This window comes from Caballeronia sp. ATUFL_F1_KS39, assembly GCF_023630985.1.
In the GTDB taxonomy this organism is placed as follows: Bacteria; Pseudomonadota; Gammaproteobacteria; order Burkholderiales; family Burkholderiaceae; genus Caballeronia; species Caballeronia zhejiangensis.
Genome location: NZ_JALQDZ010000001.1, coordinates 335,105 through 392,775, shown reverse-complemented (window position 1 = coordinate 392,775; position 57,671 = coordinate 335,105). Strand labels below are relative to the sequence as shown.

The following is a 57,671-nucleotide window of genomic DNA, read 5'->3' as shown; positions in this document are numbered from 1 at the left end:
CGCCGTTCGAGATTCATGCGCGCGCCGACGCTCGCGTTCATCTCCGGCTGATAAAACTGATAGTTGTTGCGGCCCATGTCCTTCGCGCGATACATCGCGAGGTCGGCCTTCTTCATCACGGTTTCGGCGTCGTCGCCGTCTTGCGGATAAAGACTCGCGCCCATGCTGCAGCCGACATACAGCTCGGTGTCGTCGATCCACACCGGTTCGGAGATCGCCGCGCGCGTGCGCTCCATCCACACGATGAGACCGGCTTCGTCGGTGATGTCCGGCAGCACGACGACGAACTCGTCGCCGCCGTGACGCGCGACCGTATCGCTCGTACGCGCCGAGCGCGCGAGCCGCTCCGCGATCACCGCAAGCAGACGGTCGCCGACGCTGTGGCCGAGACTGTCGTTGACGTTCTTGAAGCCGTCGAGATCCATGAACACGACTGCGATCTTCGCATCGCGCCGCCGCGCCGTTTCTATCGCGTGCTGCAGGCGATCTTTCAGCAGATTGCGATTCGGCAGGCGCGTGAGCGTGTCGTAATTCGCCTGATATTCGAGCTCTTCCTGATAGCGCATCAGATCGGTCACGTCGTTGATGATGCCGATGTGATGCGTGGTCATGCCCTGCGCGTTCGGCACCGGCGCGACGAAGAGCTGGTTCCAGAAGAGCGCGCCGTCCTTGCGATAGTTGCGCACGACGACGCTCGCTTCCATGTTCGCATCGAGGGCGCGGCGGATCGACGTGAGCCCTTCCTGATCTCCGTCCGGGCCGTGCAGGAAGCGGCAATCCTGGCCGATGACCTCGCTCGGGTCATAACCCGTGATGCGCTTGAACGCCGGATTCGCATACTCGATCACGTTCGCGCCATCGACGACGCCGGTGATCAGAATCGCGTTCACGCTCGCGTCCAGCGCGCGGCTTTGCAGACGCAGCGCGAGTTCGGCGCGCTTGTGATCGGTGACGTCGTGATACGAACCGAGCACGCCGATGGTCTGCCCTTCGCCGTCGAGCAACGGCAGCTTGCTCGAAACGACGGTGCGCAACTGGTCGCCCATCACGATGTCGCGCTCGTGATGCATCTTCGGCACGGTCGTGACGATGACCTCTTCGTCGTCCGCGCGCACCAGATCCGCGAGCGCGCTCCACGGCAAGTCGAAATCCGTCTTGCCGATGACCTGCTCGTTGTACGCGAGACCCGCGTCGCGCGCGAACGCATTGTTGCAGCCGAGATAGCGCAGTTCGCGGTCCTTCCAGAACACGCGCTGCGGAATGTTGTCGATGACCGCTTCGAGCATCTCGTTCGAGCGGCGCGCTTCGGCTTCCGCGTTGATGCGGTCGGTCACGTCGTTCGCCAGCATGAAGATGCCCGGCCGGCTCGAGTAGATGAGCGAGTGATGCGACACGTCCGCGCCCACGATCGATCCGTCCTTGCAGCGATAGCGCCAGACGCCCGCCGAACCTCGTCCCGACTGAGCGCGCTCGCCCCGCTCGCCGCCTTCGCCGCCGCTGCGCGCAAGACGCGCGGCGAAGCTGTCGAAGTCGTCCGCATGATGCAGATCGCGCAGCGTCATGTTCATGAACTCCGGCTCGTTGAAGCCGAAGTGTTCGATCGCGGCCTGATTCACGGCAACGAAGCGCATCGTCTCGCTATCGACGATCCACATCGGCACCGGATGCGCCTCGAACATGCCGCGAAAGCGCTCGTTGCTGCGCTGTCGCGCGCGCGCCGCGCCGAGCTTCTCGCGCGATTGCCGCTCGCGGCTCGCGAAGAGCCAGATCAGCACGGCGCTGCCCGCGAGCATCGTGAAGACGAGCAGCAGCATGGCGCCGCTCGACGCCCGCGCGGACTGATCGAGCGCGCCGATCGTCGCGTTGTCGATGCGCGAGCGCACCGCCGCGAGCTCGTCGTCGACGCCTTGCTGATCCTCGCCGAGCGTAACGAACGCCGCATCGGCCCATGCGCGGGACGCGTCGGGGCTCGCGTTCTTCGCGCGCTCGAAGGCGACGTCGGCGTCGTGCCGCATGACGGCGGCGCGGGCGGCGAGCGCATCGAATGCGCCCATCATGCCGGGCTCCATTTCGAACTGCGCGCGCAGGCCGCTTTCGAGCGCGTCGAGATGCGCCACGCGTTCCTGATGGCCCGCTGCGGTTTCCGCGATGCCGGTGGCTTCGAAGCGGCTCAGTTGCGTCAGCGATTCGCCGAGCGTGCTGCGATAGTTCGCGAGGTCGCGCAGCAGGCTCATCGAGCGCAAGGTGCGCGCGTCGCTTTCACGCAGACCGCCGATCCGCTCGCAGGCGACGAACGCGTTGGCGCCGAGCGCGGCCAGCACGACGGCAATGTTGACGAGCAAACCTCTGGAGAGGAATCGAGTCATGAAGAGCGGGCTAATCCCTTTGATGCGCGCACATCGAACGCAATGCGCGGCGTGGCGAACGGCTCCACGCCCGATTAATGGATAACGTCCATTAACGGCGCCTCTCGCCCGACATTTAGGGCTCACCCGCAAATAATCTGATTAAAGCGGTTGCTTAACGTTTGCGAGCCGCGTGCTCACTCCGTGAGACCGAACTCTTTCATCGCGGGAAGGAAATCGTGATTGACCTTGTCCGTGTTGCGCGAGAGTTTCGCGAGCGCGTAACGCTGGAAACGATCGAGTTGGCCCCAGCGATCGAGACTCGGCGCGCTGATCCCGGAGAGGCTGCTTTGACGGATCACGGTTTCCGGCACGGCATCGGCGTGCATCCACACCGGATCGGGGTCGCGTTCGATCTTTTCGGGCGCGGCATTGGCGTGCGTCTTCAGCATCTCTTCAAGCGCGAGGTCGAAGTTCTTCTCGAGCTCGGCCTCTTCTTCGATCGGAAAGCGCGCCAGCAACGCGCGATCTTCGTAAGGAAGCTGCTGCCATTGGTCAAGCGAGATGCGCATGCCGAAGCGGTCGAGATTGAAGCGCACGGCAAGCGGAATGAAGCGCAGATTGTCAGAGGATTCGACTTCGAATCCGAAGAGACGCGCGGCGTCGTAAAGTCCCATAGCGAAGCCTCGTTGGATTGAAGCGGGCGGCGCGGCGCGCGATGCCCGCTTAAGTTATTGTAGGGCCTTGGATCTGGCTGGAACCATTGCAATCTAGCCGCTGTTCGCGTCGCGATGCGTGCGGACAGCAACTTTTGGCAGCAAGTCACATACCCGACTTTACTCGAAGTGAGCGGTCAGGAGCATTGAAGTGGAACAACTCGAAACCGACGACCAACCCGGCTTCGTCGAGCGCCAGGTGCGCAGGCATCGCAAGAACGAAGTTGCGATCGCCGCTGACAACGTCGGTCAGGAATGGCCCGTCGCGCTGGTTTTCAACGGCATTTCGCACGCGGTGATGATGTGCACGCCACGCGATCTCGAAGCGTTCGCAGTGGGCTTTTCGATGACGGAAGGCATAGTTGAGCGCGGCAGCGATATCCACGATATCGAGGTTTATTTGCGGGATGACGGCGTCGCGTTGCCGCATGCGGAAGTGCATCTGCAGGTCGTGCAGCAGGCTTTCGCGTCGCTGAAGGACAAGCGGCGCGCGCTCGCCGGGCGCACCGGATGCGGCGTGTGCGGCATCGAAAGCATCGACTTGCTCGATCTTCAGCCGGAACGCGTGCCGGAGACCGGCTTTCTGAATCGTCTCGCGTCCGATGCGATCGAACGCGCCGCGCGCGAATTGCCCGCGCATCAGCAATTGACGAAGCTGACGGGCGGTCTGCACGCCGCCGCGTGGTGCGACGAAAACGGCGCGGTGCGCTACGCCTTCGAGGACGTCGGGCGGCATAACGCGCTCGACAAGCTCATCGGCCAGTTGATCCTGCGCCGCGAGGACACGACGCAAGGTTTCGTGTTCCTGTCGAGCCGCGCGAGCTATGAACTCGTGCGCAAATCGGCGCGCGTCGGCGTGCCGATGATCGCGACGATTTCCGCGCCGACCTCGCTCGCCATTTCGATCGCGAAGCAGGCGGGCCTGCGGCTCGTCAGCTTCGCGCGCGAGAACAGCTTCGTCGAATACGATGTCGAGTGAAGCGCGCTATTCGAACTATCCGAGCTATTCGAACTTACTGAAGTCCGGCTTGCGCTTCTCGAAGAACGCCTGAAACGCCTCGCGCGCTTCGGGCGCGACGAGCATCCGCGAGAAATGCGCGGCTTCGTCTTCCATGCGCGCGGTCACTTCCTGCGCGTGCGCGCCTTTCATCAGCGACTTGGTCACGCGCAGCGACGACGCCGGCAGGAGCGCGAGCCGCTTCGCCTTGTCGAACGCGTAGGCGTCGAGTTCGGCGGCATCGATCGCGCCGTTGAGGAAGCCCATGCCGATCGCTTCGTTCACGTCGAACGCTTCGCCCAGCAAGAGCTTTTCCGCCGCGCGCTGATAACCCGCCGTGCGCGGCAGCAGCAGGCTCGACGCCGCTTCCGGACACAGCCCCAGTTGCGAAAACGGCAGCGAGAACTTCGCGTTCGGGCTCGCGTAGACGATGTCGCAATGCAGGAGCATCGTCGTGCCGATGCCGACCGCCGTGCCCGCGACCGCCGCGACGATCGGCTTCGGAAAGCCGGCGATGCGCCGCAGGAACTGGAAGACGGGCGCGTCGAGTCCCTTCGGCGGATCGTTCAGGAAGTCATCGAGGTCGTTGCCGGCGGAGAACGTCGTGCCGTTCGCGCGGATCAGCACCGCGCGCACGGTCGGGTCCATCTCGGCTTCGTAGAGGCCGTCGGCCATTTCCTGATACATCGCCGCGGTGATCGCGTTCTTCTTTTCCGGACGATTGAGCACGATGCTCAGCACGCCGTCCGCGCGTTCGATCTGAATCTCCATCCGCTGTCTCCTTCGTGTCGGTCCGCGAGCTTTCGGCACTCGCGGACCGTTTGCGTCAAAGCCGCTCGATGATGCCCGCCGCGCCCATGCCGGTGCCGACGCACATCGTCACCATGCCGTACTTCAGGTTGCGGCGACGCAGGCCGTGCACGACCGTCGACGCGCGGATCGCGCCCGTCGCGCCGAGCGGATGGCCGAGCGCGATCGCGCCGCCGAGCGGATTGACCTTGGACGTATCGAGTCCGAGATCGCCGATCACCGCGAGCGCCTGCGCCGCGAACGCTTCGTTCAGCTCGATCCAGTCGAGATCGTCCTGCTTCAGGCCCGCCGCCTTCAACGCGGCCGGAATCGCTTCCTTCGGCCCGATGCCCATGATCTCGGGCGGCACGCCGCGCACCGCGAAGCTCACGAAGCGCGCGAGCGGCGTGAGGTTGAACTGCTTCAGGATCTTTTCCGACACGACGATCAGCGCGCCGGCGCCGTCCGACGTCTGCGAGCTGTTGCCCGCCGTCACCGAGCCTTTGTTCGCGAACACGGGACGCAGCTTCGCGAGACCTTCGACCGACGTATCCGCGCGCGGACCTTCGTCGAGCGCGATCTCGCGCGCGTTCACGCGAACTTCGCCCGATGCGAGATCGGGGAAGCGCTCGTTCAACGTGTATGCGGCGATTTCATCGGCGAATTCGCCCGCTTGCTGCGCGGCCAACGCCTTGCGATGCGACTCCGCGGCGAACGCGTCCTGCGCCTCGCGGCTCACCTTCCAGCGTTCCGCGACGCGCTCCGCCGTCAGCCCCATGCCGTACGCGATGCCGACATCTTCGTTGCGATCGAAGATATGCGGCGACAGCGAAGGCTTGTTGCCCATCATCGGCACCATGCTCATCGACTCGCAGCCGCCGGCGATCATCGCATCGGCTTCGCCGACGCGGATGCGGTCCGCCGCCATCGCGAGCGCCGTCAGGCCCGACGCGCAGAAGCGGTTCACCGTGACGCCGCCGACGGTGTTCGGCAAGCCCGCGAGCAACGCGCCCATGCGCGCGACGTTCAGTCCTTGCTCGGCCTCGGGAATCGCGCAGCCGACGATCGCGTCCTCGATCACGTTCGTATCGAGCCCCGGCACCTGCGCGACGGCCGACCTGATCGCGTGGACGAGCAGCTCGTCCGGGCGCGTGTTCCTGAACACGCCGCGCGGCGCCTTGCCGATCGGCGTGCGGCTCGCGGCGACGATGTATGCGTCTTGAAGTTGTTTGCTCATCTTATGCAGCTCCGCTTAGTTACGCACCGGCTTGCCGGTCTGCAACATGCCCATGATTCGCTCTTGCGTCTTTTGCGTGCCGAGCAGCTCGACGAACGCGCGGCGCTCCAGCGCCAGCAGCCATTCTTCGTCGACGAGACTGCCCGCTTCGACATCGCCGCCGCACACGGCTTCGGCGATACGGCTCGCGATCAGATAGTCGTGATCGCTGATGAAGCGCCCGTCGCGCATGTTGACGAGCGACGCCTTGATCGTCGAGATCGCCGAGCGGCCCGCGACCGGCACCTGCTTCACGCGCAACGGCGGACGATAGCCCGATGCGCTCAATGCGCGCGCTTCCTTCTTCGCGATGTCGAGCAGTTCGTGCACGTTGAAGACGATCGTGTCGGACGGCTTCAGATAGCCCATCGCGCGGGCATCGAATGCGGAGGACGACACTTTCGCCATCGCCGCGTTTTCGAAGGACTTCTGCAGGAACTTGAGCAGATCGCTGGTCGCGTTGACGGCGCTCGCCGCTTCCGCCGCGCGCAGTGCCGCTTCCTTGAGACCGCCGCCCGCCGGCACGAGACCGACGCCCACTTCGACGAGACCGATATAACTCTCGACATGCGCAACGCGCTTCGCCGAATGCAGCAGCAGCTCGCAACCGCCGCCGAGCGCAATGCCCGAAACCGCCGACACGACCGGCACGTTCGCGTATTTCACGCGCATCATGCCTTGCTGGAACTTTTTCACGAACGGCTCGATGCCCTTCGCGCCGCCCATCATGAACGCGGGCATCGCTTCTTCGAGATTCGCGCCCGCCGAGAACGGACCGCCCGGCGCGCCGAGTTGCAGCGAAGTCGGCTGCCAGATCACGACGCCACGGTATTCCTTCTCCGCGAGTTCGATGGCTTGCGTGAGGCCCTCGATCACGCCCGGACCGATGGTGTTCATCTTCGACTTGAACGACACGATCACGACATCGCTTTGATCGTCGTCGAGCCACGCGCGCACGTTTTCGGTTTCGAAGAGCGTCTTGCCGTAGGTCTTCGGATCGGCGCCCGTCTCACCGACGAGCGGCGCGCGGAACACCTGCTTCTGGTACACGGGCAGCGTCGAGCGCGGCTCGAAACGGCGCGCGGCGGGCGACCACGAACCTTCGTCCGTGTGCACGCCGTTCTTCTCGGCGACGGGACCATCGAGCACCCACGCGGGCAGCGGCGCGTTCGAGAGCGCCTTGCCTGCATCGATGTCTTCCTGGACCCACTTCGCGATCTGCTGCCAGCCCGCGGCTTGCCAGCTTTCGAACGGTCCCTGGTTCCAGCCGAAGCCCCAGCGGATCGCGAGATCGACGTCGCGCGCGTTGTCCGCGATCGATTCCAGATGGACCGCGATGTAATGGAACACGTCGCGGAAGATCGCCCAGAGGAACTGCGCCTGCTTGTTGTCGGTTTCGCGCAAGAGCTTGAAACGCTCGGCTGGCGGACGCTTCAGAATGCGGCCGATGAGTTCGTCGGCTTTCGCCCCGCCATCGACATAAGAAGCCGTCTTCGGATCGAGAACCTTGATCGCCTTGCCTTCCTTGCGATAGAAACCCGCGCCCGTCTTCTGGCCGAACGCGCCGTTCTTGACGAGCGCGTCGAGCACGGGCGGCGTCTTGTAGACGGCGAAGAACGGATCGTCGGGCAGGTTGTCCTGCATCGTCTTGATGACGTGCGCCATCGTGTCGAGACCGACGACATCGGCTGTGCGGAACGTCGCGGACTTCGCGCGGCCGAGGCGCGAGCCGGTGAGATCGTCGACTTCGTCGAAGCGCAGGCCGAACTTTTCGGCTTCGGCGATGACCGCGAGAATCGAGAACACACCGACGCGATTCGCGATGAAGTTCGGCGTGTCTTTTGCGCGCACGACGCCCTTGCCGATCACGCTCGTCAGGAACGTTTCGAGTTGATCGAGGATCTCGGGCTTCGTGGATGCGGTCGGGATCAGCTCGACCAGATGCATGTAGCGCGGCGGATTGAAGAAGTGCACGCCGCAGAAGCGCGATTTGAGTTCATCGGAGAAGCCGTTCGACAGCTCCGTGATCGACAGGCCCGACGTGTTGCTCGCGAAGATCGCGTGCGGCGCGATGTGCGGTGCGACCTTCTTGTAGAGATCGTGCTTCCAGTCCATGCGCTCGGCGATGGCTTCGATCACGAGATCGCATTCTTTCAGTTTCTCGATGTCGTCGTCGTAGTTCGCGGGTTCGATGTACTGAGCGTCGTCTTTCACGCCGAACGGGGCGGGCGACAGCTTCTTGAGGTTCTCGATGGCCTTCAGCGCAATGGCGTTCTTCGGGCCTTCCTTGGCCGGAAGGTCGAAGAGCATGACCGGGACGCGGGCATTGATCAGATGGGCGGCGATCTGCGCGCCCATCACGCCCGCGCCGAGCACGGCGACTTTTTTGACGTTCACGGTGGGGTCACTCCGGGGTTCGTGAATGTTTGGGGTTTCGTCTTGCTGCGGCTTTCGCTTTTTTGTTCGCTTTCGCTTTCGCTCGGGTTCGCTTCCGCCTTCGTGCAATCCTGTTTTCGCGTCGGTCCATTAGCACTGCCGCCCCGCACAGGGGCAACGCTAATAGACCGACACGAAAACGGGATCACCCGAAAGCGAAAGCAGAAGCGAAAGCAAAAACATCAAAACAACGCTTCGTCGTAATCCATCATAGGCTTGGCACCGGCCCGAGCAGCGCGAATCGTAGAAGCGGTCTCAGGCAGCAGCTTGGCGAAATAGAACCGCGCGGTGGCCAGCTTGGCCTTATAGAAAGCATCACCGCCAGAGGCACGATCGAGCGCAACCCTCGCCATCCGCGCCCAGAAATAAGAAAACACGAGATGCCCGACAGTGCGCAGATAGGGCACAGCAGCAGCCCCGACCTCATCGGGATTCTGCATGGCCTTCATGCCGATCTCCATCGTGAGCTTCTGCACCTTCTCGCCGATATCCGCGAGCGGATTGATGAACTCCTGCATCTCCGGCTTCACGCCTTCCTGCTCGACGAAGTCCGCAACCAGCTTGCCGAAGCGCTTCAGCTTCGCGCCCATGTCGCCGAGAATCTTGCGGCCCAGCAGGTCCAGCGCCTGAATGGAATTCGTGCCCTCGTAGATCATGTTGATGCGCGCATCGCGGACGTATTGCTCCATGCCCCATTCGGAGATGAAGCCATGTCCGCCGTAGATCTGCATCGCCATGTTCGTGCCTTCGAACGCGTTATCGGTCAGGAAAGCCTTGATGACCGGCGTCAGCAGCGCGACAAAATCGGCGGCTTCGGCGCGCACGGCTTCATCCGCATGCGACAGTTCCTTGTCGATATTCAACGCCGCCCAGTACGTGAACGCGCGGCCCGCCTCGGCATAGGCCTTCTGCGTGAGCAGCATGCGACGCACATCCGGATGCACGATGATCGGATCGGCGGCCTTCTCCGGCGCCTTCGGGCCGGTCAGCGAGCGCATCTGCAGACGCTCTTTCGCGTACACGAGCGAGTTCTGATACGCGACTTCAGTCAGCCCGAGACCCTGCATGCCAACGCCCAGACGCGCGGCGTTCATCATCACGAACATCGCGTTCAAGCCCTTGTTCGACTCGCCGACGAGCCAGCCCTTCGCGCCGTCGAGGTTCATCACGCAGGTCGCGTTGCCGTGAATGCCCATCTTGTGCTCGATCGAGCCGCACTTGATGTCGTTGCGCGCACCGACCGCACCGTTCGTGTCCGGTACGAACTTCGGCACGATGAAAAGCGAGATGCCCTTGGTGCCCATCGGCGCGCCGGGCAGACGCGCGAGCACCAGATGAACGATGTTCTCGGCCATGTCGTGCTCGCCGCTCGAAATGAAGATCTTCGTGCCGGTGAGCGCGTACGAGCCGTCGGTATTCGGCTCGGCCTTCGTGCGCAGAATGCCGAGGTCCGTTCCGCAATGCGGTTCCGTGAGGCACATGGTGCCGGTCCACTCGCCCGAGACGAGCTTCGAGAGATACGTCGACTTCTGCTCCGGCGTGCCGTGCGCATGCAGGCATTCGTAGGCGCCGTGCGACAGGCCCGGATACATCGTCCAGGCCTGATTCGCCGAGTTGAGCATTTCGTAGAGCGCGTTGTTCACGAACGCGGGCAAGCCCTGGCCGCCGTACTCGGGATCGCATCCGAGCGCGGGCCAGCCTGCATCGATGTACTGCCGATAAGCTTCCTTGAAGCCGGCAGGCGTCTTCACGACGCCATCGCCCCCGTAAGTGCAGCCTTCGCGGTCGCCGCTCTGATTGAGCGGGAACACGACTTCGGAGCAGAACTTCCCGGCTTCCTCGAGCACCTGATTGATGGTGTCGGCGTCGAGGTCGGCATGCTTCGGCATGCTCTTCAATTCGGCTTCCACGTTCAGCACTTCGTGCAGCACGAACTGCATGTCGCGAAGGGGGGCGGCGTACTGTCCCATGAGTCTCTCCAGTTTCTTCAAGCGTCTGGTTGCGCGCCGCCGAACCCTTTGTCGATTCGAACGGCGCCGCTAACGGCTGTCGGTCTGTTGCGATGTCAGATTCGTGGCCGGGATCGGAGTCGGCTGCGCAACGCTTCCATTCGCGCCCGCACTCGACGTCTGATACGACTGAATCGTCTTTTCCAGCGCGTCCCGCGTCAGTTGCACGGCTTCCGGCAGATGCAGGAAGCGCGCGTCGTGATGCAGGCCGAGCGTAAAGCTGTACAGCTCGAACAGCATCAGATGCGGATCGGTTTCCGCCTTCAGATGCCCTTCGTCCTTCGACTGGCGGATCGCGCGCAGCAGCGCCTCGCGCCACATGCTCACGCTATGCACGAGCTGCTCGCGCACGGCGCTCGCGGCGCGGTCGTCGTACTCCACCGCTCCGCTGATATAGATACAACCCGTGGTCACTTCCTGGATGCGTTTCTCCATCCAGCGATTCATCATCGCGCGCAATCGCGGCAGGCCTCGCACCTCACGCAGGCTCGGAAAGAACACCTCATCTTCGAAGCGCCTGTGGTACTCGCGCACCACTTCCACCTGCAAGTCCTCGCGCGACCCGAAATGCGCAAACACACCGCTCTTGCTCATTTGCATCCGTTCGGCCAACAGGCCGATCGTCAGCCCTTCCAGCCCGTCCCGACTTGCCAACTCCAGCGCTGCGTCGAGAATCGCGGCCCGCGTCTGTTCGCCTTTTCGCATGATGTCCCTACCGTTCTTATGTGACCCGTAAAATCGAACGGCCGTTCTATTATTATGGCCGAACGTTGGTGATACAAGCAGATTTTTAGACACGCATTTCTAAAACGCCAAGCCTTGTCTATAGGATAAATCTCAACAATGTCCGGGTTCATTGTCGCGTTTTATGTACGGACTGCCTGTAAGTGACTGCCCGAATTTCCCGATTCGTGGGAAGCCTTCTCCAGCGCTGCTTGTCGGTATGTATTTTTGCGCAATCGCTGCTAAAAGGCAGGTTAATCGTACTGCCCGATGGTGATCACCTTCATCATCAACCGGTACGTGTTATAAGCCAGCCAATTAAGCGTGCGCTCCGTAACGGGCCGCGCCGCATAGTGTTTTTCATCGATGGGGCGGCCTTCGTCAAAAGCCTGAAGAATGGCGTCGTGCAACCCCGCGATCTCGGAATGATTGACGAGCACCATGTTGGCCTCGTTGTTGAGCACGAGCGAAAGCGCATCGAGATTGGATGAGCCGATGGTCGCCCAGTCCGCGTCCACTACCGCGACCTTGCCGTGAAGCATCGTCTTCTCATACTCGGCGATCCTCACGCCATGCTTGAGCAGATTGCCGTAGAGAAACGGCGTCGCGTAATCGAGCGCGACGAACTCCTTACGACCGATGACGAGGGACACGCGCACGCCGCGCTCCGCCGCGTTGACAAGCGCGCGCCGCAGTTTGCGACCCGGCATGAAGTAAGGATTCGCCAGCAGGACTTCGCTCTCGGCGTTCGCGATCGCCCGCAGATACGCCTTTTCGATCGCGCGCCGGTTGAGCAGATTGTCGCGCGCGACGAACGCGACGCACGGGCGATCGACCGCGTGAATCTCGCCGAGACGCGCGCGCCGGCGTGCCAGCATGGCGCGACGGGCGTTCCATCGGCCGGGCGCGCGATCGCTCTCTTGCGTTTCACAACCCGGCTGCGACGGCTGACGCGGCTTCACGCCGAGCCGGATGCGCTGCCATTGGAGATCGAACGCTTCGCGCACGTCCTTGACGACGGGGCCTTGCGCCTCCATCGCGAAATCCCAGCGCGGACGCTCCAGACGCGTGCCGTTCTGGTCGTAGTCGTCGACGATATTGATGCCGCCGCAGAACGCAAAGGTTTCGTCGATCAGCGCGAGCTTGCGATGCGTGCGCGACCAGCCTTGCGGACCGAACAGCAGATGCGGGTTATAGATGCGATGCTCGACGCCGCGCGCCTTCCAGAGCTCGAACATCGGCAGATTGCTTTCCGTGCCGATGCCATCCGTGATCACGCGCACCGTGACGCCGCGCTCGGCGGCGCGCACGAGCGCATCGGAGACGGCGCGACCGATGTCGTCGTTGGCGAAGATGTAGGTTTCGAGCGACACCGATTTGCGCGCGTTGTCGATCCGCTCGATCAACGCCGGAAAGAACTGCACGCCACCTTTGAAGAGCCTGACGTGATTGCCCGTCGTGAAGCATAAGCGCGGCGGCCGGCGGCCGGAGAACAGCGCCTGGCGCAGCCGCTTGAAACTGCGCCGGGGACGCAGTCCGATCATCGGTTATGCGCCGCGAGGCGCTCGGGCAATTGCAGGATCGCTTCCCGGTTCGACCACGAGAAGCATCGGTCGGCGGCCTCGCGAAACGGCAGCCAGAGATGCGCGGTGTGTTCGCGCGGCGCGAGCGTCACTTCGAGACAATGTGGCACGAGCAGGCTGAACTGATGCTCAGTGTTGCGCATGATCCCTTCCGCGTAGCGATGCCGCCATTGCGGATAAATCTCGTACTGAATGCTGTGATGCCAGTCGAGCAGCGCGTTCTCGGGCACGAGCGCGCTGCCTATCACGATGCCCGTCTCTTCCTGCACCTCGCGCGCGGCGGTCTCGATGAGCGGCTCGTCGATGTGATCCTTCGAGCCCGTCACCGATTGCCAGAAGCCCTTGTGATCCGCGCGTTCGATGATGAGCACGTCGAGCTCGGGCGTATGAATGACGACGAGGACGGATTCGGGAATTTTGGGCGGCTTCTGCATGAGCTTTTGAACGCGCGTTTCTTTATCTGTTTATGCCCAAAGACTGTAACGCAAAAAACGAAAAAGGCGCACCCGGCGCCTTTTTCATCACATCGACAACGAAAGCTGCTTATTGCGCTTTCTGCTCCGGCTGACGCAGACGGATGTGCAACTCGCGCAACTGGCGCTCGTCCACTTCGCTCGGGGCCTGCGTGAGCAGATCCTGCGCGCGCTGCGTCTTCGGGAACGCGATCGTGTCGCGGATCGAATCGGCGCCGGACATCAGCGTGACGATGCGGTCCAGACCGAACGCGATGCCGCCATGCGGCGGCGCGCCGTACTGCAGCGCGTCGAGCAAAAAGCCAAACTTCAGGCGGGCTTCTTCAGCGCCGATCTTCAGCGCGCGGAACACCTTGCTCTGCACGTCTTCCTGGAAGATACGCACGGAACCGCCGCCGATTTCCCAGCCGTTCAGCACCATGTCGTACGCCTTCGCAAGGCAGCGGCCCGGGTCCGTTTCCAGATACTCGAGGTGCTCGTCCTTCGGGCTCGTGAACGGGTGATGCGCGGCCACGTAGCGGTTCTCTTCCTCGTCGTACTCGAACATCGGGAAGTCGATGACCCAGAGCGGCTTCCAGCCGGTTTCCAGCAGGCCGTTCGCCTTGCCGAATTCCGAATGACCGATCTTGAGACGCAGCGCGCCGAGGCTGTCGTTCACGACCTTCGCGCGATCCGCCGCGAAGAAGATGATGTCGCCGTCTTCCGCCGCCGTGCGCTCCATGATCGCCGCGAGCGCCGCGTCATGCAGATTCTTGACGATCGGGCTTTGCAGGCCGTCGCGGCCCTTGGTCTTGTCGTTGACCTTGATCCACGCGAGCCCCTTCGCACCGTAGATGCGCACGAATTCCGTGTAGCCGTCGATGTCGCCGCGCGACAACTCGCCGCCCTTCGGCACGCGCAGCGCCGCGACGCGGCCGTCCTTCGAGTTGGCCGGCATGCTGAACACCTTGAAGTCGACGTCCTTCACGGCATCCGTCAGGTCGGCGAATTCGAGCTTCACGCGCAGATCCGGCTTGTCGGAGCCGAAGCGGCGCATCGCTTCCGAGTACAGCATGACCGGGAATTTCTCGGGCAGCGCGACTTCCATCGTCTCCTTGAAGACGTGGCGGATCATGTTCTCGAACAGATCGCGGATTTCCTGCTCGGTGAGGAACGAGGTTTCGCAGTCGATCTGCGTGAATTCCGGCTGACGGTCGGCGCGCAGGTCTTCGTCGCGGAAGCACTTGGTGATCTGGTAGTAACGGTCGAAGTTCGCGACCATCAACAATTGCTTGAACAATTGCGGCGACTGCGGCAGCGCGAAGAACTGACCCGCGTTCACGCGCGACGGCACGAGGTAGTCGCGCGCGCCTTCCGGTGTGCTCTTGGTCAGCATCGGCGTTTCGATGTCGATGAAGCCCTGCGCGTCGAGATACTTGCGCACTTCCATCGCGACGCGATAGCGCAGGCGCAGATTCTTCTGCATCTGCGGACGGCGCAGGTCGAGCACGCGATGCGTGAGGCGCGTGGTCTCCGACAGGTTGTCGTCGTCGAGCTGGAACGGCGGCGTCACCGATGCGTTCAGCACCACGAGTTCGTGGCATAGCACTTCGATCTTGCCGCTCGTGAGGTTCGCATTGACGGTGCCTTCCGGACGGTTGCGCACGACGCCCTTCACCTGCACGCAGAACTCGTTGCGCACGCCTTCGGCCACCTTGAACATCTCGGCGCGGTCCGGGTCGCAGACGACTTGAACGAGGCCTTCGCGGTCGCGCAAGTCGATGAAGATAACGCCGCCGTGATCGCGCCGGCGATGCACCCAGCCGCACAGCGAGACGGTTTCGCCCAGTCGGGCCTCGGTCACCAGACCGCAGTATTCAGATCGCATCGACATGATGTTGTGTCTTTCGTTGTTCGTTAATCAACGGCTCGCGCGCTCGGGTCATGCTCTCTCGCGGCTGACTCTCGCTGCGCGCGCGCCGGCATTACATCGGCGGCTCGGTGGGGCGGCGGGCTGGCGCGACCGGTGTCGGTGCGCTCGGCGAAGGGGCCACCACGCCCATCGAGACGATGTACTTCAGTGCGGCGTCGACGGTCATGTCCAGTTCGACGACTTCGCTTTTCGGCATCATCAGGAAGAAGCCGGACGTCGGGTTCGGCGTCGTCGGCACATAGACGCTCACGTGCTCTTCATCGAGATGATTCAGCACGTCGCCGCCCGGAATGCCCGTGAGAAATCCGATGGTGTACGAGCCTTTGCGCGGATACTCGATCAGGAGCGCCTTGCGAAACGCGTTGCCGCTCGAAGACAGCAACGTGTCCGACACCTGTTTCACGCTCGTGTACAACGGGCCGACGACCGGAATGTGACGAAGGATGGCGTCCCACCATTTCACGAGCTTCTGGCCGACGAAGTTCTGCGTCAACAGCCCGACGATGAAAATGAACGCAAGCGTCAGCACCGCGCCCACGCCCGGCAGATGAAAACCGACGATCCGCTCGGGCTGCCACGATTGCGGCAGCAGAAGCAGCGTCTGGTCCATCGTTCCGATCACGAGCCCGAGCACCCACAAGGTGATGGCGAGCGGCACCAGCACGAGCAGGCCGGTGAGGAACACGGTTTTCAGCGTAGTCTTTTTCGTGGTCATTTACACGGGGCGAAGGCTGCGCCGGCTCTCGAGTGCGTCGGAGATTCGGCTTGGCAGGCGGGTCGCGCTCGGCTGAGCGCGGTCTACGAGGTCATCGGCGCGGCATGTGGCCGGCCGCGCCGGCCGTCTGGCGCTCAGGCGGCGCTCGACGACGCGGACGCGCCCGCGGCGGGTTTGGCGGCATCCGAGGATGATGGCGTGCTCGCCGGCGTCGCGCTATCGCTCGAATTCGAGTTGCCGGAACCGGCCGAAGCGGCATCGTCCGATTTCGCCGCCGATGCGTCAGACGCGGCCGCGTTGCTCTTGTTGCCGGCATTGCTGTTTCCGCCACGGAAGTCGGTGACATACCAGCCTGAACCCTTCAACTGGAATCCGGCGGCAGTCACCTGCTTCGAAAAAGTGTCCTTCCCGCAGGCGGGACACTGCGTGAGCGGCGCATCGCTCAGTTTCTGAAGCACGTCTTTTTCGTGGCCGCAGTCGGCGCAACGGTACGCGTAAATCGGCATGGCACTCTTCCTACAATGATCTGTCGACGCTTGCAAAGCCTTGAATTATAGCCGCAAACCGATATTGGCCCGCCATTTTCGGGACCGCGGGCGCAAGATTAACCGCGCAATATTTCAGGGCGTCGGCGGCGAATTTCAAGCCGGCTGGCTCAGATTCGCCGCCACGTCATCCAGCGCTCGCGGCCGGCGAATACGGGTATCGAGTGGCTCACCTCGCGGTCTTCGATCAATTCGAAGTGCGGCGACAGCAGTGCATCCAGTTCGGCGCGCTCGATTCCGAAAGGCGGCCCTTTCGGCGTCGCTCCGATGAAAAAGAAGCCCGCCAGCAGCGCGCCGGGCGCAAGCAACGCCGCCATCCGGCTGGCGTAATCCTGCCAGCGGGTCTTCGGCAGCGCGCAGAGAAACGCGCGCTCGTAGATCCAATCCGGCGAAAACGGCGGCACATACGCAAAAAAATCCGCCTCTTCGACGACGCCCGCATGCGCGCCGAGTTGCGCGCGCGCCGCCTCGACAGCGGCCGGCGAGAAGTCGATTGCGCGGACCGGCCAGCCGCGTTCGGCAAGATGGAGCGCTTCGTACGCGCTGCCACAGCCCGGAATCAGCACACTCTGCGCACTGCGCGACGCGACGAAACTCTTGAACCTCTCCGGAACGCCGGCCTGATCCCACGGCGTGAAGTGCTGACCGAAACGTTCATCCCAGAAACCCGGAGAGTTCGGATCGCGGTTTTCGAAATCGGGAACGTTTGAGTTCGTCGGATCGCTCATGCTGCGCGCCCTCAGGGATGGAGCCAGAACTGCGCGATTACGAAGCCCGCGCCCGCCATCGCGACGACACCGGCAACGAGCACCGCGACGAGCAGGCGGTTCGTGCGCTTCTGCTCCGCAAGGAGCATTCGCATCAGTTCGTCGCTGCCGCTTTTCGGCGCGTCGTGGCGCTCCGCCAGAATATGGTGAATCAACCGCGGCAGCTGCGGAATCGTCTTGCTCCACTGCGGCGCTTCCATTTGAAGCCGCTCGTACCAGCCGCGCCAGCCGATCTGCTCGTTCATCCAGCGCTCGAGATACGGCTTGGCCGTTTTCCACAGATCCAGCTCCGGATCGAGCGAGCGCCCGAGTCCTTCGACGTTGAGCATCGTCTTTTGCAGAAGCACGAGTTGAGGCTGAATCTCGACATTGAAGCGTCGCGACGTCGAGAAAAGGCGCATCAGCACCTGCCCGAGCGAAATGTCCTTCAGCGCGCGATCGAAATAGGGCTCGCAGACCGCGCGGATCGCGCTTTCCAGTTCCTCGACGCGCGTGCTCGGCGGCACCCAGCCGGATTCGAGGTGCAGCGTCGCGACGCGGTGATAGTCGCGCTTGAAGAAGGCGAGGAAGTTCTGCGCGAGGTAGTTCTTGTCGAAGTCCGAAAGCGCCCCGACGATGCCGAAATCCAGCGCGATATAGCGCCCGAACGTCGCCGGATCGAGGCTCACCTGAATGTTGCCGGGATGCATGTCGGCGTGAAAGAAGCCGTCGCGGAACACTTGTGTGAAGAAAATCTCGACGCCTTCGCGCGCCAGCTTGGGAATATCGACGCCCGCGGCGCGCAAGGTCTCCACCTGGCTGATCGGCACGCCGACCATGCGCTCCATGACGAGCACCGTCGGCGCGGACAAGTCCCAGTACATCTCCGGCACGAGCAGCAGATCGAGCCCCTGGAAATTGCGGCGCAACTGGCTGCCGTTGGCGGCCTCGCGCATCAGATCGAGCTCGTCGTGCAGATATTTGTCGAACTCCGCGACCACTTCGCGCGGTTTCAGACGCCGGCCGTCCGCCCAGAGGCGCTCGGCCCACGTCGCGATGTCGCGCAGCAGGGCGAGGTCGGAGTCGATCACGGGCAGCATGCCCGGGCGCAACACCTTCACCGCGACCGCCTTTCCCGCGTGCTCGCCGTTCCTGATCTTCGCGAAATGCACCTGCGCGATCGACGCGCTCGCCACCGGCACGCGCTCGAAATCGTCGAACAATTCGTCGATGGGCGCACCGAGCGATTTCTCGATGATCGACACGGCCACCGCCGAATCGAACGGCGGCACCTGATCCTGAAGCTTGGCGAGCTCGTCGGCGACATCGACGGGCAGAAGATCGCGCCGCGTCGACAGCACTTGCCCGAACTTCACGAAGATGGGCCCGAGGCTTTCCAGCGCGAGCCGCAAGCGGATGCCGCGCTCGACGTCGAACCTGCGGCCGAACGTCGTGATACGCATGAGGTAGCGCACGCGACGATCGTCGATGCCGCTCATCACCAGCTCATCGAGACCGAATCGGACGATCGTGAAAAAAATCTTGAGGAAACGCAGAAAACGCATGGTTCGAATTTGCTTCAGCTCGTTATTCGTGCGAGTCGCGCACAGACTCGCCGCCGGATCGCGCTGAGGCGCCGCTCGCCGGCCGGGATTGTTCGGTTTGCCGTTCGATTCTTTCGATGCGCTTTTCGACGCGCGCCAGTGCATCGCGCGCTTTCGAAAGCTCGGCATTGAATGCGTCGAGCGCGCTCTTGCGCACGAGTTGCGGGCGCTCGTCGAGGAAATACTCGGTGAAGGTGTCAAGAAGATTGCGCCCGGTGCGCTGCGCCTGCTCCTGCACCGCCCGCGCGATGATGCCAACGCGATGCGCGGGCGCGTCGCCGATTACGCGCGCCAGTTCCTCTTCCGGATCCCAGCGCAGATGTTCGGCCAGCTTGGCGAGCGTCGTCGCGAATTCGGCGTCGCCCTCGATGCGAACGTGTTTCATCACCGCCGCCTGGCCGCCTTGCAGGAACGCGGGCAGCGCGTCGAGCGGCACGGCGATCGTCACGTCGAATGCGCCCGCTTCCGCTTCCGTGGTTGCCGCGAAGAGACCGTCCGGCTGCACGACGAGCGCGATCGAAACCGGCCCGCACGACAGCTTCACGCGCTTGCCTGCATAAGGCTTGAGCCGCTCGAGCGCCCAGGGCTCGCGCACGAGCAGATGGTTCACGGCGGCCGCGAATCCACTGGACGCGGTCTTCAAGGCGGGATTTGCTGCGGGACGGGCGGATTCGTCTGCGTTCGTCATCGGCTGTGAGATGAAAAAACCCGCGCGGGACACTTCTCGCGCGGGTTTCTATTCTACCTTCGCAACCGGCCATCACACCGACGGTTGCCGGCGCCCTGGCCATTCGGCCAAGGGCATGGTCAAGCTCAACTGACCTGCTGAATGCCCGCCAGCAGCCAGCCTTCGTTGCCCGACTTCTGCTTCGACAGGTTCCAGACCTCGACGAACGGTTCCGCCGCCGCCCCTTCCGACTCGCGGATCAGGCCGTGGAAGCGCACGCTCGCGAGATACTCGGACGCGCGGTCCTCGACACCGAGCACATCGGCGTTGAGCTGAACCACGTCGGTACGGTTCGGCGCGCTGCCGCGTGCGTCGACGTCGAGTTTCACCTCGGCGAACATCTCGGGCGTCGTGAACTCGCGGATGTCGTTGACGTTGCCGCGATCCCACGCGTCCTGCAAACGCACGAAGTAGACCTTCGCGTTACGCACGAATGCTTCGGTGTCGAAGCCCGCCGGCACGTTGGGATTCGCGACCGCTTGCGTCGCCGGCGATTCGATGTAGTTGGCACCGAAACCGGTCGGCTGCTGCGGCATTTGCGGCGGTTCCTGATTCAGGCTCTGGCGCGCGGCCGCGCCGTACGGCGAACCCGAAGCAGATCCGGCACCCGCGTATGCCGGCGTGTTGTTGCCCTGACGCTTGCGCATGATGAAGCGGAACAGCATGACGGCCGCCAGCACGATCAACGCGATCATGATCATGTTGGCCATCGCGCCGGCGAACGCCTCGCCCAGCCCGAAGTGCGACAGGAGCGCCGCGATGCCGAGACCCGCCGCGAGACCGGCGATCGGCCCGAGCCAGCGATTGCGCGCGGGTTGCGCCGCGGCGGGTGCGGCCGGCGCGGCCGGCGCGCGTTGTGCCTGCGCTGCGTTGTTCTGCTGCATCGATTGAGACTGCGAAGGCGGCGTCGCCTGATGCTGCTGCGTTGCCGTGGCCGACTGACGGCCCATGCTGCGGCCGCCGCCCATGCGCTTGGCTTCCGCCGTTTCCGCGAAGATTGCGCCGGCCGCAATAACGCCAGCCAGCGCCAAGATTCCGGCCTTCCTGAAGAAGAGGTTCAGGAAACCCCGGGATTGGGGTTTGCGCGAATCGAACATATCGAATCCTTAAGAGAGTGGAACATCAAAATTTGGTCCCGACGTGTAACGCTACCACGCCACCTGACAAATTGTAATATTCGACTCGATCCAGGCCCGCTTGTTCCATCATTGTTTTGAGAGTTTCCTGGTCCGGGTGCATGCGGATGGACTCGGCCAAGTACCGATAGCTATCCGCATCTTTGGCCACTTTTTCGCCAAGCCACGGCAAAATCTTGAAACTGTAGACATCGTACGGCTTCTTTAGCGGCTCCCATACTTTCGAAAATTCCAGCACGAGCAGCTTTCCACCGGGTTTCAGCACGCGCGTCATTTCGGCCAACGCGCGATCCTTGTGCGTCATGTTACGAAGACCGAAGGCAACTGTAACCACATTGAAATAATTGGCCGGGAACGGAATCTTTTCGGCGTCGCAGAGCAGCGCGGGCGTCAGCACGCCTTTGTCGATCAGCCGGTCGCGGCCTACGCGCAGCATCGATTCGTTGATGTCCGTGTGCCAGACTTCGCCGGTCTCGCCGGCCTGCTTGGCAAACGCCATCGCGAGATCGCCCGTGCCGCCGGCGATGTCCAGCACCTTGTAGCCCGGCCGCACCTTGGCCTGCCCGATCGTGAAGTGTTTCCAGATCCGATGCAGTCCGCCGGACATCAGGTCGTTCATCAAGTCGTAGTTGCCCGCGACGGAATGAAACACGCCCGCCACTTTCTTCGCCTTGTCCTGCTCTTCGACCGTTTCGTATCCGAAGTGGGTCTTGCTCATCGCGCGTTTTCCTCGCCTGTTGTTCGTTCTATGTCTGCGCAAAACTCGCGCCGGCTACGCGGCGTTATGCCGCAGCCCTATTGCTCAGTGACAGTGTCCGCCGGATGGTTTTGCGGCCATCGGCGCGTCTCGGTCCACGCCGGCGGCTTCCAGCTTCGCCAGATACTCGCGCCACAGTTCGTCCTGACGCGTCGCCAGGTCGTGCAGGATGTCCCAGGAATAGATGCCGGTATTGTGACCGTCCGAAAAATTGAGTTGCAGCGCATAGTGCCCGACCGGATCGACGCCGATGATCGTCACCTCGCGCTTGCCCGTCTGCAGCGTTTCCTGTCCGGGGCCGTGGCCCTGCACTTCGGCGGACGGCGAATAGACGCGCAGAAGCTCGAACGGCACGCGATACGACTCGTCGCCGTATTGCAGCTCCAGCACGCGCGATTTCGAATGCACGACGACGCCGGTGGGAATCGGCGTCGTGGAAGTGAGTCCGCTCATGATCTCGTCTTATTGATGGCCGAAGGCCTGGTTCAGCTCGTTGCGCACCTGTTCGCGCAAAAGCGTGGCCTGCGCGCGGCGCTTCGATAGCTGCGATTCGGACACCGTGCGCTGGCGCGGCGCCCAGATCGGCAGAGGAAAGCGGGAATCGTTGGAAAAGCGTGGAATGACGTGCCAGTGGACGTGCGGCACCTGATTGCCGAGACTTGCCAGATTGATCTTTTCCGGCACGAGCACGCGGCGCATCGCGCGCTCGACGCCGTTGACGGCGGTCATCACGCGCACGCGGTCGGCATCCGGCAAATCGGACATTTCGGCGACGTGCGCGCCCCAGATCACGCGACACAAGCCCGGCCAGTCGGGCTCATCGGCAAGGACGACGCGCAACGTGTCGTCCGACCACAGCACTTCGCCGCCGTCTTCACGGCAAAACACACAGTCCATCTCATACCTCTAGCGAATCAAACCTCGATTTCGCTATTACACCAGCACGCGCTCGATACCGCCATTGTTCGCGCGTTCGACGTACTGTTCCATCCAGTTTTCGCCGAGCACCTTGCGCGCCATTTCCACGACGATATAGTCCGCCTCGACGTTGGCGTCCTCGTTGTAGCGCGACAGACCTTGCAGGCACGACGGGCAGCTGGTCAGGATTTTCACGTCCGTGCCGTTGGTCTGCGCGCCATCGCCTGCGGAGAGCACCGAACCGGGCGCCGCGCCGGCCGAGCCCGCAGACGCGTTCATCGGATTGATCGCGTTCGAGCCCGCTTCCGCGACGAGCGGAATGCCGCGCAACTTGGCCGCGCCCTTGCGAATCTCTTCTTCCTTGCGGAAGCGCACTTGCGTCGAGATGTCCGGACGCGTGACCGCCAGCGTGCCCGATTCGCCGCAGCATCGATCGTTCTTCTCGATCTTGTAGCCGTCGTTCTGCGAACCCATCAGATCGTTGACGAGCTTGACCGGGTCCATCGTCTTGATCGGCGAGTGACACGGATCGTGATACATGTAGCGCGTGCCGGTCACGCCGTCGAGCTTCATGTTCTTCTCGAGCAGGAACTCGTGAATGTCGATGATCCGGCAGCCCGGGAAGATCTTCTCGAATTCATAGCCCGCGAGCTGGTCGTAGCACGTTCCGCACGACACGACCACGGTCTTGATATCGAGATAGTTCAGCGTATTCGCGACGCGATGGAACAGCACGCGATTGTCGGTGACGATCTTCTCGGCCTTGTCGTACTGGCCGGAACCGCGCTGCGGATAGCCGCAGCACAGATAGCCCGGCGGCAGCACGGTCTGCACGCCCGCTTCCCACAACATCGCTTGCGTCGCGAGCCCGACTTGCGAGAAGAGACGTTCCGAGCCGCAGCCGGGGAAATAGAACACGGCTTCCGAATCGACGGTGGTCGTCTGCGGATTGCGGATGATCGGAACGATCTTGTTGTCCTCGATATCCAGCAGCGCGCGCGCCGTCTTCTTCGGCAAATTGCCCGGCATCTTCTTGTTGACGAAGTGGATCACCTGCGTCACGACCGGCGGCTTGCCGACCGTCGCGGGCGGCTGCGCCGTCTGCTTCTTGACGATCTTCTTCAGCACATCGTTGCCGAAACGCTGCGCCTTGTAGCCGAAGTCCATCATCACGTTGCGCGCGAGATTGATGGTCTGCGGATTGGTCGCGTTCAGGAAGAACATGCCCGCCGCGTTGCCGGCGTTGAACTTCTTCTTGCCCATCTTGCGCAGCAGATTGCGCATGTTCATCGACACGTCGCCGAAATCGATCTTCACCGGACACGGCGTCACGCACTTGTGACAGACCGTGCAGTGATCGGCGACGTCGTTGAACTCGTCCCAGTGCTTGATCGACACGCCGCGGCGCGTCTGCTCTTCGTACAGGAACGCTTCGACGAGCAGCGACGTCGCGAGAATCTTGTTGCGCGGGCTGTAGAGCAGGTTCGCGCGCGGCACGTGCGTCGCGCAGACCGGCTTGCACTTGCCGCAGCGCAGGCAGTCCTTGATCGACTCGGAAATCGCGCCGATATCCGACTGCTGCATGATGATCGACTCGTAGCCCATCAGCCCGAACGACGGCGTGTAGGCGTTGCGCAGATCGGCGCCGTCGAACAGCTTGCCCTTGTTGAAGCGGCCATGCGGATCGACGCGCTGCTTGTACGCGCGGAAATCGCCGATTTCGTCTTCGGTCAGGAATTCCAGCTTCGTGATGCCGATGCCGTGCTCGCCCGAGATCACGCCGTCCAGCGAACGCGCGAGCTTCATGATGCGCGCGACCGCGTGATGCGCGTCCTGCAGCATCGCGTAGTTGTCGGAGTTGACGGGAATGTTCGTGTGCACGTTGCCATCGCCCGCATGCATGTGCAGCGCGACGAAGACGCGCCCGCGCAGCACTTGCTTGTGGATGGCCTGCGCTTCGTCGAGGATCGGCTTGAACTCGCCGCCGTTGAAGATCTGGCGCAGTTCCGCGCGGATTTCCTGCTTCCACGACACGCGCACCGTACGGTCCTGCGCGACATGGAACACGTTGGCGTCAGGCTGAATGTCGACGCGATCCGCGAACTTTTCCGCGAGCGCTTCGTAGCCCAGATTGACGAGATAGTGCTGCGCCTCGCGCAAGGACATGTCGAGCTTGTCGCCGACGAACGTCCAGCGCTCACGCACGCGCTTCAGCAGATCGAGCGCCTGCTGCACGCGGTCTTCGAGCAGTTCGGCGCTCGGAATTTCGTTCGCGTCGTCGGACTTGCCGAGCGGCAGCTTGCCGTTGCGGAAGAACGCTTCGAGCGCGTCGACGAGTTGCAGCTTGTTCTTCAGCGACAACTCGATGTTGATGCGCTCGATGCCGTCCGTGTACTCGCCCATGCGATTGAGCGGAATCACGACGTCTTCGTTGATCTTGAACGCGTTCGTGTGCTTCGCGATGGCGGCCGTGCGCGAGCGGTCGAGCCAGAAACGCTTGCGCGCCTCGGCGTTCACCGCGACGAAGCCTTCGCCGCTCTTGCCGTTCGCCATGCGCACGACTTCCGATGTGGCGGCGGCGACGGCATCGGCGTCATTGCCGACGATATCGCCGATCAGCACCATCTTCGGAAACGCGTTGCGCTTGCTCTTGGTCGCGTAGCCGACCGCGCGCAGATAGCGTTCGTCGAGATGTTCGAGGCCGGCGAGGATCGCGCCGCCCTGCTTCGACGTCTCGAACAGATAGTCCTTGATTTCGACGATGCTCGGAATCGCATCGCGCGCCTGGCCGAAGAATTCGAGGCAGACGGTGCGCGTATGCGCGGGCATCTTGTGCAAAATCCAGCGCGCGGACGTAATGAGACCGTCGCAGCCTTCCTTCTGCACGCCGGGCAGCCCGGCGAGGAATTTATCGGTGACGTCCTTGCCGAGCCCTTCCTTGCGGAACGTGCGCCCGGCGATGTCGAGGCTTTCGGTGCGCAGCAGCTTCTCGCCCGGCGGACGATTGCCGTCGAACCAGTCGAGCCGGAAACGCGCCACTTCGACGTCGTGAATCTTGCCGCAGTTGTGATCGAGACGCGTGACTTCGAGCCAGTTGCCTTCCGGATCGACCATGCGCCACCACGCGAGGTTGTCGAGCGCCGTGCCCCACAACACCGCCTTCTTGCCGCCCGCGTTCATCGCGACATTGCCGCCGACGCACGACGCATCGAGCGAAGTCGGATCGACGGCGAACACGAAGCCCGCCTGCTCCGCCGCTTCGGTGACGCGCCGCGTGACCACGCCCGCGCCGGAGAAAATCGTCGCGACCTTGTGATCGACGCCCGGCAGATCCGTCATTTCGACGGGACCGAGCTGTTCCAGCTTTTCCGTGTTGATGACCGCCGAAAACGGCGTGAGCGGAATCGCGCCGCCGGTGTAGCCGGTGCCGCCGCCGCGCGGAATAACGGTGAGCCCGAGTTCGAAGCACGCCTTGATGAGTCCGGCGATTTCGGCTTCGGTGTCCGGCGTCAGCACGACGAACGGGTATTCGACGCGCCAGTCGGTTGCATCGGTGACGTGCGCGACGCGCGACAGGCCGTCGAACTTGATGTTGTCCTTCTGCGTTTCCTTGCCCAGAACACGCGACGCGCGGCGGCGCAAGTCGGCCATGCGGCCGAACTCGGCGGCGAAATCATCGACGGCGCGGCGCGCGGCGGCGACCAGCAACTGCACGCGCTCGGCGCGTTCGCGGCTGCCGGCTTCGTCGCTATGCGCGGTGAGATCGGCGCTGCGGCGCTTTTCGATTTCGGCGAGACGGTGATTCAGCGCTTCGACGAGCAGCGCCCGGCGTTTCGGATTGTCGAGCAGGTCATCCTGCAGATACGGATTGCGCCGCACGACCCAGATGTCGCCGAGCACTTCGTACAGCATGCGCGCCGAACGGCCGGTGCGGCGCTCGTTGCGCAGTTCGTCGAGCACGGCCCAGGCTTCGTCGCCGAGGAGCCGCATGACGATTTCACGATCGGAAAACGACGTGTAGTTATAGGGAATTTCGCGGAGACGCGGCTCGATATCGAGCGCCAAGGCGGCATGGGCGCCGTTCGGATCGAAGGCTTGAGGTGCGTTCATGTTCGACGGTTCGGTGTGCCGGCGCTCGCGCTAGAAAAGCGGAAATGCCGGCGATGCGCGTGGGGGCGCAAATTTTCGAATGAAACTTCTCTTGGCGAAGGCCGCCGGGCTCGTCACAGCGCCTTCGGTGTGCCCTGGATCAACGCCACGATCGCGCGTGGCGCGCATGCCTTTCCGCCGCGGGATGCGACTCGCGGGAAACATGCGCCAGAAAATCGATCCGAAGCTGCCGGTGCATCTGCCGATCCTGATTGCTGATTCGTAAAAGGAAATTCTAACCCATCGGGCAAACGCGCGTTTGCGGGCGCTAGCAGCGAGAAGGGGCTTTTGCGTGCGGATTCGCGACGCGTTCATGTCATTTTCGACGCTTTTTTACACGACCGTCCGGACGGTCGAAGCACACGGCGCGCCCGGAACGCGCGCGGATGGCGCTATCATTGATGCTTTCGCTCTCAAAAACCTGCGCGCATCGCGGCCGCCTGACGATTTCTCGCATGACACATCCCGACTACCTGAAAAAAGTGCTGACCGCGCGCGTGTACGACGTCGCGCGTGAAAGCGAGCTCGAACCCGCGCGCAACCTGTCCGCGCGCCTGCGCAACTCCGTGTTCCTCAAGCGCGAGGACAATCAGCCGGTTTTCTCGTTCAAGATTCGGGGCGCCTATAACAAGATGGCGCAGCTCCCGGCAGATGTGCTCGCACGCGGCGTGATTACGGCGTCGGCGGGCAACCACGCGCAGGGCGTGGCGCTGTCGGCGGCGCGGCTCGGCTGCCGCGCGGTGATCGCCGTGCCGACGACGACGCCTCAAGTGAAGATCGACGCTATTCGCGCGCACGGCGGCCCGACGGTCGAAATCGTGCTCGCGGGCGAGTCGTACAGCGACGCCTACGCGCGCGCCGTGCAGCTTCAGGAAGAGCGCGGCCTGACCTTCGTGCATCCGTTCGACGATCCGGACGTGATCGCCGGACAAGGCACGGTGGCGATGGAAATCCTGCGCCAGCATCAGGGTCCGATCCACGCGATCTTCTGCCCGATCGGCGGCGGCGGGCTGGCTGCGGGCGTCGCGGCGTACATCAAGGCGGTGCGCCCGGAGATCAAGGTGATCGGCGTGCAGACCGAGGATTCCTGCGCGATGGCGCAGTCGATCAAGGCGGGCGAGCGCGTGACGCTCTCCGAAGTCGGCCTGTTTTCGGACGGCACGGCGGTGAAGCTCGTCGGCGAGGAAACGTTCCGGCTGTGCAACGAGTTGCTCGATGAAGTCATCACCGTCGATACCGATGCCCTTTGCGCCGCGATCAAGGATGTCTTCCAGGACACGCGGAGCGTGCTCGAACCCGCCGGCTCGCTCGCGGTCGCGGGCGCGAAGCTGTACGCGGAGCGCGAGGGCATCGAGGGCAAGACGCTCATCGCGGTGACGTCGGGCGCGAACATGAACTTCGACCGCATGCGCTTCGTCGCGGAGCGCGCGGAAGTCGGCGAGGCGCGCGAGGCCGTGTTCGCCGTGACGATTCCCGAAGAGCGCGGCAGCTTCCGGCGCTTCTGCGAGCTCGTCGGCACACGCAGCGTGACCGAGTTCAATTACCGCATCGCCGATGAAAGAGCCGCGCATATCTTCGTCGGCGTGCAGATCAAGTCGCGCAAGGAAACCGCGCAGATGATGTCGTCGTTCATCGAGCATGGTTTCGCGACCGTCGACCTTTCGCACGATGAGCTCTCGAAGCAGCACATTCGCTACATGGTCGGCGGACATTCGCCGCTCGCGCGCGACGAACGTCTGTTGCGCTTCGAGTTTCCGGAACGTCCGGGCGCGCTGATGAAGTTCCTTTCGTCGATGGCGCCCGACTGGAACATCAGCCTGTTCCATTACCGGAATCAGGGCGCGGATTACAGCTCGATTCTCGTCGGCATTCAGGTGCCGCAGTCGGACAACGCGGAGTTCGAGCGCTTCCTCGCGACGCTCGGCTATCCGTGGTGGGACGAAGGCGCGAATCCGGTCTACAAGCTGTTTCTGGCGTAAATCGAAATGCCGAAGTTCACGCTCGAAGACAAGCTCGTCGTCGCGATTTCGTCGCGCGCGCTGTTCGATTTCGAGGAAGAGAACCGCGTCTTCGAGACCGGCGATCTCGCGCAATACGAAGCGCTGCAACGCTCGCGGCTCGACACGCCCGCGAAACCCGGCGTCGCGTTCGGGCTGATCCGCAAGCTGCTCGCGCTGAACGCGGATGAACAGCGCGTCGAAGTGGTGATCCTGTCGCGCAGCGATCCGATCAGCGGGCTGCGCGCGTTTCATTCGTGCCGCGAACACGGACTTGCGATCGAGCGCGGCGTGTTCACGCGCGGCCGTTCGCCGTTTGCGTATCTGAAACCGTTGCGGGCGTCGCTGTTTCTATCGGCGAATCCGGACGATGTGCGCGACGCGCTCGCCGCCGGTTTTCCCGCCGCGCGCGTGCTGCCGGAAACGCCGCGCGCCGCGAGCCGTTACGCGGACGAGATCCGCATCGCGTTCGATGGCGACGCCGTGCTCTTTTCCGACGAAGCCGAGCGCGTGTTTCAAAGCGATGGTTTACATGCGTTCGTCGGGCATGAATTGGACAAACGCGAGTCGCCGCTGCCGGACGGTCCGCTTAAGCCGCTGCTCGCCGCGCTCAACAAATTGCAGCGCATCGCCGACGATCACGACGATCAGCCGATGCACATCCGCACGGCGCTCGTCACCGCGCGGTCCGCGCCGGCGCACGAGCGCGCGATCCGCACGCTGATGGCGTGGAACATCGAAATCGACGAAGCGATGTTTCTCGGCGGACTCGACAAGGGAGAATTCCTGCGCGAATTCGAGCCCGACTTTTTCTTCGACGATCAAATTCGCCACTGCGAATCGGCTCGCGTCGTCACCGCGACGGGGCACGTTCTCAGCGGCATAGCGAACGCATCATGACACCCGATCAATCTCCGCTCGGCAAGCCCGTCCATTACACCGAACAGTACGATGCGTCGCTGCTGTTTCCGATCGACCGCAAGCGCGCGCGCGATGCGATCGCCGTGCCCGCGCGTCTGCCGTTCTTCGGCACGGATATCTGGAACGCGTATGAGCTGTCATGGCTGAACAAGCGCGGCAAGCCGCAGATCGCGGTCGCGACGTTCTTCGTGCCGGCGGATTCGCCGAACATCGTGGAATCGAAGTCGTTCAAGCTGTATCTCGGCTCGTTCGCGCAGACGCAATTCGATTCGATCGACGACGTGCGCGCGGCAATCAAGCGCGATGTGTCCGCCGTCTGCGGCGCGACCGTTTCGGTGCAACTCGCCGCGCCGGCCGATTTCGGCAAGCTCACGATGGAAGAGTTCGATGGTTTGTCGCTCGACCGGCTCGATCTCGATTGCGATGTTTTCTCGCCGGATCCTTCGTTATTGAAGGCCGCGCACGATGAAGCGCCCGTCGACGAGACGTTGTTTTCGAACCTGTTGAAATCGAATTGCCCGGTTACGGGACAGCCGGACTGGGGCAGCGTGCAGATCCGCTATTACGGCGGGCAGATCGATCACGCGGGATTGCTGCGGTATATCGTGTCTTACCGCGAACATACGGGGTTTCATGAGCAATGCGTCGAGCGCATCTTCATGGACATCATGCGGGAGTGCAAACCGGAACGGCTCGCGGTGTATGCGCGTTATACGAGGCGCGGCGGGCTGGATATCAATCCGTTCAGAACGAATTTCAACTTGCCGATGCCGGATAATGCGCGGCTGGCGCGGCAGTGAATAACGACGCGGCTCTGCTTCACAGGCATCAGAGCCGCGATCGCATGTTCGCCTTCTTACGCCTTCTTATAAGCCACGCAATCCACCTCGACCTTGCAGTCGATCACCATCGACGACACCACGCAAGCCCGCGCCGGCGGATTCGCGCCGAAGTACTCCTTGAACACCTTGTTGAACGACGCGAAATCGCGCGGATCGTCCAGCCACACGCCGCAGCGCACGACGTGCTCGGTGCCGTAACCCGCCTCCTTCAGAATCGCGATGACGTTCTGAATCGCCTTGTGCGATTGCTCGACGATGCCGCCGTTGATCACTTCGCCATCTTCCATCGGCGTCTGGCCCGACACGAACAGCCAGCCATCGGCCTCGACCGCGCGTGCGAACGGCATATGCGCGCCGCCTTGTCCCTTGCCACCTTCCACGCCATAACGCTTCATCTTTCAGACTCCTTTTCCTGACTCGAATCAGTGCTCAAAACGCGCCGGCCGCATCCAGCTTGGATGCCGAACCGCGCGCCACGAAACGTCCCGCTCGCGCGCCGGTCACGGCCTGCTCGCGATACGTCAAAACGCCATTCACCCACACCGCGTCGATGCCGTCCGCCGCCTGCTGCGGATTCGCGAACGTCGCCGAATCGATCACGCGCTCCGGATCGAACACGACCAGATCCGCGTGATAGCCGACCTTCACTTCGCCGCGCTCCGCGATGCTGAAACGCCGCGCCGACAGGCTCGTCATCTTGCGCACGGCTTCTTCGAGCGTCAGCACGCCTTCGTCGCGCGCATAGTGGCCGAGCACGCGCGGAAACGCGCCCCACAAACGCGGATGCGGCAGCGGATCGTTCGGCAAACCGTCCGAACCGACCATCGTCGCGGGATGCGAAAGAATGCGCCGCACGTCGTCTTCCGACATGTTGTGATACACCGCGCCCGCCGGCTGCAAGCGCTTCGCCGCTTCCTGCTGCGTCACCTTCCATTCGTCGGCGACTTCGCGGATCAGCTTGCCGGCCATCTCCGGATGCGGCGTCGACCAGGTGATCGTGATGTCGATATCGCCCGTCACCTGCTTCAAGTCCAGCGTCGATGAACTGCGGTTATACGGATAACAATCGCATCCGACCGGCTGCCCGTCGCGCGTCGCTTCGATCGACTTGAGCACTTCCGCGCTGCGTCCCCAGTTCGACGGCCCCGCGCACTTCAGATGCGAAATCACCACCGGCACGCGTGCATGACGCCCGACGCGATACGCCTCGTCCATCGCGTCGAGAATGGCGTCGAACTCGGTTCGCATGTGCGTCGTGTAGAGCGCGCCCGCTTTCGCGAGCGGCTCGGCGAGCGCCTGCACTTCCTCGGGCGGCGCGCTGAACGCCGAGCCATACGCCAATCCGCTCGACAATCCGAGCGCGCCGTTACCCAGCGCTTCTTCGAGCTGCGCGCGCATCGCGGCGACTTCATCGGCGGACGCGCCGCGATCCAGCCGGTCCATATGATTGTTGCGCAGCGCCGTATGGCCGATGAGCGCGCCGACATTCACCGTCGGGCGCGCGGCATTCACGGCATCGACGTAAGACGCGAAAGTCGGGTACGCGAACGCGGCGGCGTCACCGAGCAGGTTCATCGGATCGGGCGGATCGCCCTTCAGCGTCACCGGCGACGCGCTGATCCCGCAATTGCCGACGATCACCGTCGTCACGCCCTGCGTGATCTTCGGCATCATCTGCGGCGAGCGGATCACGTGCGTGTCGTCGTGCGTGTGGACGTCGATGAAACCGGGCGCGAGCACTTTGCCTTGCGCGTCGAACACGTCGTCGGCGGTCCAGTCCGCGAGACCGCCCGGCGCCTCGATCGCAACGATGCGTCCGTCGCGCACGGCGACATCGCGTTCGACGGCGGGCGCGCCCGTGCCGTCGATCACGCGCGCGCCGACGATCAGCGTGTCGGCCTTCAACGATTCCATGATCAGTCTCCCAAGGGTTGACGCTCGCCGCCGCCGCGATGCGAATCGAGCGCGTGCTTCATGCGGCGCAACAGTTCGCGGCTGTGATCGGCCTGCTTGACGGCCAGTTCGGTGACGAGCAAATCGAGCGCCATCATCATCGCGTAACGCGACGACGAGGGCTTGTAGATGAAATCCGTTTCGATCGCGATGACCGGAACCAGCCAGTCCGCGAGCGCGCCGAGCGGCGATGCGGGCGCGGTCAGCGCGATCACGCGCGCGCCGTACTGCCTCGCCAGCGCGCAGCTTTCGACGATCTCGGGCGTCTGCCCCGTCACCGAAAGCGCGACGACCACATGTTCCTTCGATAACGTCGACGCCACCATGCGCTGCAACAGCCCGTCCTGATACGACGCGACCGGCCGCCCGAGCCGCACGAGGCGAAAGCGCATTTCGTCGGCGAGCGCCGTGGAGCCGCCGCCCATGCCGAACACGTAGATCATCGACGCGGCCGCGAGCGCATCCGCGGCTTCGGCGATCGGCGCGGCGGCGAGCGCGCCCTGATTCTGCGCGAGCGTCGCCTGCACTTCCTCGAAGATGCGCGCGGCGAGCGAATCGGGCACGGCGTCCGCGTCGCGCCGGAAGAAACGCTGTCCGACGCCCGCCGCCTGCGCGAGCCGCAGCTTCAGTTCGCGCACGTCCTCGCAACCGACGGCTTTCGCGAAACGCGTCACCGTCGCGACGCTGACCTCGGCCTTGTCCGCCAGCGCGCCGATGCTCGCGCGCGACGCGCTCACGATGTCGTCGAGAATCAGCGCGGCTACCTTGCGCTCGGCCCCGCGCAACTCGGGCGCCCGCTCCGCGATGCGTGCGACGATGTCGAAACTGAGCGTGTCGGCGTGGCCGTTCATGGTTTACGATGAGCCCGTGTTACTAAATAACATTTCCTTCCCGGATGCTACTTTGGTTAACATGGCACCGTCAACCTTGACGCACATCGCACTGCGCGCGGGGTTTATTTAAACGGACGATGGAGTGGCAGCACATGAAAGTTACAAACTATCAGAACGCGACGATCGACCCGTTCGGCAAGGGCCTCGGCATGGTGCCCGGCACGGGCATCCAATTGAACGACGCGTCGCGCCTGCAATGGAATCTGCTCGAAGAGGACGTGAGCCTGCCCGCCGCCGTCCTCTATTCGGATCGCATCGAACACAATCTGAAGTGGATGCAGGATTTTGTCGGCGAATACGGTGTGAAGCTCGCGCCGCACGGCAAGACGACGATGGCGCCGCAACTTTTCCGCCGTCAGCTCGACACCGGCGCGTGGGGCATTACGCTCGCGACCGCGCATCAGGTGCGCGCGGCGTATCGCGGCGGCGTGCATCGCGTCCTGATGGCGAATCAGCTCGTCGGCAAACGCAACATGGGCATGATCGCCGAATTGCTCACGGACGCGAGTTTCGAGTTCTTCTGTCTCGTCGATTCAGCCGATGGCGTCGATCAGCTCGGCGAATTTTTCAGCTCGGTGCGCAAGAAGCTGAACGTGCTGATCGAACTCGGGGTGCCGGGCGGACGCACCGGCGTGCGCGATGACGCGCAGCGCGATGCCGTGCTCGCCGCGATCGCGCGCTGGAACGGCACGATCGAACTCGCGGGCATCGAGTTGTATGAAGGCGTGCTGCAGGACGAAACCAAGGTGCGCGAGTTTCTGAAGAGCGCGGTCGATGTCACGCGCAAGCTGATCGGCGAAGGCAAGATCGCGCGCAAGCCGGCGATTCTGTCGGGAGCGGGATCGGCGTGGTACGACGTCGTCGCCGACGAGTTCGCGAAGGCCAACAGCGATGCGATCGAGGTCGTGCTGCGGCCGGGCTGCTATCTGACGCACGACGTCGGCATCTACAAGAAAGCGCAGAACGAGATTTTCGCGCGCAATCCTATCGCGAAGAAGATGGGCCAAGGTCTGAAGCCGGCGCTGCAACTATGGGCGTACGTGCAGTCGATTCCGGAACCGGACCGCGCGATCATCGGTCTGGGCAAGCGCGATTCCGCGTTCGATGCGGGCATGCCGGAGCCGGCGAAGCATTATCGTCCGGGCAACGAAGCGCCGCGTGACGTATCGCCCGACGAAGGCTGGGAGATTTTCGGCCTGATGGATCAGCACGCGTACTTGCGCATCAAGCCGGGCGACGACGTGAAAGTCGGCGACATGATCGCGTTCGATATCTCGCATCCGTGCCTGACGTTCGACAAGTGGCGTCAGATTCTGGTCGTCGACCCGAAGTATCGCGTCACCGAAGTGATCGAAACGTTCTTCTAAGCCTTTTCTTCTAGCGCGGCCGCCGATGCGGCATTCGCGGCCGCCACTTCCTGAAGGCGTCCCTCGAACATGTGCAGCGCGCTCGACAAGGCCTCGATGGCCTCGTCGGGCAGCGAAGCCATCGTGTCGTGAAGGAACGCATTGCGTCGCGGCAAACCATCTTCCGCGATGGCGCGTCCTTGCGCCGTCAGCGCGACATTCGACACGCGATTGTCGCGTGCATCGACGCTGCGCACGATCCAGCCGAGTCCTTCCAGCGTCTTTAGCTGACGCGTCAGCGCGCCTGGGTCGACTTTCAGATGCTCGACGAGCCGCTTCTGCGACAGCACGCCCGCGTGCTCGTGCAACGCGAGCAGAATGCGCCAGCGTGGCATCGGCTGGCCGACGGCCGTCTCGAACGCCGACATGAACGCGCGATATGTGCGCCCGAATTGCTGCACCACGGCGATACGGTCCTGTTCATTCATGCTCTTTCTCTATCATTCGGCGAGGATGACCGGCTCTTGCGGCCCTTTCAGTCGCACCGGCGGAACGCGGCGCGACTGCCACAACGACACCACCGCGATCACCGCCGCGAGCGCGAGACCAATGTGGATCGCGGCGACGAGCGCTTCGCGCGCGGCTTCGAGCAGCATCGCGCCGTTATGCCCCGCCGCGCTCAGTTGCGCAAGCAGCGTCTCCTGACCTTCGCGATTGATGAGGATTTGCGGATCGGAGAGATCGGCGGTCCAATGCATCGCGTGATCTTTTTCCAGCGCGAGATTCACGCCGCTCGCATAGAGATGCGCGACAAGCGTGCCGGTGAGCGCCGTGCCGATCATCCCGCCGATCATGCGCAGCGACTGCAAAAGCGCCGTCGCGATGCCCAGATGCGCGCGGCCCGCGGTCTGTTGCGCGAACACGGTGAGATTCGGCATGACGAAGCCGAGGCCGAGTCCGCCGAGCAGCATGACGACGAGCAGCAGCGAACGCGGCATGTTGTGCGTCGCGACGACGATGCCGAGACACGACACCGCGAGCAGCGCGAAACCGACGTACAGCATCAGATTGGCGTTCTTCAGGCGCGTGACGATGCGCCCGTTCACGATGCTGCCGATCGTGATGAACACGACGAGCGGCGTAATCATCATGCCCGCGTCCTTCGGCGACATGCCGAAGCCGCCCTGGAACAGCAGCGGCGCATAGAAGAGCAGCGAGAACATCGTGAAACCGCCGAGAATCGCGAGCGTGAAGAGCGCGGCGAGCGCCTTGTTGCGAAACATGTCGATGGGCAGGATCGCGTAATCGCAGCGCATTTCCCACTTCCACAGCGCGAAGCCGGCGGCGACGCTCATCGCGAGCAGCGCGACGGATTCCGCGCCGAAGCCGTGTTTCGGCAGCATTTCGACGAACAATTGCAGCGCGCCGAGCGCCACCGCGATCAGCGCGGCGCCGGGCCAGTCGAGGCGCATCTTGCCTTCATGCGCGACGTGCCGCAGATGCGGCAGGAAGCGCCACACGAAAAAGAGCGACACGATGCCCACCGGCAGATTGACGTAGAAGACCGAACGCCAGCCGTAATACTGCGTGAGGAAGCCGCCGAGCGACGGCCCGACCGCGTTCGCGATGCCGAACGCGGAACTCATCAGCACTTGCCAGCGCAGGCGCACGACGTTATCGGGGAAAAGATCGGCGATGCACGCGAACGCCGTGCCGACGAGCATCCCGCCGCCGATGCCTTGCAAGCCGCGCGCGAGCACGAGGAACATCATGCTGTTGGCGAGCCCGCAGAGCACGGAGGCGACGGTGAACACGACGATCGACGCGATCACGAACGGCTTGCGGCCGTAGTAATCGCCGAGGCGTCCGAAAATTGGCACGGTGATGACGGAAGTCAGAAGATACGACGTGGCGACCCACGCGTAGAGATCGAAGCCTTTAAGCTCCGCGACGATCGTCGGCAGCGCGGTGCCGACCACAGTCTGATCGAGCGCGACGAGCATCGTGACGAACGAAACGCCCAGCATCGCCATGAGGGATTCGCGAAAAGGCAGCACCTGCCCGCTGGAATGATGCGCGGCTGTATGAACGGCCATCTTTGTAAGCGCAATGATTGACTAGTCAACGGAAATGGAATCATAGCACGGGCGCGCACTCTAATTCTGCGTGTCAACTTACCTTTTCCCGGATAGAACCCTCGCATGGAACCGACGCCGATCATCACCTCGCCGCTTACGACCGAAGATTTCGCGGCCCTTGCCCGCGCGAAGGAATTGCTGGAAAGCCCGTCGCTGACGATGAAGCTGGCGAGTGTCGTCGGCGCGCCCATCGAAAAGCTGATGGGCCGCTTGCCGGCCGCCGCGCAGGAAAAAGTCGACGACGCGACGCAGCTCGCGCTGAAGAAATGCCTTCAGGTCGCGCTGCGCACGCTCGGCAAGAGCGCGCCCTCCGATTCGCTACTCGCGCCGCCGCCCGACAAGCCGCACAACCTGATGCACAAACTCGCCGTCGCGACGACCGGCGCGGCGGGCGGCGCATTTGGACTGTTCGCGTTGCCTGTCGAGTTGCCCGTTACGACGACGCTGATGTTCCGCTCGATCTGCGATATCGCGCGCAGCGAAGGCGAGGACGTGCATCGAGTCGAGGCGCAATTGCAATGCATGATGGTGCTCGGCATGGGCGGCACCAAAACCGACGACGACAACGCCGATCTCGGCTATTTCATCGTGCGCGGCGCGCTTGCGCAGTCGGTCTCGCGCGCGACAAACGAGATCGCCGCCAAGGGTCTGAGCAGTCACGGATCGACGGCGCTGCTCAAGTTCCTGCAGACGGTCGCATCGCGGTTTTCGGTGCAGGTCAGCGAGCAGGTCGCGGCGAAGTCGATTCCGGCGATCGGCGCGGTGCTCGGCGCGATGGTCAACACCGTGTTCATCGACCATTTCCAGCAGATGGCGCATGGGCACTTCACCGTGCGCAGGCTCGAGCGTCGATACGGCGCGTCGGCGGTCGAGCGCGCGTATCAGACGATCGAGGTCATGGGCGGGCGATGAGCATTCGTCGCCGCCGCCGTCGATTCGATGAATGCGGCGGCGTGCGCGAGCGCTTCGCGCGCCTCGGGCATGAACGGCGCCCAGATCTGGAAGATGTGCGGCACGCCGCGCCAGATTTCCATTTCGACGCGCACGCCCGCCGCGCGCGCTTTGGCTGCGACGCGGGTGGCGTCGTCGAGGAGCAATTCCGTATCGCCGGCCTGGACGAAGAGCGGCGGCAAGCCTTCGTAATCCCCGAAAACGGGCGACGCGTAAGGATTGCGCGCGTCCGCCGCGCCGAGATATTGCTCGGCCACTTTGGGAAACGCCGACGCGTGATACATCGGATCGCGGCCGTCGTTGGTTCGCATCGACTCGCCGCTGGACGTCAGATCCGTCCACGGTGAAAACAGCGCGGCTGCGGCCGGAAGCGGATCGCCTGCGTCGCGCAGCGAGAGAAGCGTCGCGAGCGCGAGGCCGCCGCCCGCGGAATCGCCCGCGATGACGATCGATTGCGCCGGCACCCCGTTTTCGAGCAACCGACGATAGGCCGCGACGCTATCGTCGAGCGCCGCTGGAAAGCGATGTTCCGGCGCAAGACGATAATCAAGCGAGAAAACGCTGGCATTCGCGCGGGTCGCCAATCCGAACGTAATCGCTCGATGACTGCGGGGCGAGCAAAAGTAATAACCGCCGCCGTGCAGATAAAGAATCGTTGCGCGCGGCGTTGTCGGCGGGATGAGCCATTCGCCGCGCAGCGGTGCATCGCCGATTGTCTCGCGAATGTCGAGCCGCCATCCTTTCGGCACGCGCGGCGACCAGAGCCGGCGCGACGCGTAGTCGCGCGCGAGTTCGACGTCGAGCGTGGGATGCGCGCTGTGCGGACGCACGCGTTTCGCTACGACCCAGCACGCGAAGGCGCTTTGCCAACTCATCGTCGCCGAGCGTCAATCGGCAGGCACCACCTGACCGCGTATCTCGCCGGTCGGGTTCTCCTGCGTGTGAATATTGAAATACCACTGACCCGCCATGAGATCGGTGACTTGCGGGTCCGTCAGCGTCGCTTGTCCTTTCATCGGGCTCGCGAGCGCTTTCTTGTCGACGGGCACTTGCACCTTCGCGTTCTGCCCGACCGGCGCGGGGCCGTGGAAATGCGCCATCGTCACCGGACCCGATAGCTCCGCATAAGTCGCGGTCCAAGTCAGCACTTTAGTGTCGGTGTCGAAAGTGGCGTCGAGGATGCCGTGGCCTTTGCTCACGCGCGGCGGAACTTCGCTCGAAGGCTGGAGGTTCGCTTTTAGCGCGACGGAGTCGGCGTGAGCGGGGCTCGCGGCGAGGGTCGCGAGCAGCAGAATGGGTATCCAGCGGACATGTGGTCGGCATGTCGAGATCATCATTGCTCTCCTGGTCGCGGTCAGTGCGCGTTTTGCTGGTAGGACCGCATCGCCATGGTAGATCAATTCAAATGCGTGACGCATTTCTCTTCGGTGAAAGCGGGCGCGCCAATGCGAAAAGGGCGCCTCGCGGCGCCCTTCTCTAGCTAGCTACAACAGCTTGGTACTGCTCTGACCGCTTTAGAAGCGGTGACGGATACCCGTCGTCAGGAGAACCTGACGGCTGCTCGAGGAAGCGTCGCCTGCGCCGCTGATAGCAGCGCGCGGGTACACGCCGTCTCCACCGCCGCTCGCGATCTGCACAACGCCTTCAGCATAGATGTCGGTGCGCTTGGACAATGCATAGTCCGTCTGCAAACCGAACTGGTGACGGCGAACGCGCCTGGACTCCTCCAGCGGATCTTCGGTCTTGGCGTACGTGAAGGTGTAAGCCGCACCAACCGACAGTGCCGGGCTAAGTGCGTAGCGGCCGTTGATTTCGTAGTTATTGGTAATCGACGAAGAATCAAGCGCGGCGTTGCTATTGTTGTCGAGGCGGATCTGCGTCCAAACCAGACCGAACGTCATAGCACCGGTCGTGAAACTACCGCCCGCACCGAACGTACGCACGCGTGCTGTGTCTTGATCGGCCGGAGTGAACAGCGTTACCGGAACCTCCGTGATCGCGCCGACGTTGTTCGAGTTGTAACCGTTCGCTTGCGTGTATGCCGCGCCGAACTTGAACGGACCATTCGCATAGCCCGCACCGAGGCTGTATGCACGGTTTGCGGCGAAGCTGCCCGCGGTGTTCGAGAAGCCGTATGCGCCAGCGAACGACAGGCCGGAATAGTTCGCACTCACGAACTTGATGGAGTTGTTAATGCGGAAAGCGTTACCGTCCAGATTGTCCAGATCGCCCGGGTGCGCGAAGTACGTGCCGCCCCACGAGCCGGTCGCGCTCAACGGGCCGAGATAGTCAGCAACAGCGTCGTTCTGACGACCGAGCGTCAGAGTACCCGCTTGCGCCATCGACAGACCGACGTAAGCCTGACGGCCGAACTGGCGACCATCGCTGGTGCCGTTCGCGATGTTGAAACCGTTTTCCAACGTGAAGACGGCTTTCATGCCACCGCCGAGGTCTTCAGCGCCGCGCAAGCCCCAACGGCTGTTCTGCAGATTGCCGCTGGTCACGCCCCACGCGCTTGCCTTTTCGTAGCCTGCGCCGAACGGAGCTTGCACGTTGTTGACGTACGTCAGGCCCGCATCGACCAGACCATACAGCGTGACGCTGCTTTGCGCGCTTGCAGCAGTTGCGAACGAACCGGCCAGAGCGGCGACGGCCGTTACGATCAGAGTCTTTTTCATGTGTATTCCTTTGAGTCTTGAGACTCGATGGGTTGCTTCAGGCCAAACGCCTGTCGAGTTCGGACTCCCGTCTTCGCTCGTCTTGTTCAGCACCGATATTCGGCACGGCAAAGTTTATTGCCCGCTATTTTTGAGAAACCGCCAAAGGAATCACAAAAACCTTTTCGAATAATTCGAAAAGTTCAATTTCGGGATGGGTTAACGCTTAGGCCGCATGGACTTACGCGTCATCCGATTAGCGCCGTGCGAACGCGCCTATGGACACGAGTTGCGTTCATGCCACAGTGGTCACATTGAGACATTCGTCTCCGATCAGAACACTCCGATTCCCCAGCTTGTCATCGCGCTCTAACATCGCGCACGCGAGGCCGCGCTTTAGCCGCCGGCATTTATCGGCATACTCGAAGCGTTCGAAATGCGCTTCTCACATCGATCGCTCAATGAATCAACTCCAGGCGATGCGCGTCTTCCTGAAAGTGGCGGAAACCGAATCGTTCGGCCGTGCCGCCAACGCGCTCGATCTATCCAACGCCGTGATAACGCGCTACGTCTCGTTGCTCGAGGCGCATCTCAACACGCGCTTGCTGAACCGCACGACGCGCAGCGTGTCGCTAACCGAGGCCGGTCGCGCCTATGCGGACGGCTGCCGTGCAGTGATCGAACAGATCGAGACGATCGAAGCGTCAGTGGGGAACAGTTCGGTCGACCCTTCGGGCACGCTCAAGCTCGTCGCGTCGGCATCATTCTCATTGCTCGGACTCACGCCAATGCTGCGCGGATTCCGCGAGCGATACCCGAACGTGAAGTTGCGCTTGACGCTGCTGCATCGTCCGGTCGATCTCGTCGCGGAGGGCTTCGACGTCGGCATCGTCGTGCCGCATCTCGTGAACAGCGGCATGCTGATCAACCGCCCGTTGGTGAGAGTCGCGGCGGTGCTCGTCGCCGCACCGGCTTATCTGGCGCAACGCCGCGCGCCCGTCGGGCCGGCATCGCTGGCGTCACATGAGTTTCTCGCGCCGTCTTCGGATATCCATGGATCGACGTGGTCCTTCATCGGACCGTCGGGAGAGACGGAAAGCGTCGAACTCGATCCGGCATACAGCGTGAACAGTTCGCACATGCTGCGGCAGGCGGCGCTTTCCGGAATGGGAATCGCGGTGCTCCCGGAGAGCTACGTGGCGCAGGATATCGAGGTGGGTTCGCTCGTGCGACTGCTGCCCGGCCATACGCTCAAGGACGCTGACAAGGAAGTGTCCATCGTCTACCCCGGACGCCGGCACGTTTCGGCCAAGACACGCGCGTTCGTCGATTTCGCGCTCGCCTATTTCCGCGATGGCGAACTCGCCGATGCGAGTCCCTGCACACCTACGGAATAAGAAAGCGCCCGGTCAGAGAATTGCGGCGCCTTGCGCGTGGATACGGTCCACGAGCTGCTCGCATCGCGCGATCAACGCAAGTCCCTCGCGACGGCGCACGTCGCGCGATTTCACATGCAGATCGCGACGAAACTCCTCCAGCGCGCCGAGCAGCGGCCGATACTGCAACACGCTCGCCGCCCCGACGACGCGATGATGCCAGTCCCGCAGATCATCGACCGTGCCGCGATCGAGCAATTGCCGAAGCGCCACGAGATCCTCGCGGAACGACGACACGAACGCATCCAGCAATGCCTTGACGGTCGCTTCGCTGCCCCATAGTTGCGCCATGGCGCTCAGATCGAGTTCGTCATCGTCGCGGGCCGGCACATCGGTTCCCTGAGCGGAATGTGTAACGGCTTCGGGCGCAGGATCATTCGTGATCCACCATCGGTTCAGATGCTCCCGCAAGGTAGCGAGCCGGGTCGGCTTCACGAGACAGTGGTCCATGCCCGCCTCACGGCACTTGCGCAATTCGTCGGGCGCCGTGCTCGCCGTGACGCCGAGGATCGGCAAGCGACGCGACGCGCCGGCTTCATCCGAACGGATGCGTCGAGCCAGTTCGTAGCCCGTCATGTTCGGCATGTGGCAATCGGTAATCAGGAATCCGTATCGGGTGTCAGCGAGGGCAGCGTATGCCTCGGCGCCGTCGTGCACGACATCGCACGCGAAACCCAGCAGGGTAAGCTGATTTCGAATCAGCTCCTGATTCACCGGATGATCTTCGGCGACGAGCACGAGCCTGCCGCTGCGCAGCGCGTCTTCCCGGTCGGGCGCCACCATCTTCGCTTCGTGCGAATGCGTGACGCCCGATACGACCTGCGGCATGCCTGTCAATGCGGCGACGCAGGCCGCGCCGAGGCCGTGCCACGAAATCGGATTGACGCTCACGCGGATGTCGTCTTCGAGAATGCGGTATCCCGTCGGCTTCGGCTTTTCGGTTACGTGGATCACACGCGAAGCGGATGGCGAAGCGTGCTTGTGCGTATCGCTCAGAAAGACGATCTCGATGTCTTCGAGCAACTCGTGTTCTGATCGCGCGAGTTCGTCGGGCGTGTAGCGCAGCAATTGCAGACCAAGCGCCTCGCCATAGTGCACGAGGGCCGCCGCGACGCGATCGTCGTCGATCGCCACGATGCCTCGCTTGCCGCGCAATCCGTCGATCTGATAATGCAAGGTCTCGACGGGCATCGTGAGACGAACGGTCATTGCCGTGCCGACGCCCAGCGCGCTTTCAAGGCTCATCGCGCCGCCCATCAGCGCGACGAGACGATTGCAGATCGTCAGGCCGAGCCCGGTGCCGCCGAAGCGCCGCGTCGTGGAGGTTTCAGCTTGCACGAACGGCTCGAAGAGGCTTCGCTGCGCGTCCGGAGCGATCCCGATGCCCGTGTCTTTCACGCACAGTTCGATCACCTGCGCCGACTCGGTGTGCTCGACCGCGCGAACGTGCAGCGCGACATCGCCCTTGATCGTGAACTTGATCGCGTTGCTCATCAGATTGAAGAGAACCTGCCTGAGCCGCACGCTGTCGCCCCTGACCGCCGCGGCCACTTCGGGCGCCACGTCGACGCGCACGCGCAGGCCCTTTTCGTGCGCTCTTGCGGCGAGCAGGCCCACCGCACTATCGACGAGTTCGCGCAAATCGATCGGCGTGGACTCGATCGTCAGCCTGCCGGCCTCGATCTTCGAATAGTCGAGGAGATCGTCCAGAATCTGCAGGAGCGCGCTCGCCGAATCCTGAATCATGCCGAGCATTTGCGACTGGTCGGGGTTCAGACGCGTATTTTCGAGCACTTCGACGAGCCCGAGCACGCCGTTCATCGGCGTACGGATTTCATGACTCATCATCGCGAGGAAGTCGTCCTTCGCGCGCGATGCGGCTTCGGCGGCGTCGCGCGCGCGGGCGAGTTCGTCGGCGCGGGCGTGCTCGACACTCGCGTCGGCCCAATAGCCGCTCCAGACCACGGCGCCGTCGTCTTCGCGGTGCGCGACGAGATCCGCGCGAATCCAGCGGTGCACGCCTTCCACCGTCGAACGAAACTCGGTGTGCAGCGGCTCGAGTGTCCGCGCCGAAGTTTCGATTTCCGCGAGAAGCCGGGCGCTGTCTTCGTCGTGGACGTGCGTCAGCGCGTGAATCGGATCGTCGGCCAGAGCGGCGACGTCCAGACCGAGCAACTGACGCGTATCGCCATCGATATAAGGAAGGCTGTACGTGCCGTCGCTCGCGCGGCGCAACTGGAACACGACCGCCGGCAGCGATCGCGTCACGTCGTGAAGACGCCGCTCGGTTTGCCGCGCGCGCGTTTCGGCGTCGCGAATATCGGTGATGTCGATCATCGTGCCGACGACGCCCGCTCGCTCCCCGTTCGACGCATTGAACGCGCCCGTCCAGAAAAGCCCGCAGCGCGAGTGATTGCTGTTGTCGGCAAATTCCGCTTCGACTTCCTGACGTTGACCCGTTTTGAGCGTCGTGCTGGTCAACTCGTGAAGCACGCGGCTGTGCGCGTCTCCCCACGCCGTGACTTCGACGCTCGTGCGTCCGAGAACGTCTCCGCGTCGAACGCCGAGCGCTTCTTCGAAGGCACGATTCACCGCGATGTAGCGATTCTGCATGTCCTTCGCGACGAGGGGATACGGCACCACCTCCATCATGGTCTGCTGGAAACTGAGTTGCGTAGCCAGACGCTGCTCGGTCTCCATGCGCCGTCCCATTTCCTGCTGCAATCGGACGAAAGCGCGCAGCGTCACGAACAAGACGGCTGCGATGCCGATGAGCGCAGGCAGCAAGCGCAACGCGGAGATATGCGTGGTCGCGGATGCCGCCTGCCTGGCGACGGCTTGCGTCTCGGCTTGCCTGAACGCCCGCTTGATCAACAGGTCGAGCGGCTGCAACTCGGAATGCATCGCGTAGTTCAAGGTTCCGGGCGGGCTCGGTGCGACGATCATTTCGATTTCGCCGCGTTGAAACGCCGATGCGGCCGTGGGCCAGTCGTTGAATCGCTTCGGCTCGAACGTGACGCCGAGGGACTGTTCGATTTTGGCGAGCGCGACTTCCGGCGGCTGAAGCGGCTGATCCGGACGACCGCGTGACGCTTCTATCAAGCCGACGGCGATCGGATTCAGCGTGCGCAAATAACCGCGCTCGGGCTCATCGAGTTGGACGCTGGCCGTTGCGTCGTTTGTATTTTTTCGAAGTCCAGAAGTCGGCTGGGAAGCGTAGGCATGCGGGTCGGCCGCATTGCCGAACGATGGCGCGATCAGGCTGAAAAGGAGCAAACAACGCGCGAACAGAAATCTCAATTCGAATCCTTCGGATGCGGGCCGGCGCGGCAAGGACCGTTGCTGCGCCGTCTGAGCAAGATCTCGATGACGCCGATTCACGGCTTTTGACCGCTACGAGTCGCCGCGCTTCGTGCTTGCCTGTCGAGTGCAAATGTCTTGAGTCTGAGCCGCTGCGTATCAGGATCGAATCAGAACCGTCCCAATTTGCTCCTAAACCGGGCATCGGCGACGGCTACACCACTTCAGACCAGGCCGACTTGCTGAAAGTAGGCGACCAGCTCCTCCTCGCTATCGAGTCCCAGCTTGCGCATGCCGGCACGCTTCTGCGTCGCGATCGTCTTGCGGCTTCGTCCGAAGTGCTCAGCGATCTCATGGACCAGAAGACCGCGAGCGTAGAGCTGGAAGACCTCCCATTCGCGTCGGCTCAGTACGCCCACGCGCGCCGGCGATGTCGCAGGCAAATGGCGCACGGCCGCCTCCACGGTTGGGGAGAGGAAACAGCCGCCGGCTTCAGCGACGGATATCGCGTCGTGCAGGCATTCGAGTCCGTCGCGCTTGTCGATCACGCCGTCTACGCCGAGCTGAACGAGCCCGGCCAGCATTCGCGTTTGGCAGATCATCGTGAGCACGATGATCTTCGGCCGCTTTTCCTGCCAGGTCAGACGCCTGAGAAAGGTGATCGAGCTGCTTTCCCCGTCGATACCGCGCATACCGATGTCGGAGAAGATGAAGTCACACGGCGTGGTATCGATTGCTTCGGCAAGTTCCAGCGTGTCGCACGCGGTGGCGACCACGCGCACCGCGCCATCTCGCTCGAGCAGGGTTTGAATACCCTTGATGACGACCGGATGGTCATCCGCAACGATGGCGCGTTTCGGCGTTCTTGTTCTCATTCTGTTATGCGTTCTTGCTGGCCTCAGGGCTTGCGCGGCGTGCGCGCTATGCGATGCGTCTAGATCAAGCCACTGTCCGCGATAAATCGATACAAATCCGCGTCTGTCGATAAATCGAGCTTTCGCATGGCCGCGCATTTTTGGGCGCTGATCGTCTTCACGCTGCGATCGAGTTCCTTCGCGATCTCGGTGACATTCGCGCCGCGTGCATAGCGCTCGATCACTTCCAGTTCGCGGCTCGTGAGCCGCTGACGAATGAAACGCGCGTGGCTTTCGGAATCCGCGAGCGCGAGCGTGCGGCGTATTGCGGGCCCAAGATAGGTTTCATTGGCGATGACCGAAACAATCGCGACGTAGATCAGCTCAAGCCGGTCTTCCTTGCTTAGAAACGCGTGGGCTCCCGCTTCCAGCGCCTGCTTGACGAGCGCGGCGTCGCCGCTGCGCGACATGACGACGATCCTGACCTCCGGATACTGGTTCGCCACATGCTGAATCAGCTCGACGCCGTCGCCGTAACGTCCGCCCGGCATGAAATAGTCGATGACGACGACGTCGCACTCGCCGCGAGCAAGCGACTCTTCGAGTTGGGTCGAATTAGCGTGACGACTTACCACCTCTACATTGGGAAAATTCCCAGCGAGTCGCTCGACGGCGAGGATGACGAGAGGATGATCATCCGCTATTGCGAGCCTTATCCGTTTAGCGTGCGAGAACACCTGGTTCCCGTTCCAGAACTCCATTGCCTCAAACCCCTTCTAGTCCTGCGGACCAGAATTCACATCCAAAAAAGAGAAGGTCGATCATCCGGCATCGAAAAATTTAGATACATAAGATGCATCCGAAACCATTTCAGTGCGCCAAAAACTCATCCTAATCCGCGTGCGCGCACAAACGCGAATAACCCGGGATCGTTTCTTACGCCTAGCTTATTCATCGCATCACGTTTCTGACGGCTGATCGTGCGAACATCGCGATCGAGTTCTTTTGCTATTTCGGTAATCGAATGGCCTTTGGCAAACAGGCGGACGACTTCGATCTCTCGCACGGACAGGCGCGGCTCCTCCGGCGAAAATTCGGTCTCCGTGCCCGCTTCCGCAAGCGCCGCGACAAACGAGGCGCTCACGAAACGGCGTCCGACGCTCGCATGCCGCACGGCCGTCACCACGAGTTCGATGGGTTCGGCCTTGTTGACGAGGCTCATCGCGCCGGCATTCAGGATGGAGCGCAAAATCGCGACGTTGCTCACGCTTGTGAGCACGACGATGCAGAGGTCGGGGAAATCCTGGCGCACCTTGCGAATGAGACGGAGACCGTCATTTGCATCCGCTCCCGGCTCGGGCATGGCGAAGTCCGTGACCAGCACATCGCACGGCTTGACCGCGAGTTCTGCCAACAAAGTGCTCGCATTATTTGCCTCGCCGACGACCTCTAATCCGTCTGCGGCGGCGAAGATGGCCTTCATCCCAAGGAGAACGAAAGGATGATCGTCAGCCAGTACTATTCGAAGCTTCAAGGGGCCCCCGGTTATTCTTGGTCTCGGTGAAAATGCTTGTGGGCTGCAACAGCGCGCAACGGATTAATCCACGCGGCACGATTAAGCACGGCTTTCCGATTCGCGTTTACCAGAAACACATAAACCGCAAACCTTCAAAAACCTCAATTAGATGACGACAAGCAAATAAAGATTGCGTTTATTTTCTCGGATAATCGCCTCAAAAATAGAATGTGACCAATTTGCAGGCCATAGGATAAATCCGATTAGACTGCGGAATAGTTGGTGTGCACTTGATGGCGTACGAGCGCGACTATCAGGCGCCGAGCGCTTAATAGGCTCCGGCGCGAGCAATAGATCACACCGCAATCAGGAAGCGCCTCGCCGACTCAAAAAAAAATGGGCCTCAGGCTGTTTCAGCCAGAGGCCCATCTTCCGATGCGCGAATTGCCGGTGATTCTTTAGAACGGGATATCGTCGTCCATGTCGTCGAAGCCGCCGCCTGCCGGCGCGCTCGGGCGGCTGGAACCGCCGCCTGCTGAGCCGCCGCTCGCACGACCGCCTGCGGGCGCGCGTCCGCCGCCGCCGCCGCCACCGCCGCCCGAACGATCCATCGGCGCGCTGCGGCTGTAGCCGCCATCATCGCCGGCACCGGCGCCGCCGCGACCGCCGAGCATCTGCATCTGATCCGCGACGATTTCGGTCGAATAGCGCTCCTGGCCCGATTGATCGGTCCATTTGCGCGTGCGAATACGCCCTTCGATGTAAACCGACGAGCCCTTCTTCAGATATTCGTTGACGATTTCGGCGAGCCGGCCGAAGAACGCCACGCGATGCCACTCCGTGAGTTCCTTGAATTCGCCGGAGGCCTTGTCCTTGTAACGGTCCGTCGTCGCGAGACGAATATTGGCCACGGCGTCGCCGCTCGGGAGGTAGCGGGTTTCCGGGTCGGCGCCCAGATTGCCCACGAGAATGACCTTGTTGACTGATGCCATGATTTCTCCGGTAGATTCCTTGCTAACTGTCAGCCGAAAGATGCGATTGGACCGATCTCGTCTTCAGACGTGGATTCGGTTGCACCCTGTCGGCTCGATTCGATGATTCCAATTTCTCTCAGGCCGCGCGCTCTGTTCTGCGCGGTGGCGGCTTCATCCATGCAGCGACGATGAGCCACGCCAACACCAGCGCCGAACACGCGAAGAAAACCGCGCTCGGCCCGTCGAGCTTCAGCAGCCAGCCGCCGATCACCCCGCCGAGGGCAAGGCCGATCGACTGCGTCGTGTTGTACACGCCCGCCGCCGCGCCCTTTCTCGTGCCCGGCGCAAGCTTCGACACCAGAGACGGCTGCGACGCCTCCAGCACGTTGAAGCCGAGAAAGTACACGAACAGAATGGCTGCCACGGACCACAGCGTATGGGGAGCCGCGCCCAATAACAACTGGCCGATCAGGATAAGCCCGATCGCACTCAGCATCACGCTCTTCATTTTTCCACGTTTCTCGGCGGCGATGATGGCCGGCACCATGAGCACGAACGCGAGCGCCATCACGGGCAGGTAAATCTTCCAGTGCGATGCGACCGGCAACCCGCCGTCCACCAGAATGCGCGGCACGACGAGGAAAAGCGCGGTCTGCGTCGCGTGGAGCACGAGCACGCCGAAGTTCAAGCGCAACAACTCGACGTTGTGCAGCACTTCCGCGAACGGCGCCTTGACGTGAACCGGATGCGCGGGCGGATCGGGCACGATCCAGAACACCACGCCCACCGCGAGGATCGACAGGACGCCGATCACCGTGAAAAGCCCGCTCATGCCGACCCAGTGGAACACGATCGGCGCGCCGACGATCGCCACCGCGAACGACACGCCGATGCTGCCGCCGACCATCGCCATCGCCTTCGTGCGGTTTTCCTCGTGCGTGAGATCGGCAATGAACGCGATCACCGCGGACGAAACGGCGCCCATGCCCTGGATCACGCGCCCGGCGATGATCCACGTCATCGAATGCCCGGCGGCCGCGACGAAGCTGCCCACCGCGAAGACGAGCAAGCCGAACGCGATGACCGGCTTGCGCCCGAGCTTGTCGGAAATCCAGCCGTAGAAGATGTAGAGCATCGACTGCGTGACGCCGTAGGCGCCAAGCGCAATGCCGACGAGCAGCACGTTGTCGCCGCCGGGGATGGTTTTCGCGTACACCGAAAACACCGGCATGATCATGAAAAGACCGAGCATGCGCAGCGCGAAGATGGCAGCGAGCGACACGGTCGCGCGCAACTCCGGCGCAGACAGACGTGTGGACGTGGCAGACGGATTGGACATCAGAAACGGGAAAAGGATGAGGGTCGCGTCTGGCCTGGCCTGCGGCGCAGCCAGGCGCGGCCGCCTTGTTCTTGCTCGAAACGGCACTATATGGAATCGCACGGCTAAAAGCGCGCCGCTCGATGCGTCGGCGCTCTCCCGTACTTGGCCGGCAAGTCCCCGCGCCGGCCGATCGACGCGCATCCGGCCCTTGGGCTCGGGCGCTGCGCCCTTTAAAAGTCGTTATAGTAGCAGGTTTGGCCCCCTCTCTTTCCGCCCGGCAATGGCTTCGTGGCCCGTCCGGACAGATGAAAGCGCCGCTGAAAACATCCGAAAGCACCCGAAAAACGCCGGAACGAACTCGTGGAAGAAATTCGTATTCGTGGGGCTCGCACCCACAATCTGAAGAACGTCAATCTCGACTTGCCGCGCCATAAGTTGATCGTGATCACGGGGCTGTCGGGGTCGGGCAAGTCGTCGCTCGCGTTCGACACGCTCTATGCGGAAGGCCAGCGCCGTTACGTGGAAAGCCTCTCGGCGTATGCGCGGCAATTTTTGCAGCTGATGGAAAAGCCGGACGTCGATCTGATCGAAGGTTTGTCGCCGGCCATTTCGATCGAGCAGAAGGCCACGTCGCACAATCCACGCTCGACGGTCGGCACCGTCACTGAAATTCACGATTACCTGCGTCTTTTGTACGCGCGCGTCGGCACGCCGTATTGCCCGGATCATCTGATTCCGCTGGAGGCGCAAAGCGTCTCGCAAATGGTCGACGCCGCACTCGCGCTGCCTGAAGAAACCAAGCTGATGATCCTCGCGCCGGTCGTCGCGGATCGCAAGGGCGAGCACGTCGAGCTGTTCGAGGAAATGCAGGCGCAGGGTTTCATCCGCTTTCGCATCCGCTCGGGCGGCGGCACGGCGAACGAAGGCGTCGCGAAAATCTACGAAGTCGATTCGCTGCCGAAGCTCAAGAAGAACGACAAGCACACGATCGACGTCGTGATCGACCGTCTCAAAGTGCGGCCGGACATGAAGCAGCGCCTCGCGGAATCGTTCGAAACCGCGCTGCGTCTCGCCGACGGCCGCGCGATCGCGCTCGAAATGGACACCGAAAAGGAGAAGCTCTTCAGCTCGAAATTCGCGTGCCCGATCTGCTCGTATTCGCTGCCGGAACTGGAGCCGCGTCTTTTCTCGTTCAATAATCCGATGGGCGCGTGCCCGGAATGCGACGGTCTCGGACAGATCACGTTCTTCGATCCGAAGCGCGTGGTCGCGCATCCGTCGCTGTCGCTCGCGGCGGGCGCGGTAAAGGGCTGGGACCGGCGCAATCAGTTCTATTTCCAGATGCTGCAGAGCCTCGCGGCATTCTACGAATTCGAAATCGACGCGCCGTTCGAGGATCTGCCCGAGAAAGTGCGCAAGATTCTTCTGTACGGCTCGGGCAAGCAGGCGATTCCGTTTTCGTACATTAACGAGCGCGGGCGCGCGTCGGTCCGCGAGCATGCGTTCGAAGGCATCATCCCGAATCTGGAGCGGCGCTATCGCGAGACCGATTCGGCGGCGGTGCGCGAAGAACTCGCGAAATACCAGAACAATCAGCCGTGCCCGGCGTGCGAAGGCACGCGTCTGCGGCGCGAAGCGCGCTTCGTGAAAGTCGGCGCAGAAGAACAGGCGCGCGGCATCTATGAAATCAGCGGCTGGCCGCTACGCGATGCGCTCGGCTATTTCCAGACGCTGCGTCTGGAGGGCGCGAAGGGCGAAATCGCCGACAAGGTCATCAAGGAAATCGTCGCGCGGCTCTCGTTTCTGAACAACGTCGGGCTGGATTATCTGTCGCTGGAACGCAGCGCGGAGACGCTTTCCGGCGGCGAGGCGCAGCGCATCCGGCTCGCGTCGCAGATCGGCTCCGGCCTTACGGGCGTGATGTACGTGCTCGACGAGCCGTCGATCGGCCTGCATCAGCGCGACAACGACCGGCTGATCGACACGCTCAAGCATCTGCGCGATATCGGCAATTCGGTGATCGTCGTCGAGCACGATGAGGACATGATCCGCATGGCCGATTACGTCGTCGACATGGGACCGGGCGCGGGCGAGCACGGCGGCGTGATCGTCGCGCAAGGCACGCCGGTGCAGGTGCAAAAGGACGGGAATTCCATTACCGGGCAGTATCTGTCCGGCAAGCGCACGATCAGCTATCCCGCCGAGCGCACCGCGCCGGACGAGCGCATGCTGCGCATCGTCGAGGCGTACGGCAACAATCTGAAGCGCGTGACGCTCGATTTGCCCGTCGGACTTCTGACCTGCGTGACGGGCGTGTCCGGCTCGGGCAAGTCGACGCTCATCAACGACACGCTGCAGCACGCGGTCGCGCAGCATCTGTACGGCTCGGCGACGGAGCCCGCACCGTACGAGTCGATCGAAGGTCTCGAACACTTCGACAAAGTGATCGCCGTCGATCAGTCGCCGATCGGCCGCACGCCGCGCAGCAATCCGGCCACTTACACCGGACTGTTCACGCCCATCCGCGAACTGTTCGCAGGTGTGCCGGCGGCGAAGGAGCGCGGCTACGACCCCGGCCGCTTCTCGTTCAACGTGAAGGGCGGCCGCTGCGAAGCCTGTCAGGGCGACGGCGTTCTGAAGGTAGAAATGCACTTTTTGCCGGATGTCTACGTGCCCTGCGACGTGTGTCACGGCAAGCGCTACAACCGCGAGACGCTGGAAGTCCAGTACAAGGGCAAGAACATCAGCGAAGTGCTGGACCTGACGGTCGAGGCCGCGCATGAGTTCTTCAAGGCGGTGCCGGTGGTGGCGCGCAAGCTGAAAACGCTGCTCGACGTCGGTCTCGGCTATATCCGGCTCGGCCAGTCCGCGACGACGCTATCGGGCGGCGAGGCCCAGCGCGTCAAGCTTTCGCTGGAACTGAGCAAGCGCGATACCGGTCGGACGCTATATATCCTCGACGAGCCGACGACCGGTTTGCACTTCCACGACATCGCGCTTTTGCTCGAAGTGATTCATCGATTGCGCGATCAGGGTAATACTGTCGTAATCATCGAGCATAATCTCGACGTAATCAAAACCGCCGACTGGGTCATCGATCTCGGTCCGGAAGGCGGCGCCGGCGGCGGGCAGATCATCGCCCAGGGGACGCCGGAGCAGGTTGCGAAGTCGAAGGCGAGCTTTACCGGCAGATATCTGGCACCCTTGTTGCAACGAGCCAAATCGGCGGCCTGATTCACGGCGCCGGTCTGGCTGCCGAAGCGCTGTCAGCCGGACCGTCGAAATGCGCCGCGCGCGCCGCGGCACGAATAACCGTCGTACGCAGCAGGGGAAAAGGAACGCAGTCATGGCGAAGCGCAACGAAGCGGCCAACGAGGAAGCGCGTGTACGGGACCTGCCCACGCGCCACGTCAGGCTGACGAGCGACATGAGCTTGCCGAAGCTGTCGGCGGTCGAGATCGGCAGCTACGTCCTTGCGCTGCTGGCGCTGTATCTCACGCTCAGGCTGCAATTGCTCGGCGGCCTGCTCGCCGGCATGCTGGTTTTTCAGCTTACGCACATGATCGCGCCGCTGATCGAGCGGCATGTGGTCAGCCGGGGCGCGCGTCTCATCGCGGTCGGGCTGATTTCGGCGATCATCGTCGGCGGGCTGACGGGCGCGACCATCGCCACCATCGAACATTTCGAGCGCGACTTCCCGAGCGTCCAGAAATTGCTCGATCAGCTGATGAGCATCACGTCGAGCGCGCGGCTGTCCGTGCCCGACTGGCTCGCGAATTACCTGCCCGTGGACACCGTGCAGATGAAGGACAAAGCCACCGAGCTGATGCACAAGCACGCCGAGATGCTCCAGCAAGGCGGCAAGGAAATGGCGCGCGGCTTCGGTCATATCGTAATCGGCATGATCGTCGGCGCGATTATCGCGGTGAGCGCGCCGCGGGCGACGCACCATCGGCTGCCGCTTTCCACCGCGCTCGTCGCGCGCGTGTCGCGCTTCTCCGATGCCTTCCGCCGCATCGTGTTCGCGCAAATCAAGATTTCAGCGATCAACGCAGTCTTCACCGCGCTGTATCTTCTCGTCGCACTGCCGCTCTTTCACGAACGGCTGCCGCTTTCGAAAACGCTCGTGCTCGTCACGTTCATCGTCGGGCTGCTGCCGGTGATCGGCAATCTCATTTCGAACACGATCATCGTCGGCATTTCGCTGTCGGTGTCGTTCGGCACGGCGGTCGCGTCGCTCGCGTTCCTGATCCTGATCCACAAGCTCGAATACTTCCTGAACGCGCGCATCATCGGCGGGCAGATCGAGGCGCGCGCGTGGGAACTGCTACTCGCGATGCTCGCAATGGAAGCCGCGTTCGGCATTCCCGGCGTCATCGCCGCGCCGATTTTCTACGGATATATCAAGCGCGAGCTGATTTATCTGCGGCTCGTCTGAGCGTAAAAAAGCCCGCCTGAACCGGCGGGCTTTGTCTTTCCGAAAGCGCGATCTAGCGGAACACGACCGTCTTGTGTCCGTTGAGCAGAATGCGATGCTCGGCATGCCACTTCACCGCGCGCGCGAGCGTCACGCATTCGACGTCGCGGCCGATCGCCGTCAGTTGATCCGGCGTCATGTTGTGATCGACGCGCTCCACTTCCTGCTCGATGATCGGGCCTTCGTCGAGATCGGACGTGACGTAGTGCGCGGTCGCGCCGATCAGCTTCACGCCGCGATCGAACGCCTGATAGTACGGCTTCGCGCCCTTGAAGCTCGGCAGGAACGAGTGATGAATGTTGATCGCGCGTCCCGACAGCTTCGCGCACAAATCCGGCGACAGAATCTGCATGTAGCGCGCGAGCACGACGAGATCGGTGTCGTGCTGATCGACGATTTCCATCACGCGCGCTTCCTGCGCGGCCTTCGCTTCGGACGTCGCGTTGAGCAGCGGAAGATGATGGAACGGGATGTCATAGCTCGCCGCGAGCTGATAAAAATCCTTGTGATTCGAGATGATCGCCGGAATCTCGATCTGCAATTGCCCGGTGCGATAGCGGAACAGCAGATCGTTCAGGCAATGGCCAATCTTCGACACCATGATGACGACGCGCGGCTTGACCGATGCGTCGTGCAGTTCCCAGCGCATGCCGAATTCATCGGCGAGATCGCTGAACGACTTGCGCAGCGCGTCGAGGCCCGGATCGCCGCCGACTTGCTGGAAATGCACGCGCATGAAGAACTCGCCGGTGCGGCTGTCGCCGAACTGCGCGGAATCGAGGATATTGGCGCCGAGATTGAACAGGAAGCCCGACACGGCATGCACGATTCCCGGCCGGTCCGGGCACGACAACTTCAGATAAAAACTATGTTCGGTCGACATGACCTTTCCTCGTTCGGTTCTTTCAAATTTGCGGCGCTTCGAACAGCGCGTCGATGCCTTCGCACGCGTCTTCGTCGATCCACTGATGACGCAGCATGCAATCGAGCGTCGCGAGACTCGCATCGACGGTGAGCTTGCCCTCTTCGATCCAGCGCGCGACGTCCTCGATGCGCGCAAGGCGATGCTCGCCGACTTCGCCGTCCTGATTGTGCGGCGCGAAATCGGGCGGCAGGGAGACGTCGTACACGAAGATCTGCTCGGCCTGCGTGCCTTCCGGAAGCGACTGAAGCACATGAAACGTGCGGCCGGGCGTCGCCGTCGAAGCGAGTTCGGCGCTCATGCCCGCCTCTTCCCAGCATTCCTTCACGAGCGTCGGCATGAGTGCGAAACCCCAGCCGATGCCGCCCGCGACGACGTTGTCGAGCATGCCGGGATCGGTCGCCTTGGTGTCGCTGCGGCGCGCGATCCACAACTGCGGTGCCTTATCCCGGTATTTTACGATGCCGTTCAGATGCACCGCGTAGGTCATCGTGCCGAAGAAGCGCGACGCCGCACGCTCGATGAACGCGAGCGGCGCGGCGTCGAAGCCGTTGCGGATCGCGTAGGTTTCGTCGCGCCAACCGGGAATCTTGCCTTCGGCGAAAAGCGCGCCGATGACCGCGCCGAGCGCGGCGCTGCGCGCGTTCACATCGGCGAGCGCTGCGTGCAGGCGAACCGAAGCGGCGTCGATCACGAAGACGTCCGGCCAGCGGCGCAGCGCGTCGACGTCGGATCGGCGAATCCAGCCGACGCGTTCATCGCCGATAAAGAACGGTAGGTGCGCGGCGGCGTCGAAGCGGCGTGCGGCAACGATCGAAGCGAGCGGCATCTCTCAGTCCTTGAGCGCGACGCGAATGCCGAGCGCGATGAACGTGACACCCGCGAGCCGGTCGAGCCACACGCCCACGCGCGGACGGCGCTTCAGCCACGCGCCGATCATTCCCGCGCCGATGCCGAAAAGCGAAAACACGACGACCGTCTGCAGCATGAAGAGCGCGCCGAGTTCGAACATCTGCAGCATCACGCTTTGCGCGCCGTGCGGATCGACGAACTGCGGCAGGAACACGATGAAGAACAGCGTCACTTTCGGATTCAACATGTTGCCGATCACGCTCTGGCGGAACACGGTCGTAAGCGGCTGGCTCGGGCGCGCGTGCGCGGTCGCGAGGCCGTGGCTGCGCAGCGCCTTGATGCCGATCCACACGAGATACGCCGCGCCCGCCAGTTTCACCGCCTGAAACGCCATCGGCGACGAACGCAGCAGTGCTGCAACCCCGAGCGCCGCGAGCGTCGTATGGAAGATCACGCCGAATGCGAACCCGCACGCCGCGACCACGCCCGCGAGCCGTCCTTGCGAAATGCCGCGGGCGAGCACCTGAAGATTGTCCGGCCCCGGCGCGACGGTGATCGCGACGGAAGCCGCGAGAAAGAGCAGAAAGTTGGGCATGTCAATGTCCGGCGAATTCGCACACGGTATAAAGCGGCACGCCATTTTCGCGCAGCAGTTTCGAGCCGCCGAGATCCGGCAGATCGATGATCGCCGCCGCCTCGACTACTTGCGCGCCGAGCCGCTCCAGCAGGATCTTGCCGGCCATCATGGTGCCGCCGGTCGCGACGAGATCGTCGACGATCACGACGCGGTCGCCCGGCTTGCACGCATCCTCGTGAATCTCGACGGTCGCGCGGCCGTATTCCAGCTCGTACGACTGTTCGAGCGTCTTGTACGGCAGCTTGCCCTTCTTGCGGATCGGCACGAAACCGAGGCTCAGCTCGTACGCGAGAATCGGCCCGATGATGAAGCCGCGCGCGTCCATGCCGGCGATCACGTTCACGTTTTCGTCGATATAGCGCTGCACGAACAGGTCGATCAGCATGCGCAGCGCCTTGCGGTCTTGCAGGATGGTCGTGATATCGCGGAACTGCACGCCGGGCTGCGGCCAGTTATCGACGGTGCGCACGCGCTCCTTGATGAAACGCGCGGCGTCGAGCTGGGCGTGCGAGGGGGTAATGGACATGACTTCTCCGGAGTCCGCGCCGTGAGGCCGCGCGTTCGCCTTGGTGACAAAAGAGGGAAGCTAGGCTGCCCGGCGATTGCGCGAGAGCCGTTCCTCGGCTTGCGCCAGCACTTCGGGCAGGCCGCGCAGCACGACGATATCGTTCGCGCGCAGCTTGGTTTCGGGGTCCGGTGCGACGCCCCGGATGCCGTGGCGCCGGATCGCGGTCACTTCGACACCGTTGCCGACGAGTCCGAGATCGTCGAGCGAATGCCCGACGGCTTCGGAATTTGCGTCGATGGGTACGGATTGTAGCCGGACCTGCTCGTGGCCATCGTCGTCGTCGACGTCGTCGGCGCCGTGGAAATAGCCGCGCAGCAGGCTGTAGCGCGCATCGCGCATTTCCTCGACGCGCCGCACGACGCGGCGCATCGGCACGCCCATCAGGACGAGCGTGTGCGATGCGAGCATCAGGCTGCCCTCGACGATCTCCGGAATCACTTCCGTCGCGCCCGCCGCGGTGAGCTTTTCGAGATCGGCGTCGTCGACGGTGCGCACGATCACCGGCAAAGTCGGCGCGAGTTCGTGGATGTTGTGCAGCACGCGCATCGCGGACGGCGTGT

49 protein-coding genes (2 of these 49 running past the window's edge) are annotated in these 57,671 nt (G+C 62.9%); 10 read left to right on the top strand and 39 right to left on the bottom strand.

Features of this window, described 5'->3' with window-relative positions:
• Together NCR93_RS01930 and NCR93_RS01925 are read right to left on the bottom strand one after the other, a co-directional pair.
• A protein-coding gene (locus tag NCR93_RS01930; RefSeq protein ID WP_175979790.1) for a sensor domain-containing protein crosses the window boundary here: on the bottom strand, positions 1 to 2,366 show its 5' portion. 757 nt of this gene lie to the left of the window's left edge; the window shows 2,366 of its 3,123 coding nt (coding positions 1-2,366); its start codon is at positions 2,364 to 2,366; the stop codon falls past the left edge of the window.
• A gap of 176 nt (positions 2,367 to 2,542) precedes the next feature.
• Positions 2,543 to 3,022 (bottom strand): nitrate reductase associated protein, encoded by a 480-nt coding sequence (locus NCR93_RS01925; RefSeq protein WP_008351596.1) that lies wholly within the window; start codon positions 3,020 to 3,022, stop codon positions 2,543 to 2,545.
• A 190-nt stretch (positions 3,023 to 3,212) separates the two neighbouring features.
• On the opposite strand from NCR93_RS01925, the gene fdhD reads away from it, so the two are divergent.
• A complete protein-coding gene (fdhD, locus tag NCR93_RS01920) occupies positions 3,213 to 4,040 on the top strand; it encodes a formate dehydrogenase accessory sulfurtransferase FdhD (protein ID WP_250519299.1) in 828 nt (275 codons plus the stop codon).
• A 24-nt stretch (positions 4,041 to 4,064) separates the two neighbouring features.
• Here fdhD and NCR93_RS01915 read toward each other — a convergent pair whose 3' ends face one another.
• The 18 genes from NCR93_RS01915 to NCR93_RS01830 form a co-directional block, all read right to left on the bottom strand.
• Positions 4,065 to 4,829 carry an enoyl-CoA hydratase gene (locus NCR93_RS01915; protein WP_250519298.1) on the bottom strand — a complete coding sequence of 255 codons (765 nt, stop codon included), beginning with the start codon at positions 4,827 to 4,829 and terminating at the stop codon, positions 4,065 to 4,067.
• 55 nt (positions 4,830 to 4,884) lie between these two features.
• Positions 4,885 to 6,084, bottom strand: coding sequence for an acetyl-CoA C-acyltransferase (locus NCR93_RS01910; RefSeq protein ID WP_034470589.1), 1,200 nt, complete (start codon positions 6,082 to 6,084; stop codon positions 4,885 to 4,887).
• A gap of 15 nt (positions 6,085 to 6,099) precedes the next feature.
• Complete coding sequence (locus NCR93_RS01905; RefSeq protein WP_350029152.1) at positions 6,100 to 8,520, bottom strand: 3-hydroxyacyl-CoA dehydrogenase/enoyl-CoA hydratase family protein; 2,421 nt, start codon at positions 8,518 to 8,520, stop codon at positions 6,100 to 6,102.
• 221 nt (positions 8,521 to 8,741) lie between these two features.
• Positions 8,742 to 10,529 carry an acyl-CoA dehydrogenase C-terminal domain-containing protein gene (locus NCR93_RS01900; protein WP_250532144.1) on the bottom strand — a complete coding sequence of 596 codons (1,788 nt, stop codon included), beginning with the start codon at positions 10,527 to 10,529 and terminating at the stop codon, positions 8,742 to 8,744.
• Between the two features lie 69 nt (positions 10,530 to 10,598).
• The gene (locus NCR93_RS01895; protein WP_008351607.1) at positions 10,599 to 11,273 is read right to left on the bottom strand and encodes a TetR/AcrR family transcriptional regulator; all 675 of its coding nucleotides are present in this window, start codon (positions 11,271 to 11,273) and stop codon (positions 10,599 to 10,601) included.
• A 272-nt stretch (positions 11,274 to 11,545) separates the two neighbouring features.
• Positions 11,546 to 12,835 carry a phospholipase D-like domain-containing protein gene (locus NCR93_RS01890; RefSeq protein ID WP_034470584.1) on the bottom strand — a complete coding sequence of 430 codons (1,290 nt, stop codon included), beginning with the start codon at positions 12,833 to 12,835 and terminating at the stop codon, positions 11,546 to 11,548.
• Complete coding sequence (gene nudB, locus NCR93_RS01885) at positions 12,832 to 13,308, bottom strand: dihydroneopterin triphosphate diphosphatase (RefSeq protein WP_008351611.1); 477 nt, start codon at positions 13,306 to 13,308, stop codon at positions 12,832 to 12,834. The genes NCR93_RS01890 and nudB overlap by 4 nt, the downstream gene beginning before the upstream one ends.
• A gap of 109 nt (positions 13,309 to 13,417) precedes the next feature.
• The gene (gene aspS, locus NCR93_RS01880) at positions 13,418 to 15,220 is read right to left on the bottom strand and encodes an aspartate--tRNA ligase (RefSeq protein ID WP_008351612.1); all 1,803 of its coding nucleotides are present in this window, start codon (positions 15,218 to 15,220) and stop codon (positions 13,418 to 13,420) included.
• Positions 15,221 to 15,311: 91 nt separating this feature from the next.
• Positions 15,312 to 15,974, bottom strand: a complete 663-nt coding sequence (locus tag NCR93_RS01875) for a DUF502 domain-containing protein (RefSeq protein WP_008351614.1) — start codon at positions 15,972 to 15,974, stop codon at positions 15,312 to 15,314.
• A 134-nt stretch (positions 15,975 to 16,108) separates the two neighbouring features.
• Positions 16,109 to 16,480 (bottom strand): FmdB family zinc ribbon protein, encoded by a 372-nt coding sequence (locus NCR93_RS01870; protein WP_008351617.1) that lies wholly within the window; start codon positions 16,478 to 16,480, stop codon positions 16,109 to 16,111.
• A gap of 149 nt (positions 16,481 to 16,629) precedes the next feature.
• On the bottom strand, positions 16,630 to 17,247 hold the full coding sequence (locus tag NCR93_RS01865) for a methyltransferase (protein ID WP_250519295.1): 618 nt from the start codon (positions 17,245 to 17,247) through the stop codon (positions 16,630 to 16,632).
• 11 nt (positions 17,248 to 17,258) lie between these two features.
• Positions 17,259 to 18,830 carry a ubiquinone biosynthesis regulatory protein kinase UbiB gene (gene ubiB / locus NCR93_RS01860; RefSeq protein ID WP_008351622.1) on the bottom strand — a complete coding sequence of 524 codons (1,572 nt, stop codon included), beginning with the start codon at positions 18,828 to 18,830 and terminating at the stop codon, positions 17,259 to 17,261.
• Between the two features lie 22 nt (positions 18,831 to 18,852).
• Positions 18,853 to 19,557, bottom strand: coding sequence for a ubiquinone biosynthesis accessory factor UbiJ (locus tag NCR93_RS01855; protein ID WP_502799840.1), 705 nt, complete (start codon positions 19,555 to 19,557; stop codon positions 18,853 to 18,855).
• Positions 19,558 to 19,682: 125 nt separating this feature from the next.
• A complete protein-coding gene (locus NCR93_RS01850) occupies positions 19,683 to 20,693 on the bottom strand; it encodes a Tim44 domain-containing protein (RefSeq protein WP_008351625.1) in 1,011 nt (336 codons plus the stop codon).
• Positions 20,694 to 20,718: 25 nt separating this feature from the next.
• Complete coding sequence (gene ubiE, locus NCR93_RS01845; RefSeq protein ID WP_008351628.1) at positions 20,719 to 21,450, bottom strand: bifunctional demethylmenaquinone methyltransferase/2-methoxy-6-polyprenyl-1,4-benzoquinol methylase UbiE; 732 nt, start codon at positions 21,448 to 21,450, stop codon at positions 20,719 to 20,721.
• An 84-nt stretch (positions 21,451 to 21,534) separates the two neighbouring features.
• Positions 21,535 to 21,942, bottom strand: a complete 408-nt coding sequence (locus tag NCR93_RS01840; RefSeq protein WP_008351631.1) for a gamma-butyrobetaine hydroxylase family protein — start codon at positions 21,940 to 21,942, stop codon at positions 21,535 to 21,537.
• A gap of 9 nt (positions 21,943 to 21,951) precedes the next feature.
• Positions 21,952 to 22,386, bottom strand: a complete 435-nt coding sequence (locus NCR93_RS01835; RefSeq protein ID WP_008351633.1) for an HIT family protein — start codon at positions 22,384 to 22,386, stop codon at positions 21,952 to 21,954.
• 36 nt (positions 22,387 to 22,422) lie between these two features.
• Complete coding sequence (locus NCR93_RS01830; RefSeq protein ID WP_034470575.1) at positions 22,423 to 26,517, bottom strand: DUF3683 domain-containing protein; 4,095 nt, start codon at positions 26,515 to 26,517, stop codon at positions 22,423 to 22,425.
• Positions 26,518 to 27,011: 494 nt separating this feature from the next.
• Here NCR93_RS01830 and ilvA point away from each other — a divergent pair, with 494 nt between their 5' ends.
• The 3 genes from ilvA to queF are packed head-to-tail and all read left to right on the top strand — an operon-like array spanning position 27,012 to position 30,274.
• Positions 27,012 to 28,535, top strand: a complete 1,524-nt coding sequence (gene ilvA, locus NCR93_RS01825; protein WP_008351636.1) for a threonine ammonia-lyase, biosynthetic — start codon at positions 27,012 to 27,014, stop codon at positions 28,533 to 28,535.
• A 6-nt stretch (positions 28,536 to 28,541) separates the two neighbouring features.
• A complete protein-coding gene (locus tag NCR93_RS01820; protein ID WP_008351638.1) occupies positions 28,542 to 29,453 on the top strand; it encodes a 5'-nucleotidase in 912 nt (303 codons plus the stop codon).
• A complete protein-coding gene (gene queF / locus NCR93_RS01815; protein WP_008351640.1) occupies positions 29,450 to 30,274 on the top strand; it encodes an NADPH-dependent 7-cyano-7-deazaguanine reductase QueF in 825 nt (274 codons plus the stop codon). The genes NCR93_RS01820 and queF overlap by 4 nt, the downstream gene beginning before the upstream one ends.
• A gap of 56 nt (positions 30,275 to 30,330) precedes the next feature.
• Here the strand turns inward: queF and NCR93_RS01810 are convergent, their stop codons facing one another.
• Genes NCR93_RS01810 through NCR93_RS01800 form a run of 3 tightly spaced genes read right to left on the bottom strand, consistent with a single transcriptional unit; the run spans position 30,331 to position 33,120 of the window.
• Positions 30,331 to 30,711 carry a RidA family protein gene (locus NCR93_RS01810; RefSeq protein ID WP_008351642.1) on the bottom strand — a complete coding sequence of 127 codons (381 nt, stop codon included), beginning with the start codon at positions 30,709 to 30,711 and terminating at the stop codon, positions 30,331 to 30,333.
• 34 nt (positions 30,712 to 30,745) lie between these two features.
• Positions 30,746 to 32,230: an N-acyl-D-amino-acid deacylase family protein gene (locus NCR93_RS01805; protein WP_034470570.1), complete on the bottom strand. Its 1,485-nt coding sequence runs from the start codon at positions 32,228 to 32,230 to the stop codon at positions 30,746 to 30,748.
• A 2-nt stretch (positions 32,231 to 32,232) separates the two neighbouring features.
• Complete coding sequence (locus tag NCR93_RS01800) at positions 32,233 to 33,120, bottom strand: MurR/RpiR family transcriptional regulator (protein ID WP_250519293.1); 888 nt, start codon at positions 33,118 to 33,120, stop codon at positions 32,233 to 32,235.
• A 134-nt stretch (positions 33,121 to 33,254) separates the two neighbouring features.
• Between NCR93_RS01800 and NCR93_RS01795 the strand changes: the two genes are divergently transcribed.
• A complete protein-coding gene (locus NCR93_RS01795; protein ID WP_008351648.1) occupies positions 33,255 to 34,529 on the top strand; it encodes an amino acid deaminase in 1,275 nt (424 codons plus the stop codon).
• Here the strand turns inward: NCR93_RS01795 and NCR93_RS01790 are convergent.
• Positions 34,526 to 34,996, bottom strand: a complete 471-nt coding sequence (locus NCR93_RS01790; RefSeq protein ID WP_008351651.1) for a MarR family winged helix-turn-helix transcriptional regulator — start codon at positions 34,994 to 34,996, stop codon at positions 34,526 to 34,528. The genes NCR93_RS01795 and NCR93_RS01790 overlap by 4 nt on opposite strands.
• 12 nt (positions 34,997 to 35,008) lie before the next feature.
• Positions 35,009 to 36,604, bottom strand: coding sequence for an MFS transporter (locus NCR93_RS01785; RefSeq protein ID WP_250519292.1), 1,596 nt, complete (start codon positions 36,602 to 36,604; stop codon positions 35,009 to 35,011).
• Positions 36,605 to 36,709: 105 nt separating this feature from the next.
• Here NCR93_RS01785 and NCR93_RS01780 point away from each other — a divergent pair, with 105 nt between their 5' ends.
• Entirely contained in the window at positions 36,710 to 37,558 is an 849-nt protein-coding gene (locus NCR93_RS01780; protein WP_008351653.1) for an EcsC family protein, read from the top strand.
• On the opposite strand, the gene NCR93_RS01775 is transcribed toward NCR93_RS01780, so the two are convergent.
• The 3 genes from NCR93_RS01775 to NCR93_RS01765 form a co-directional block, all read right to left on the bottom strand.
• Entirely contained in the window at positions 37,528 to 38,472 is a 945-nt protein-coding gene (locus NCR93_RS01775; protein ID WP_250519291.1) for an alpha/beta hydrolase, read from the bottom strand. The genes NCR93_RS01780 and NCR93_RS01775 overlap by 31 nt on opposite strands.
• 12 nt (positions 38,473 to 38,484) lie before the next feature.
• Positions 38,485 to 38,931 carry a CHRD domain-containing protein gene (locus tag NCR93_RS01770; RefSeq protein ID WP_008351655.1) on the bottom strand — a complete coding sequence of 149 codons (447 nt, stop codon included), beginning with the start codon at positions 38,929 to 38,931 and terminating at the stop codon, positions 38,485 to 38,487.
• A 180-nt stretch (positions 38,932 to 39,111) separates the two neighbouring features.
• The gene (locus NCR93_RS01765) at positions 39,112 to 40,275 is read right to left on the bottom strand and encodes a porin (RefSeq protein WP_175979781.1); all 1,164 of its coding nucleotides are present in this window, start codon (positions 40,273 to 40,275) and stop codon (positions 39,112 to 39,114) included.
• Between the two features lie 440 nt (positions 40,276 to 40,715).
• Between NCR93_RS01765 and NCR93_RS01760 the strand changes: the two genes are divergently transcribed.
• Positions 40,716 to 41,651: a LysR family transcriptional regulator gene (locus tag NCR93_RS01760; RefSeq protein ID WP_008351657.1), complete on the top strand. Its 936-nt coding sequence runs from the start codon at positions 40,716 to 40,718 to the stop codon at positions 41,649 to 41,651.
• A 12-nt stretch (positions 41,652 to 41,663) separates the two neighbouring features.
• On the opposite strand, the gene NCR93_RS01755 is transcribed toward NCR93_RS01760, so the two are convergent.
• Positions 41,664 to 44,822 (bottom strand): ATP-binding protein, encoded by a 3,159-nt coding sequence (locus tag NCR93_RS01755; RefSeq protein WP_250532143.1) that lies wholly within the window; start codon positions 44,820 to 44,822, stop codon positions 41,664 to 41,666.
• 90 nt (positions 44,823 to 44,912) lie between these two features.
• Here NCR93_RS01755 and NCR93_RS01750 point away from each other — a divergent pair, with 90 nt between their 5' ends.
• Positions 44,913 to 45,080, top strand: coding sequence for a hypothetical protein (locus NCR93_RS01750; RefSeq protein ID WP_250433626.1), 168 nt, complete (start codon positions 44,913 to 44,915; stop codon positions 45,078 to 45,080).
• Between the two features lie 134 nt (positions 45,081 to 45,214).
• Here the strand turns inward: NCR93_RS01750 and NCR93_RS01745 are convergent, their stop codons facing one another.
• From NCR93_RS01745 to NCR93_RS01725, 5 genes are all read right to left on the bottom strand, one after another.
• Entirely contained in the window at positions 45,215 to 45,865 is a 651-nt protein-coding gene (locus NCR93_RS01745) for a response regulator (protein WP_008351659.1), read from the bottom strand.
• A gap of 59 nt (positions 45,866 to 45,924) precedes the next feature.
• The gene (locus NCR93_RS01740; RefSeq protein WP_033536541.1) at positions 45,925 to 46,605 is read right to left on the bottom strand and encodes a response regulator; all 681 of its coding nucleotides are present in this window, start codon (positions 46,603 to 46,605) and stop codon (positions 45,925 to 45,927) included.
• 125 nt (positions 46,606 to 46,730) lie between these two features.
• Positions 46,731 to 47,378: a response regulator gene (locus NCR93_RS01735; RefSeq protein WP_034470552.1), complete on the bottom strand. Its 648-nt coding sequence runs from the start codon at positions 47,376 to 47,378 to the stop codon at positions 46,731 to 46,733.
• Positions 47,379 to 47,818: 440 nt separating this feature from the next.
• On the bottom strand, positions 47,819 to 48,352 hold the full coding sequence (locus tag NCR93_RS01730; RefSeq protein ID WP_175979779.1) for a single-stranded DNA-binding protein: 534 nt from the start codon (positions 48,350 to 48,352) through the stop codon (positions 47,819 to 47,821).
• Between the two features lie 118 nt (positions 48,353 to 48,470).
• On the bottom strand, positions 48,471 to 49,673 hold the full coding sequence (locus tag NCR93_RS01725; protein ID WP_075583486.1) for an MFS transporter: 1,203 nt from the start codon (positions 49,671 to 49,673) through the stop codon (positions 48,471 to 48,473).
• Between the two features lie 342 nt (positions 49,674 to 50,015).
• Here NCR93_RS01725 and uvrA point away from each other — a divergent pair, with 342 nt between their 5' ends.
• Both uvrA and NCR93_RS01715 read left to right on the top strand, forming a co-directional pair.
• Entirely contained in the window at positions 50,016 to 52,889 is a 2,874-nt protein-coding gene (gene uvrA / locus NCR93_RS01720; protein ID WP_175979777.1) for an excinuclease ABC subunit UvrA, read from the top strand.
• A gap of 112 nt (positions 52,890 to 53,001) precedes the next feature.
• Complete coding sequence (locus tag NCR93_RS01715; RefSeq protein ID WP_008351668.1) at positions 53,002 to 54,093, top strand: AI-2E family transporter; 1,092 nt, start codon at positions 53,002 to 53,004, stop codon at positions 54,091 to 54,093.
• Between the two features lie 52 nt (positions 54,094 to 54,145).
• Here NCR93_RS01715 and purU read toward each other — a convergent pair whose 3' ends face one another.
• The 5 genes in view from purU to NCR93_RS01690 are tightly spaced (at most 60 nt apart) and all read right to left on the bottom strand, a layout consistent with a single transcriptional unit that may run on beyond the window.
• Complete coding sequence (purU, locus tag NCR93_RS01710) at positions 54,146 to 55,015, bottom strand: formyltetrahydrofolate deformylase (RefSeq protein ID WP_008351670.1); 870 nt, start codon at positions 55,013 to 55,015, stop codon at positions 54,146 to 54,148.
• 22 nt (positions 55,016 to 55,037) lie between these two features.
• Positions 55,038 to 55,883, bottom strand: coding sequence for an NUDIX hydrolase (locus tag NCR93_RS01705; protein ID WP_008351671.1), 846 nt, complete (start codon positions 55,881 to 55,883; stop codon positions 55,038 to 55,040).
• A gap of 3 nt (positions 55,884 to 55,886) precedes the next feature.
• On the bottom strand, positions 55,887 to 56,501 hold the full coding sequence (locus NCR93_RS01700) for a LysE family translocator (protein WP_008351673.1): 615 nt from the start codon (positions 56,499 to 56,501) through the stop codon (positions 55,887 to 55,889).
• 1 nt (position 56,502) lies between these two features.
• A complete protein-coding gene (locus NCR93_RS01695; RefSeq protein WP_008351675.1) occupies positions 56,503 to 57,069 on the bottom strand; it encodes an adenine phosphoribosyltransferase in 567 nt (188 codons plus the stop codon).
• Positions 57,070 to 57,129: 60 nt separating this feature from the next.
• Positions 57,130 to 57,671, bottom strand: partial view of a monovalent cation:proton antiporter family protein gene (locus NCR93_RS01690; protein WP_008351676.1) — the 3' portion only. 1,456 nt of this gene lie beyond the right edge of the window; only the last 542 of its 1,998 coding nucleotides appear in the window; the start codon falls outside the window, past its right edge; it ends in the stop codon at positions 57,130 to 57,132.

Excerpts from the sequence above, each read along its gene's own strand:
- purU (WP_008351670.1), bottom strand. The coding sequence starts at position 55,015 with ATGTCGACCGAACATAGTTTTTATCTGAAGTTGTCGTGCCCGGACCGG.
- NCR93_RS01915 (WP_250519298.1), bottom strand. The coding sequence starts at position 4,829 with ATGGAGATTCAGATCGAACGCGCGGACGGCGTGCTGAGCATCGTGCTC.
- NCR93_RS01790 (WP_008351651.1), bottom strand. The coding sequence starts at position 34,996 with ATGAATGAACAGGACCGTATCGCCGTGGTGCAGCAATTCGGGCGCACA.
- ubiB (WP_008351622.1), bottom strand. The coding sequence starts at position 18,830 with ATGCGTTTTCTGCGTTTCCTCAAGATTTTTTTCACGATCGTCCGATTC.
- NCR93_RS01840 (WP_008351631.1), bottom strand. The coding sequence starts at position 21,942 with ATGAGCGGACTCACTTCCACGACGCCGATTCCCACCGGCGTCGTCGTG.
- NCR93_RS01810 (WP_008351642.1), bottom strand. The coding sequence starts at position 30,711 with ATGAAGCGTTATGGCGTGGAAGGTGGCAAGGGACAAGGCGGCGCGCAT.
- NCR93_RS01730 (WP_175979779.1), bottom strand. The coding sequence starts at position 48,352 with ATGGCATCAGTCAACAAGGTCATTCTCGTGGGCAATCTGGGCGCCGAC.
- NCR93_RS01780 (WP_008351653.1), top strand. The coding sequence starts at position 36,710 with ATGGAACCGACGCCGATCATCACCTCGCCGCTTACGACCGAAGATTTC.
- NCR93_RS01835 (WP_008351633.1), bottom strand. The coding sequence starts at position 22,386 with ATGGACTGTGTGTTTTGCCGTGAAGACGGCGGCGAAGTGCTGTGGTCG.
- NCR93_RS01820 (WP_008351638.1), top strand. The coding sequence starts at position 28,542 with ATGCCGAAGTTCACGCTCGAAGACAAGCTCGTCGTCGCGATTTCGTCG.
- NCR93_RS01750 (WP_250433626.1), top strand. The coding sequence starts at position 44,913 with ATGCGGGTCGGCCGCATTGCCGAACGATGGCGCGATCAGGCTGAAAAG.
- NCR93_RS01700 (WP_008351673.1), bottom strand. The coding sequence starts at position 56,501 with ATGCCCAACTTTCTGCTCTTTCTCGCGGCTTCCGTCGCGATCACCGTC.
- NCR93_RS01765 (WP_175979781.1), bottom strand. The coding sequence starts at position 40,275 with ATGAAAAAGACTCTGATCGTAACGGCCGTCGCCGCTCTGGCCGGTTCG.
- NCR93_RS01795 (WP_008351648.1), top strand. The coding sequence starts at position 33,255 with ATGAAAGTTACAAACTATCAGAACGCGACGATCGACCCGTTCGGCAAG.
- NCR93_RS01705 (WP_008351671.1), bottom strand. The coding sequence starts at position 55,883 with ATGCCGCTCGCTTCGATCGTTGCCGCACGCCGCTTCGACGCCGCCGCG.
- ilvA (WP_008351636.1), top strand. The coding sequence starts at position 27,012 with ATGACACATCCCGACTACCTGAAAAAAGTGCTGACCGCGCGCGTGTAC.
- NCR93_RS01830 (WP_034470575.1), bottom strand. The coding sequence starts at position 26,517 with ATGAACGCACCTCAAGCCTTCGATCCGAACGGCGCCCATGCCGCCTTG.
- NCR93_RS01855 (WP_502799840.1), bottom strand. The coding sequence starts at position 19,557 with ATGACGAACGCAGACGAATCCGCCCGTCCCGCAGCAAATCCCGCCTTG.
- NCR93_RS01895 (WP_008351607.1), bottom strand. The coding sequence starts at position 11,273 with ATGCGAAAAGGCGAACAGACGCGGGCCGCGATTCTCGACGCAGCGCTG.
- NCR93_RS01865 (WP_250519295.1), bottom strand. The coding sequence starts at position 17,247 with ATGAGCGATCCGACGAACTCAAACGTTCCCGATTTCGAAAACCGCGAT.
- NCR93_RS01870 (WP_008351617.1), bottom strand. The coding sequence starts at position 16,480 with ATGCCGATTTACGCGTACCGTTGCGCCGACTGCGGCCACGAAAAAGAC.
- NCR93_RS01875 (WP_008351614.1), bottom strand. The coding sequence starts at position 15,974 with ATGACCACGAAAAAGACTACGCTGAAAACCGTGTTCCTCACCGGCCTG.
- NCR93_RS01850 (WP_008351625.1), bottom strand. The coding sequence starts at position 20,693 with ATGTTCGATTCGCGCAAACCCCAATCCCGGGGTTTCCTGAACCTCTTC.
- nudB (WP_008351611.1), bottom strand. The coding sequence starts at position 13,308 with ATGCAGAAGCCGCCCAAAATTCCCGAATCCGTCCTCGTCGTCATTCAT.
- ubiE (WP_008351628.1), bottom strand. The coding sequence starts at position 21,450 with ATGAGCAAGACCCACTTCGGATACGAAACGGTCGAAGAGCAGGACAAG.
- NCR93_RS01715 (WP_008351668.1), top strand. The coding sequence starts at position 53,002 with ATGGCGAAGCGCAACGAAGCGGCCAACGAGGAAGCGCGTGTACGGGAC.
- NCR93_RS01800 (WP_250519293.1), bottom strand. The coding sequence starts at position 33,120 with ATGAACGGCCACGCCGACACGCTCAGTTTCGACATCGTCGCACGCATC.
- NCR93_RS01740 (WP_033536541.1), bottom strand. The coding sequence starts at position 46,605 with ATGGAGTTCTGGAACGGGAACCAGGTGTTCTCGCACGCTAAACGGATA.
- NCR93_RS01925 (WP_008351596.1), bottom strand. The coding sequence starts at position 3,022 with ATGGGACTTTACGACGCCGCGCGTCTCTTCGGATTCGAAGTCGAATCC.
- NCR93_RS01910 (WP_034470589.1), bottom strand. The coding sequence starts at position 6,084 with ATGAGCAAACAACTTCAAGACGCATACATCGTCGCCGCGAGCCGCACG.
- NCR93_RS01745 (WP_008351659.1), bottom strand. The coding sequence starts at position 45,865 with ATGAGAACAAGAACGCCGAAACGCGCCATCGTTGCGGATGACCATCCG.
- NCR93_RS01775 (WP_250519291.1), bottom strand. The coding sequence starts at position 38,472 with ATGAGTTGGCAAAGCGCCTTCGCGTGCTGGGTCGTAGCGAAACGCGTG.
- NCR93_RS01770 (WP_008351655.1), bottom strand. The coding sequence starts at position 38,931 with ATGATCTCGACATGCCGACCACATGTCCGCTGGATACCCATTCTGCTG.
- aspS (WP_008351612.1), bottom strand. The coding sequence starts at position 15,220 with ATGTCGATGCGATCTGAATACTGCGGTCTGGTGACCGAGGCCCGACTG.
- NCR93_RS01805 (WP_034470570.1), bottom strand. The coding sequence starts at position 32,230 with ATGGAATCGTTGAAGGCCGACACGCTGATCGTCGGCGCGCGCGTGATC.
- queF (WP_008351640.1), top strand. The coding sequence starts at position 29,450 with ATGACACCCGATCAATCTCCGCTCGGCAAGCCCGTCCATTACACCGAA.
- NCR93_RS01890 (WP_034470584.1), bottom strand. The coding sequence starts at position 12,835 with ATGATCGGACTGCGTCCCCGGCGCAGTTTCAAGCGGCTGCGCCAGGCG.
- NCR93_RS01760 (WP_008351657.1), top strand. The coding sequence starts at position 40,716 with ATGAATCAACTCCAGGCGATGCGCGTCTTCCTGAAAGTGGCGGAAACC.
- NCR93_RS01785 (WP_250519292.1), bottom strand. The coding sequence starts at position 36,604 with ATGGCCGTTCATACAGCCGCGCATCATTCCAGCGGGCAGGTGCTGCCT.
- NCR93_RS01900 (WP_250532144.1), bottom strand. The coding sequence starts at position 10,529 with ATGGGACAGTACGCCGCCCCCCTTCGCGACATGCAGTTCGTGCTGCAC.
- NCR93_RS01695 (WP_008351675.1), bottom strand. The coding sequence starts at position 57,069 with ATGTCCATTACCCCCTCGCACGCCCAGCTCGACGCCGCGCGTTTCATC.
- NCR93_RS01725 (WP_075583486.1), bottom strand. The coding sequence starts at position 49,673 with ATGTCCAATCCGTCTGCCACGTCCACACGTCTGTCTGCGCCGGAGTTG.